Annotated in this window: 48 protein-coding genes and 1 pseudogene; 24 read left to right on the forward strand and 25 right to left on the reverse strand. The window is 64.8% G+C overall.

All coding sequences use genetic code 11. From position 1 onward, the window contains the following. A partial coding sequence (locus BM125_RS20965) for a transposase (protein ID WP_139224928.1) occupies positions 1–133 on the forward strand: 133 nt, incomplete at its 5' end. Between the two features lie 230 nt (positions 134–363). On the opposite strand, the gene BM125_RS19780 is transcribed toward BM125_RS20965, so the two are convergent. Both BM125_RS19780 and BM125_RS09530 read right to left on the reverse strand, forming a co-directional pair. Beyond that, positions 364–1005, reverse strand: coding sequence for a hypothetical protein (locus BM125_RS19780; RefSeq protein ID WP_139224929.1), 642 nt, complete (start codon positions 1003–1005; stop codon positions 364–366). Between the two features lie 101 nt (positions 1006–1106). Further along, a complete protein-coding gene (locus BM125_RS09530) occupies positions 1107–1508 on the reverse strand; it encodes a hypothetical protein (protein WP_139224930.1) in 402 nt (133 codons plus the stop codon). A 476-nt stretch (positions 1509–1984) separates the two neighbouring features. Between BM125_RS09530 and BM125_RS09535 the strand changes: the two genes are divergently transcribed. The 3 genes from BM125_RS09535 (at position 1985) to BM125_RS09545 (ending at position 5489) form a co-directional block, all read left to right on the forward strand. Continuing rightward, positions 1985–2458 carry a (2Fe-2S)-binding protein gene (locus BM125_RS09535; RefSeq protein WP_175497995.1) on the forward strand — a complete coding sequence of 158 codons (474 nt, stop codon included), beginning with the start codon at positions 1985–1987 and terminating at the stop codon, positions 2456–2458. Continuing rightward, positions 2455–4782, forward strand: coding sequence for a xanthine dehydrogenase family protein molybdopterin-binding subunit (locus tag BM125_RS09540; RefSeq protein ID WP_092407330.1), 2328 nt, complete (start codon positions 2455–2457; stop codon positions 4780–4782). Before BM125_RS09535 ends, BM125_RS09540 begins: the two co-directional genes overlap by 4 nt. A 293-nt stretch (positions 4783–5075) precedes the next feature. Continuing rightward, complete coding sequence (locus tag BM125_RS09545; protein WP_092407332.1) at positions 5076–5489, forward strand: EF-hand domain-containing protein; 414 nt, start codon at positions 5076–5078, stop codon at positions 5487–5489. 106 nt (positions 5490–5595) lie between these two features. On the opposite strand, the gene BM125_RS09550 is transcribed toward BM125_RS09545, so the two are convergent. Continuing rightward, the gene (locus BM125_RS09550; protein WP_092407334.1) at positions 5596–6645 is read right to left on the reverse strand and encodes a LysR family transcriptional regulator; all 1050 of its coding nucleotides are present in this window, start codon (positions 6643–6645) and stop codon (positions 5596–5598) included. Positions 6646–7032: 387 nt separating this feature from the next. On the opposite strand from BM125_RS09550, the gene BM125_RS09555 reads away from it, so the two are divergent. From BM125_RS09555 to BM125_RS09570, 4 genes are all read left to right on the forward strand, one after another. Then, positions 7033–7890, forward strand: a complete 858-nt coding sequence (locus tag BM125_RS09555; RefSeq protein WP_092407336.1) for an SDR family NAD(P)-dependent oxidoreductase — start codon at positions 7033–7035, stop codon at positions 7888–7890. Beyond that, positions 7887–9077: an efflux RND transporter periplasmic adaptor subunit gene (locus BM125_RS09560; RefSeq protein ID WP_092407338.1), complete on the forward strand. Its 1191-nt coding sequence runs from the start codon at positions 7887–7889 to the stop codon at positions 9075–9077. Before BM125_RS09555 ends, BM125_RS09560 begins: the two co-directional genes overlap by 4 nt. Positions 9078–9197: 120 nt before the next feature. After that, complete coding sequence (locus tag BM125_RS09565) at positions 9198–12374, forward strand: efflux RND transporter permease subunit (RefSeq protein WP_092407340.1); 3177 nt, start codon at positions 9198–9200, stop codon at positions 12372–12374. Beyond that, positions 12367–13827, forward strand: coding sequence for an efflux transporter outer membrane subunit (locus BM125_RS09570; protein ID WP_092407342.1), 1461 nt, complete (start codon positions 12367–12369; stop codon positions 13825–13827). Before BM125_RS09565 ends, BM125_RS09570 begins: the two co-directional genes overlap by 8 nt. Positions 13828–13935: 108 nt before the next feature. On the opposite strand, the gene BM125_RS09575 is transcribed toward BM125_RS09570, so the two are convergent. After that, complete coding sequence (locus BM125_RS09575; protein ID WP_092407344.1) at positions 13936–15339, reverse strand: pyridoxal phosphate-dependent decarboxylase family protein; 1404 nt, start codon at positions 15337–15339, stop codon at positions 13936–13938. A gap of 378 nt (positions 15340–15717) precedes the next feature. Between BM125_RS09575 and BM125_RS09580 the strand changes: the two genes are divergently transcribed. The 5 genes from BM125_RS09580 to BM125_RS09600 all read left to right on the forward strand — a co-directional run bounded on the left by BM125_RS09580 (position 15718) and on the right by BM125_RS09600 (position 20025). Beyond that, positions 15718–15963, forward strand: coding sequence for an NAD(P)-dependent oxidoreductase (locus BM125_RS09580; protein WP_245778869.1), 246 nt, complete (start codon positions 15718–15720; stop codon positions 15961–15963). Between the two features lie 16 nt (positions 15964–15979). Continuing rightward, the gene (locus BM125_RS09585) at positions 15980–17287 is read left to right on the forward strand and encodes an NTP/NDP exchange transporter (protein ID WP_092407348.1); all 1308 of its coding nucleotides are present in this window, start codon (positions 15980–15982) and stop codon (positions 17285–17287) included. 22 nt (positions 17288–17309) lie between these two features. After that, complete coding sequence (locus BM125_RS19785; protein WP_139224931.1) at positions 17310–17546, forward strand: hypothetical protein; 237 nt, start codon at positions 17310–17312, stop codon at positions 17544–17546. 99 nt (positions 17547–17645) lie between these two features. Beyond that, a complete protein-coding gene (locus BM125_RS09595) occupies positions 17646–18116 on the forward strand; it encodes a hypothetical protein (protein ID WP_217647846.1) in 471 nt (156 codons plus the stop codon). An 85-nt stretch (positions 18117–18201) separates the two neighbouring features. Beyond that, positions 18202–20025: a hypothetical protein gene (locus tag BM125_RS09600; RefSeq protein WP_092407354.1), complete on the forward strand. Its 1824-nt coding sequence runs from the start codon at positions 18202–18204 to the stop codon at positions 20023–20025. Positions 20026–20306: 281 nt separating this feature from the next. On the opposite strand, the gene BM125_RS09605 is transcribed toward BM125_RS09600, so the two are convergent. From BM125_RS09605 to BM125_RS09620, 4 genes are all read right to left on the reverse strand, one after another. Next, positions 20307–23030, reverse strand: a complete 2724-nt coding sequence (locus BM125_RS09605) for an Ig-like domain-containing protein (protein WP_092407356.1) — start codon at positions 23028–23030, stop codon at positions 20307–20309. 9 nt (positions 23031–23039) lie between these two features. Further along, positions 23040–24521, reverse strand: coding sequence for a tail fiber domain-containing protein (locus BM125_RS09610; protein WP_092407358.1), 1482 nt, complete (start codon positions 24519–24521; stop codon positions 23040–23042). Between the two features lie 202 nt (positions 24522–24723). After that, positions 24724–25194: a YehS family protein gene (locus BM125_RS09615; protein WP_092407360.1), complete on the reverse strand. Its 471-nt coding sequence runs from the start codon at positions 25192–25194 to the stop codon at positions 24724–24726. A gap of 55 nt (positions 25195–25249) precedes the next feature. Then, the gene (locus BM125_RS09620) at positions 25250–26770 is read right to left on the reverse strand and encodes a M20/M25/M40 family metallo-hydrolase (RefSeq protein ID WP_092407362.1); all 1521 of its coding nucleotides are present in this window, start codon (positions 26768–26770) and stop codon (positions 25250–25252) included. Between the two features lie 172 nt (positions 26771–26942). On the opposite strand from BM125_RS09620, the gene BM125_RS09625 reads away from it, so the two are divergent. Beyond that, positions 26943–28682, forward strand: a complete 1740-nt coding sequence (locus BM125_RS09625; RefSeq protein ID WP_092407364.1) for an N-acyl-D-amino-acid deacylase family protein — start codon at positions 26943–26945, stop codon at positions 28680–28682. Between the two features lie 48 nt (positions 28683–28730). On the opposite strand, the gene BM125_RS09630 is transcribed toward BM125_RS09625, so the two are convergent. Beyond that, entirely contained in the window at positions 28731–29939 is a 1209-nt protein-coding gene (locus tag BM125_RS09630; RefSeq protein ID WP_217647847.1) for a cytochrome-c peroxidase, read from the reverse strand. Between the two features lie 147 nt (positions 29940–30086). Next, on the reverse strand, positions 30087–30803 hold the full coding sequence (locus BM125_RS09635; protein ID WP_092407366.1) for a histidine phosphatase family protein: 717 nt from the start codon (positions 30801–30803) through the stop codon (positions 30087–30089). A gap of 298 nt (positions 30804–31101) precedes the next feature. Here BM125_RS09635 and BM125_RS09640 point away from each other — a divergent pair, with 298 nt between their 5' ends. Beyond that, on the forward strand, positions 31102–33078 hold the full coding sequence (locus tag BM125_RS09640; protein ID WP_092407368.1) for a TonB-dependent receptor: 1977 nt from the start codon (positions 31102–31104) through the stop codon (positions 33076–33078). 7 nt (positions 33079–33085) lie between these two features. Here the strand turns inward: BM125_RS09640 and BM125_RS09645 are convergent, their stop codons facing one another. Continuing rightward, positions 33086–33877: an SDR family NAD(P)-dependent oxidoreductase gene (locus BM125_RS09645; protein ID WP_092407370.1), complete on the reverse strand. Its 792-nt coding sequence runs from the start codon at positions 33875–33877 to the stop codon at positions 33086–33088. Positions 33878–33885: 8 nt separating this feature from the next. Beyond that, positions 33886–34404 (reverse strand): DUF427 domain-containing protein, encoded by a 519-nt coding sequence (locus BM125_RS09650; RefSeq protein WP_092407372.1) that lies wholly within the window; start codon positions 34402–34404, stop codon positions 33886–33888. Between the two features lie 334 nt (positions 34405–34738). Between BM125_RS09650 and BM125_RS09655 the strand changes: the two genes are divergently transcribed. Continuing rightward, positions 34739–35752: an NADP-dependent oxidoreductase gene (locus BM125_RS09655; protein WP_092407374.1), complete on the forward strand. Its 1014-nt coding sequence runs from the start codon at positions 34739–34741 to the stop codon at positions 35750–35752. 21 nt (positions 35753–35773) lie between these two features. On the opposite strand, the gene BM125_RS09660 is transcribed toward BM125_RS09655, so the two are convergent. From BM125_RS09660 to soxR, 3 genes are all read right to left on the reverse strand, one after another. Beyond that, on the reverse strand, positions 35774–36334 hold the full coding sequence (locus BM125_RS09660; RefSeq protein WP_217647848.1) for a ZIP family metal transporter: 561 nt from the start codon (positions 36332–36334) through the stop codon (positions 35774–35776). 208 nt (positions 36335–36542) lie between these two features. Beyond that, a complete protein-coding gene (locus BM125_RS09665; protein WP_092407378.1) occupies positions 36543–37427 on the reverse strand; it encodes a hypothetical protein in 885 nt (294 codons plus the stop codon). 283 nt (positions 37428–37710) lie between these two features. Beyond that, a complete protein-coding gene (gene soxR, locus BM125_RS09670; RefSeq protein ID WP_092407379.1) occupies positions 37711–38160 on the reverse strand; it encodes a redox-sensitive transcriptional activator SoxR in 450 nt (149 codons plus the stop codon). Between the two features lie 60 nt (positions 38161–38220). On the opposite strand from soxR, the gene BM125_RS09675 reads away from it, so the two are divergent. Continuing rightward, on the forward strand, positions 38221–39573 hold the full coding sequence (locus BM125_RS09675; RefSeq protein ID WP_092407381.1) for an MFS transporter: 1353 nt from the start codon (positions 38221–38223) through the stop codon (positions 39571–39573). Between the two features lie 40 nt (positions 39574–39613). Here BM125_RS09675 and BM125_RS09680 read toward each other — a convergent pair whose 3' ends face one another. The 7 genes and pseudogenes from BM125_RS09680 to BM125_RS09705 form a co-directional block, all read right to left on the reverse strand. Continuing rightward, positions 39614–39955, reverse strand: a complete 342-nt coding sequence (locus BM125_RS09680; protein WP_092407382.1) for a zinc ribbon domain-containing protein YjdM — start codon at positions 39953–39955, stop codon at positions 39614–39616. Between the two features lie 181 nt (positions 39956–40136). Continuing rightward, positions 40137–42137, reverse strand: coding sequence for a DUF4332 domain-containing protein (locus tag BM125_RS09685; RefSeq protein WP_092407384.1), 2001 nt, complete (start codon positions 42135–42137; stop codon positions 40137–40139). Positions 42138–42140: 3 nt separating this feature from the next. Then, positions 42141–43622, reverse strand: coding sequence for a hypothetical protein (locus tag BM125_RS09690; protein ID WP_092407386.1), 1482 nt, complete (start codon positions 43620–43622; stop codon positions 42141–42143). 321 nt (positions 43623–43943) lie between these two features. Beyond that, the gene (locus tag BM125_RS09695) at positions 43944–44360 is read right to left on the reverse strand and encodes a DUF2752 domain-containing protein (protein WP_092407388.1); all 417 of its coding nucleotides are present in this window, start codon (positions 44358–44360) and stop codon (positions 43944–43946) included. A gap of 24 nt (positions 44361–44384) precedes the next feature. Beyond that, the gene (locus BM125_RS09700) at positions 44385–44681 is read right to left on the reverse strand and encodes a CD225/dispanin family protein (protein WP_342741293.1); all 297 of its coding nucleotides are present in this window, start codon (positions 44679–44681) and stop codon (positions 44385–44387) included. Between the two features lie 9 nt (positions 44682–44690). Next, a pseudogene (locus BM125_RS20970) lies at positions 44691–44765 on the reverse strand (zinc-ribbon domain-containing protein); the annotation flags it as partial. A 170-nt stretch (positions 44766–44935) separates the two neighbouring features. Further along, positions 44936–46189 (reverse strand): patatin-like phospholipase family protein, encoded by a 1254-nt coding sequence (locus BM125_RS09705; protein ID WP_092407479.1) that lies wholly within the window; start codon positions 46187–46189, stop codon positions 44936–44938. Between the two features lie 151 nt (positions 46190–46340). Between BM125_RS09705 and BM125_RS09710 the strand changes: the two genes are divergently transcribed. Together BM125_RS09710 and BM125_RS09715 are read left to right on the forward strand one after the other, a co-directional pair. Then, entirely contained in the window at positions 46341–47465 is a 1125-nt protein-coding gene (locus BM125_RS09710; protein ID WP_139224932.1) for a hypothetical protein, read from the forward strand. Between the two features lie 102 nt (positions 47466–47567). Next, positions 47568–49781, forward strand: coding sequence for a tetratricopeptide repeat-containing sulfotransferase family protein (locus BM125_RS09715; RefSeq protein ID WP_175497997.1), 2214 nt, complete (start codon positions 47568–47570; stop codon positions 49779–49781). Positions 49782–50219: 438 nt separating this feature from the next. Here the strand turns inward: BM125_RS09715 and BM125_RS09720 are convergent, their stop codons facing one another. Next, entirely contained in the window at positions 50220–51287 is a 1068-nt protein-coding gene (locus BM125_RS09720; RefSeq protein WP_092407481.1) for a PQQ-dependent sugar dehydrogenase, read from the reverse strand. A gap of 709 nt (positions 51288–51996) precedes the next feature. On the opposite strand from BM125_RS09720, the gene BM125_RS09725 reads away from it, so the two are divergent. Genes BM125_RS09725 through BM125_RS09740 form a run of 4 tightly spaced genes read left to right on the forward strand, consistent with a single transcriptional unit; the run spans position 51997 to position 55263 of the window. After that, complete coding sequence (locus tag BM125_RS09725; RefSeq protein WP_092407396.1) at positions 51997–53148, forward strand: SPFH domain-containing protein; 1152 nt, start codon at positions 51997–51999, stop codon at positions 53146–53148. Positions 53149–53169: 21 nt separating this feature from the next. Next, positions 53170–54480, forward strand: coding sequence for a hypothetical protein (locus BM125_RS09730; protein ID WP_092407398.1), 1311 nt, complete (start codon positions 53170–53172; stop codon positions 54478–54480). Then, positions 54477–54737 carry a hypothetical protein gene (locus BM125_RS09735; RefSeq protein ID WP_092407400.1) on the forward strand — a complete coding sequence of 87 codons (261 nt, stop codon included), beginning with the start codon at positions 54477–54479 and terminating at the stop codon, positions 54735–54737. The genes BM125_RS09730 and BM125_RS09735 overlap by 4 nt, the downstream gene beginning before the upstream one ends. A gap of 49 nt (positions 54738–54786) precedes the next feature. After that, complete coding sequence (locus tag BM125_RS09740; RefSeq protein ID WP_092407402.1) at positions 54787–55263, forward strand: DUF3592 domain-containing protein; 477 nt, start codon at positions 54787–54789, stop codon at positions 55261–55263. Positions 55264–55492: 229 nt separating this feature from the next. Here the strand turns inward: BM125_RS09740 and BM125_RS09745 are convergent, their stop codons facing one another. Both BM125_RS09745 and BM125_RS09750 read right to left on the reverse strand, forming a co-directional pair. Then, positions 55493–56392 carry a dienelactone hydrolase family protein gene (locus tag BM125_RS09745; RefSeq protein ID WP_092407404.1) on the reverse strand — a complete coding sequence of 300 codons (900 nt, stop codon included), beginning with the start codon at positions 56390–56392 and terminating at the stop codon, positions 55493–55495. Between the two features lie 131 nt (positions 56393–56523). After that, on the reverse strand, positions 56524–57060 hold the full coding sequence (locus tag BM125_RS09750; RefSeq protein WP_092407406.1) for a TetR/AcrR family transcriptional regulator: 537 nt from the start codon (positions 57058–57060) through the stop codon (positions 56524–56526). 179 nt (positions 57061–57239) lie between these two features. Here BM125_RS09750 and BM125_RS09755 point away from each other — a divergent pair, with 179 nt between their 5' ends. Then, entirely contained in the window at positions 57240–57656 is a 417-nt protein-coding gene (locus BM125_RS09755) for an LIC_13387 family protein (protein ID WP_092407408.1), read from the forward strand. Positions 57657–57671: the final 15 nt, after the last annotated feature.

Consider the following 57671-nt stretch of genomic DNA (forward strand, 5'->3'; position numbering starts at 1 on the left):
CGGCCACACCCAGCAACGCGGCCTGCGTCGATTCACGCTGCGCGGAAAAACCAAGGTCGACACGCAATGGAAGCTCTTCTGCATCGTCCACAACGTGGCGAAACTGCAGGTCTACGGCAAGATCGCCGCGTAAGCGAACTTGCGCCCTCGAAAACGCTTCGCGAGCGGACGTATCAAAGCTGAAAATCGCGCCGTCATTGATCAACGCATGACCAGGTCGACGAATCGTGCCGAACCGATGGGAGATCCCAAAAAACAAAATCCGCCAACGCGGCGGATTGTGTTCATCGAAAAGGGGTTTTTCTACAGCTTCAACGCCTGAATTAAGCCGCGCCGCGAAGCGGCGTCGGCTTGAATGATTTGTTAGGTTGCACGCGGCAGGCCTCGATTGTTGAACCTGCGGGTAACCTCGCTCATAGCAATCTCGTAGAAGGGATCACGTAGTTTGGTGTTCTTGATGAACTTCACAAGGGCAGGGCTGCTTAGGCCGAGAATCATTCTGACCTTCTCGTCGTGAACGCGGCGCTTTTCAGCAGCAATTTCCGCCTGCCTTTCCTGCTCTTCAGCGATTTTCACCTCTCTTAGGCGGCGTTCCTCGGCAACTCTTGCTGCCTCCAAACGCTCTTGCTCTTGCAGAGCCGTCAGTTCAGCTTGAACCTGCTTGTACCGATCTGCGGCTGTTCTTTCCAAGTCTGCATGGCTTGGGGCTCGCCGCCATCTATCCAGCTCATTTCTATCTTTAGTGCCAATTTCCTTGTTTAGTTCATATTTTTCTTCGCAGCGCTCTACCAGAATCGCGATATTTGCAATGTAAGTAGCGGTCTCTAGATCATTGAAGTGGCCGTATGACTTCCATCCGTGCGGTGTGCGTATTGACACGCGGTACTTTGCCACAGTGCTATCGCAGTAGACACAATTCCGTCCGACGATCCAGCTTGATTCCTCGTTGCTGCCAACGAGATCAGGGTCGGTCACGTGCCTTGATGTTTCTGGCTTCTTCTTCATGTTGCGATGGTAGTGGGGTGCAACCTAACGCCCCAGTTCACCCGCGGCCGCGCCGTAGCGAAGCGTAGGCGTGGACGTCGGGTGGAACTGATAGTTGGACATCATGTGGGCACCGACCTTGACCTGTACGTTGTGTTTGGAGGCACCCAGAAAACTGCGCCGGACGGCGGAAACTCCAGATTGGTGGATAAACCACGCTGCTCCAGCTCACGGCGCACACCCTCAAGCCCCTCTTCGGTTTCGATGATGTAACCCTCGGTGAGCACATCACCATAGTGCTTTTCAGTGTTTTCTCGCGCCAACGCTACAAGATCAGCAACATCCGAGCCTAGCGACCAGATGTGAACATCTTGATCTTGAGCATATGTTTTTATGCGCCAGCTGGTGCCATTTCCCGAGTAGAACTGCACGGTATCAAACACTTCTTCTGTCGCGGCGATCTCCGTGTTACTGGAGTAGCTGCTTTGCACCGACAAGAAGAAGACTACAAGAACGGTTTTCATGAGGTCCAACGCCTATTCGATCCCACAATGGAATCTATTCCATAAGCCTATCATGGCGATGCCGGGAGATGCTTCAGGATTTCTTTTCCATGGATCAACAAGTTGCCGACATCGTGCTGTCTAATCCATCGGCCTAATCCATCCGTCTAATCTGTGGACCTAATTTGCCGGTCCAATCATGCGCCGTCTGGCATCTCCTCGGGACCGACATCGTGGTGCGTTCTGATCTTTAGGTCGTTCACATTGCTCGTCGTCTTCCGACATCGCGCCTGAGGGCGAATTGCGTACGCGCGCCCCGGGGTCTGCGGCTCGAGGCGCCCTACCCTGCGCCTTGAGTCTCGCACTGCAGTCGTTGGAGACCCCACGGAGGCGACCATCCCGGCGCGCGCTGACCGCCGCGCCCAACTATCGACACTGGTCGGGCTCGGCCTCGGCGCGTAGAACCGGATAGGTCGTCGCAGCGTGGAGGCATGGGTATGGCCATCGAGTTCGTCGTCAACGGCAAGGACATGACGTTCGAGGGGGATCCGGAAATGCCCCTGCTCTGGTACCTGCGCGACCATGCGCAAACGCTGGGCGTGAAATATGGCTGTGGCGTCGGTGCCTGCGGCGCCTGCACAGTGCACCTCGATGGTGGCGCCGTGCGTTCCTGTTCGGTGCCGGTTTCCGCAGCGGCGGGACGCAAGGTGACCACCATCGAAGGCCTCGCCCAGGGCGATACCCTGCACGCCCTGCAGCGCGCCTGGATCGAGGAAGACGTGCCGCAATGCGGCTATTGCCAGGCCGGCCAGATCATGGCGGCCGCCGATCTGCTCGCGCGCACGCCCGACCCCGGCGACGACGAGATTACCGCGCTGACCAACCTGTGCCGCTGCGGCACCTATCCGCGCATCCGCAAGGCGATCCGCCGTGCCGCAGGGTTGCGCAAGGCGGACGAGGTGAAGGCATGAACGCGCACATACGCGAGGACTGGGAGTCGGCGGATGCGTTCGAGGCGCTGATGAAAACGGGCGAATCGATACGCTTCGGTCGGCGCGGTTTCCTCAAGGCCTGTGCAGGCGCCGGCGGCGGCCTGCTGCTCGGCGCCTGGCTGCCCGCTGCCGCGTGGGCGGACGCATCCGTCGCGGGTGCACACCCGGGCGCCTTGGTCGGCCTGTTCGTGCGCATTGGGCGCGATGGAAAAATCGTGATCGGCGCGCGCAGTCCGGAGATCGGCCAGGGCGTCAAGACCTCGTTGCCGATGTTGATCGCCGAAGAGCTCGACGCCGACTGGGACATGGTGAGCGTCGAGCAACTGCCGCTTGGTCTCGTCTTCGGCGGGCCGCCGCCCGGCGTCGCGTGGAAATGGGGCCCGCAGGGCGCCGGAGGCAGCACCAACATTCCCGACGCCTGGCAGGAGCTGCGCCAGGCCGGCGCACGAGCCCGGCGCATGCTGCTCGAGGCGGCGGCAAAGCGCTGGGATGTTCCACTGGATCAGTTGCGCACGGACAAGGGCCGCGTTCTCGGCGCGGACGGTCGCTCGCTAGGTTACGGCGAACTCGCCGATGCGGCGGCGGCCATTCCGGTACCCACCGCCGATGTCGAGCTAAAGAAGCCCGAGGCGTTTCGCATCATCGGCACGCCGCGCCGTGTCGTCGATGCCGAAGATATCGTGACCGGCAAGGCACGCTACGGCATCGATACCATGGCGCCCGGAACGCTGGTCGCGGTGATCGCACGCTGCCCGCTGTTCGAAGGCGGCGTGAAGCGCTTCGACGCCACGGCTGCGCTCGCGATTCCCGGTGTGCGCCAGGTCCTGCCCTTGCCCGGACCGAAGGGCAGCGAACCGATCACGCAAAACCTCGTCGCCGGCGTAGCCGTGCTGGCAGACGACACCTGGGCAGCATTGAAGGGACGCAAGGCCCTGAAGATCGAATGGGAATCCGGTGGCCATGACGCCGAGTCCACGCAATCGCTCGATGCGCAATGTCAGCGCCTGCTCGCCGGCAAGGGTCAGGTCGTGCGCAATGACGGCGACATCGACGCCGTACTCAAGGCCTCCGATCGCCTCATCGAGGCGACCTATCGCGTGCCCTTCGTCGCGCATGCACCGCTGGAACCACCCGGCGCCTGTGTGGCGATCGACAAGGATTCGATGCGCATCGTCGCCTCCATGCAGATGCCCGGCGGCGCCTCGCGCATGGCCAACGCGATCACCGGCATCGACCGCAGCAAGATCGAAGTGATCATGCCGCGCGTCGGTGGGGGTTTCGGCAGGCGCCTGAGCAATGATTTCGTCGCCGAAGCCGTGCTGCTGGCCAAGGCTTCGGGCAAACCGGTGAAACTGATGTGGACACGCGAGGACGATCTCGCCCACGACTTCTTCCGACCCTTCGGCCAGCAGCACCTCAGTGCAACGCTCGATGGCGACGGCATGCCGACGAGTTGGCGCCAGCACCTGGCCAGCGCCAGCAAGTACCACCGCCGTCCCGACGTGAAGCCCGAAGAATTATGGACGGCGGAACTCTATCCGGACGATTTCCCGGCCGGCATCGTCAAGAACCTTCGCGTCGAATGGTCGGCCGTGCACTCGGGCATGACGCGCGGATCGTGGCGCGCGCCGGCGCATACGGCCAATGCCTTCGCCGTGGAGAGTTTCATCGACGAGATCGCCCACGCCGGAAAGCAGGACCCGCTGGCCTTGCGCCTCAAGCTGCTCGACCACGACACCATGGATTATGGGCAGCACGGCGGACCGAAGTTCTCGCCGAGACGCCTGCGCGAGGTCGTCCGAATCGTTGCCGAGAAGATCGGCTGGCAGCGCAAGCTGCCCAAGGGCCATGGCCTCGGCATCGCCAGTCATTTCACGTTCGGCGGCTACACTGCGCATGCGATGGAAGTCAGTGTCGGCAAAGACGGTATACCGGTCATCCATCGATGCGTCTGTGCGGTCGATGTCGGCCAGCCGGTCAACCCGCTCGGCATCGAGGCGCAGATGATGGGCGGCACGATCGATGGCCTGTCCACGGCCATGGATCTCGAGATCCGCATCGACAAGGGCCGGATAACGACAGGAAACTTTCCCGACTACCCGCTGCTTCGCTCGGCCCGGGCGCCGGATGTCGAGGTCCACATCGTAGCGAGCCGCGAATCGCCCAGCGGTGCCGGCGAGATGGGCATACCAACCGCGGCACCCGCTCTGGCCAATGCCATTTTCGCGGCATGCGGCATTCGAATCCGCCGGCTCCCGATCGGCAAGCAGCTGGTTGAGGCCGTGCATGCGAAACGAGCCTGAGCCGTTTCACTATTGGTTCGGTCCGTAGATTCCATGGACTCGCGCCTCGCCAGCGGCTGAAGTATTTGTTGCGCTCGGTACCTGCCGTTCATGGGCCGAATCAACACTGGAGGCTCTGAACAAGTGGGGAGCATGCGTCCCGAAGCTAACGCGAGGTCTTGCCCTTTCAGCAGCGGCGTCGCCGTTCAGGCAGTCAGGCGCATGATCGAAACTACCCGCAGCAAGCCGCATTTGGCGCGCCGATAGCGTATCGGCAACCATCAGCCTGCCCGGGTTCCCTCCAGGAGAACTTCATGAACGCGCTCAAAACCCTTTTCGCCATCGCCACACTCGCCGGTGCGACCAGCCTCGCCTTCGCGCACGATCCATCTACCTCGGAGGGCGATCATCATCGGGGCCACCATCAAGGCATGATGCATGCGCAAATGAAGGCGATGGATGCCAACGGGGACGGATTGATCACGAAGGCGGAGTTCATGGATGCGCACGAAGCCAAATGGAACGACCTGCCGAAGAACAGTGATGGCGCCATTTCAATCGCCGACATGGAAAAGGCACATCAGGAACGCATGCAGAATCGACGGACGCAGAAGCACGAAACGATGATGCAGGATCACGAGAAGATGATGCTTGAACATGAAAAGATGATGGATCAGGCGGACGCCGATGCGAAGGACGATGCGAAGGACGACAAGCCGTCCAATTGATCGTTGCCGGTCCGCTCAAGGGGCCGCTCCTGCACAGGCTTGAGCTGAGCGCAGGCAAACCCTGCGCTGCTTGCCAGTGGAATGCCTGGAAACAGGATCAGACCGGTTACGCGACTTCCTCTTCGGCGCGTTCCTGCGCCAGATGGAGTTCGACGACCTTCCTCTGCGCCTGTTCGCTGCTGCGCCTGTGTTCCCTTGCATCCCCGACCTTCGCCGACATGCACGCCTTCAGATCCGGACACAGCTCATGCATGTAGTCGGCATCGAAGCGCAGCCGGTCGACGAGAAAATCGACGAATGCACGCACCTTTGGCGACTGCGCCGCGCCGCGCTGGAAGACCGCGTTGAAATCCATTTCAGGTCCGGTCCAGCCGGCCAGGACGCGTTGTACGACCCCCTGTTCGGCCAGTCGCTTGATGGTGACGTCGCTGGCCAGCATCAGGCCTTCGCCGCACTTCAAGGCGCCAATCAGCGCAGCCGGGTCATTGGCCACCAGGACCGGATCGACACGGAATTCGCCTGATCGATCGCCGTCGTTGAGGGTCCAGATGTAGCTGCCATTGCGCAGCGACTTGTGCATGGCCAGCGCCCGGTGATGCTTGAGGTCATCCGGGTGCAGCGGCTCGCCATGTCGCTTGATATAGCCCGGACTCGCGTAGACCTGGGTGCGGAACACGGAAAGTCGCCGGGCGGTAAGGTTGGAATCCGGCAGGTTGCCCACGCGCAGGGCGACATCGATTTCCTTGGCGATCAGATCGAGCGGTTCCTGGGTCAGCAGCAACTCGACCCTGACCTCGGGATGCTGGGCGTGGAACTGGCCAAGCAACGGTGCGATCCAGGTGATGCCGACCGAGTACGGAGCGGTCACGCGCAGCCAGCCGCGTGGCCCGCTCTGCAACTGGCCGACCGCACTCTCCGCCTCATCGAGCTCGCGCGCGATACGCTGGCAATGCTCGAAGTAGATGTTCCCGGCCTCGGTCAGGCCGAGCTTGCGCGTGGTCCGGTTCAACAACAACGCGCCGAGGCGCGTTTCGAGATCCTGCACCTTGCGGCTGACCGTCGTCTTCGGCAGGCGCAAGGCACGCGCCGCGGCGATGAAGCTGCCGAGCTCCACCACTTTCACGAAAATCAGCGTGTCGTTCAGATCGCGTGACATAACGGTATCCCCGCATTCGGTCTATTGGCCCACGTTCGGGACAATTATTCCCTGAATTGGGGACTAATCAAGTCCTGATTGCAGCCCTATCCTTTGCCGCGTCGCACAAAGGGAGCTGCCCGTGTCCACCCAATACCAAGCTGGCGCCGCCGCATTCGTCTGGCAGTCGATACTGGCCGATCGACGCGCGGCAGCGCATGAAAACGATGAATCCAAGTCGCGCAGGCCGCGCAGCGCCTCGCTTTCCGTGGTCCCGGCCGGGTCGGCCGACGGCACGGGCGACGCCGCTCCGATGATCGAACGGTATGCCCGGACTGCGCCAGCGGCAACTTCGAACCGCCCCACCTCCGTCCCGCATTCGGGACTGAATATCCCAAGAGCAGGACAATGAAACGCCCATTGCTCGTACTCGGCGCAACCGGGCTGATCGGCCGTGGCGTCGTCGCGGCAGCCGTGGAAGCCGGACTTCCGGTCATTGCGGTGGCCCGCGATACCGCAAAGCTGGCCGCGCTGAAAGCGGCATTTCCGGGCACCGATATCACGGTGGTCGCCAATACGATCCGCGACGATCTGGCCGGCGATCGCCTGGCCCGCGAACTGCGCGATTCGGGCCGACCGCTCGCCGGTGTCGTGGCCTCGATCTGCGGCTCACCCGGTCGCGGCCGCCTGCTCGACCAACCGGTTTCTGGACTGAGCCGCGAACTCGACGAGGTCGTCATACCGCACCTCTCGGCGGCGCGGCACGTACTGCCCTTCATGGCCGAGAGCGCCATGGCCGGCAACTACATCCTGATCGGCGGGCCGGGCAGCGAAATGCCGTGGGCCGGCTATGGACCGCGCTCGGTGACCGGCGCGGCGCTGCGCATGCTCGCCCAGGTCCTCCACGACGAAGCACGCGCACTCGGCATTCGCGTCCAGCTGCTCGACATCAGTTCGCCGGCCTGCACCGACCAGAACCTCGCTCACGCCTGCCCACGCTGGCCGCGCGCCGACGATATCGGCCGGCGCGCACTGCAACTTGCGCTGCGCAATGAATCGCGGTTGGGCACGCATCCAGTCGTTCCGTTCGACCCGCCTCCCGAGTCGGGCGCTTCCCTTTCGACCGCCCATGCCGACCCGGCCATTGCCCAACCACGGCGTACTCAAGCTCCGATCATGACGGACCCACGCGCGCATCGCGTCAGCGACGTGCGTCGTCTGCTCGATTCCCTGATACCTACCCAATCCAATGAGGTTTCCCGATGAAATTCCCCGATTCGCTCGCATCGACCATCCACTGGCGCGCCGCACTGGCGCTGACGATATCGATCTCGATCGCCCTGCTCGCCAGCGGCTGCAGCAGCCACGCCGCCCCCCAGGGCGGAATGCCCGCCCCCGAAGTCAGCGTCGCCAAGGTGCTGGTGCAACCGGTTCGCCAGTGGGATGAATTCACCGGCCGCGTGGCCGCGGTCGAGACCGTCGAGCTACGTCCGCGCGTCAGCGGCTATGTCGACAAGCTGGTCTACACCGAGGGCCAGCAAGTGGCCAAGGGCGACCTGCTGTTCGTGATCGACCAGCGTCCGTATCGCGCCGCGCTCGCCCATGCGCGTGCCGACCTGGCCCGTGCCCGCAGCGAAGCGCAGCTGGCGAAGTCGCAGGCCAGGCGGGCCGAGGCGCTGATCGCAGTCAACGCGATCTCGCGCGAGGAAGCCGACACGCGCACCGCCGCCGTGGCTCAGGCCGATGCAGCCGTTCGCGCCGCCGAGGCCGCCGTGACCAGCGCCGAGCTCGACCTGCAGTTCACCGAGGTGCGCTCACCGATCGCCGGCCGCACCGGTCGCGCCATGATCACGGTCGGCAACCTGGCCCGCGCCGATACCACCCTGCTGACCACGGTCGTTTCGCTCGATCCGATGTACGTCGACTTCGAGAGCGATGAACGCTCCTTCCTCGGCTACCAGGCGCTCGCGCGCAGCGGCGAACGCGCCGAGCTGAGCAATGCGGTGCGCGTCGGCCTCGCCAACGAGGAGGGCTATCCGCATCTCGGCAAGGTCGATTTCATCGACAACGGCGTCGATGCCACGACCGGCACGATCCATGCGCGCGCGGTCCTGCCGAACAAGGACGGCAGCCTGACCCCGGGCCTGTTCGCCCGCGTCCAGCTGGAAGGGGCCGCCGAGGCCGAGGCCCTGCTGATCGACAACAAGGCCGTACTCACCGACCAGGATCGCAAGTACGTCTACGTGCTCGGCCCGAACAACACCGCCGTGCGCAAGGACATCGTCCCGGGCAGGTTGATGGATGACCTGCGCGTGGTCGCTTCAGGCCTGAGCCCCGATGACCAGGTGATCGTGCGCGGCATCCAGAAGGTGTTCTTCCCCGGCATGCCCGTGCAGCCGACCGTCATCGCCATGCAGGCGCCGACGCCGGCCGGACAGGTCGCGATGAAATGATCGACTGATCGAGGTGGAGGCGCCCGGGCGGGCGCCTCCACGTCACCCCCGAGTGGCAAACGACCCCTGCGCGGCGGGGGCGAGGCTTGACTGCGGCCCGAGGCCGCAAAGGAACCCGTTATGGATTTTTCCAGATTCTTCATCGACCGGCCGATTTTCGCGGCGGTCCTGTCGATCGTGATCTTCGCCGCCGGCCTGATCGCGATCCCCCTGTTGCCGATCAGCGATTACCCGAACGTGGTGCCGCCGACTGTGCAGGTCACCGCGGTGTATCCGGGCGCCAACCCGAAGGTCATCGCCGAAACCGTGGCGACGCCGCTCGAGGAAGCGATCAACGGCGTCGAGAACATGATGTACATGAAGTCGGTGGCCGGATCGGATGGCGTTCTCGCCCTGACCGTCACCTTCCGCCCCGGGACCGATCCCGACCAGGCCCAGGTCAACGTGCAGAACCGGGTCAGCCAGGCATTGTCGCGCTTGCCCGAAGACGTGCGCCGTCAGGGCGTGATCACGCAGAAGCGCGCATCCGACCTGACCCTGGTCGTGCACCTGACCTCGCCGACCGGCAAGTACGACACGCTCTACCTGCGCAACTATGCCCTGCTCCACGTGCGTGACGAGCTGTCGCGCATTCCGGGTGTCGGCGATGCGTTGCTGTTCGGCGCCGGCGACTACGCGATGCGAGTCTGGATCAATCCGGGCGAAGCGGCTGCACGCGGGCTCACCGCCGGCGACATCGTTTCGGCGATTCGCGAGCAGAACCTGCAGGTCTCCGCCGGCCAGCTCGGCGCACCGCCGACCAGGGGCGGCAGCGATTTCCTCGTTTCGATCAATGCCAAGGGCCGCCTCGAGAACGAAGCCGAGTTCGGTGAGATCGTCATCAAGACCGGTGCCGACGGCCAGGTCACGCGGCTGTCCGATGTCGCGCGAATCGAGCTTGGCGCGTCCGACTATTCCCTGCGCGCCCTGCTCGACAACGAACAGGCCGTGGCCATGCCGATCTTCCAGGCGCCCGGATCGAACGCCATCGAGGTTTCCGACGCGGTGCGCGCCAAGATGACGGAGCTGGCGACACGCTTCCCGGAAGGCATGGCCTGGGAGCAGGTCTACGACACGACCCTGTTCGTGCGCGACTCGATCAAGTCCGTGGTCACCACCCTGTTCGAGGCGATCCTGCTCGTCGTCCTCGTCGTGATCCTGTTCCTGCAGACCTGGCGCGCATCGATCATCCCGTTGTTGGCCGTTCCGGTCTCGATCGTCGGCAGCTTCGCCGTGCTGCACCTGCTCGGCTTCTCGATCAACACGCTGACCCTGTTCGGCCTCGTGCTCGCCATCGGCATCGTCGTCGACGACGCGATCGTCGTCGTCGAGAACGTCGAGCGCAACATCGAGGAAGGCCTGACACCGCTGGCCGCGGCGCATCAGGCCATGAAGGAAGTTTCCGGCCCGATCATCGCGATCGCGCTTGTACTGTGCGCGGTGTTCGTGCCCATGGCCTTCCTGTCCGGCGTGATCGGCCAGTTCTACAAGCAGTTCGCCGTGACCATCGCGATTTCCACGGTGATTTCAGCGATCAACTCGCTGACCCTGTCGCCGGCCCTCGCCGCCCTGTTGCTGAAGCCGCACGGTGCGGAAAAGGATGCGCCGACGCGCCTGATCGACCGCCTGTTCGGCTGGATCTTCCGTCCGTTCAACCGCTTCTTCGCGCGCAGCTCGCAAGGCTACCAGGGCGCGGTCTCGAAGAGCCTGCGCAAGCGTGGCGTGGCCTTCGCCGTCTATGCCGTGTTGCTGGCCGGTGCCGGCCTGATGTTCAACATCGTCCCGGGCGGCTTCATTCCGGTCCAGGACAAACTCTACCTGATCGGTGCGATCCGCATGCCGGAAGGCGCATCGATCGACCGCACCGAAGCGCTCGCGCGCAAGATGAGCGAAATCGCCATGCATACCGATGGCGTGGCGCATGCGGTGGGCTTTCCCGGCTTCAATCCGCTGCAACGCACGAACTCGCCGAACACAGCCGCCGTGTTCTTCCCGCTGACCCCGCCCGGCGAACGTTCGCGCACGGCAGGCCAAATCGCCGGCGAACTGAATGCCCAGTTCTCGAAACTGCAGGAAGGCTTTGCATTTGCCCTGATGCCGCCACCGATCTTCGGTCTCGGCAGCGGTTCCGGTTACTCGATGTACGTGCAGGACCGCAGCGGCCTCGGCTACGGCGAATTGCAGAATGCCGCCAACAATCTCGCTGGAGCGATCGGGCAGACGCCCGGCATGGGCCGTCCGATCAGCTCCTACCAGGCCAACGTGCCGCAACTCGATGCGAAGGTCGATCGGGTCAAGGCCAAGGCCCAGGGCGTCTCGCTGACGAATCTGTTCGAAACCTTGCAGGTCTACCTGGGCTCGGCCTACGTCAACGACTTCAACCGGTTCGGTCGCACCTACCGTGTCATCGCCCAGGCCGACGCACCGTATCGCAACCGGATCGAGGACATCGGCAACCTGCGCACGCGCAACGCCCGCGGCGAGATGGTGCCGATCGGCAGCATGGTGACCCTGAGCCAGACCTATGGCCCGGACCCGGTGATCCGCTACAACGGCTATCCGGCTGCCGACCTGACCGGCGAAACCGATGCGCGCCTGATCTCGTCGGCACAAGCCATCGACAAGGTTGCGGAGCTCGCCTCGGCCACCCTGCCGAACGGCATGAGTTTCGAGTGGACCGACCTGACCTACCAGCAGGTCACCCAGGGCAAGGCCGCCGTGGTCGTGTTTCCGCTGGCCGTGCTGCTCGCCTTCCTCGTGCTCGCGGCGCTCTATGAAAGCTGGACCCTGCCGCTGGCGGTGATCCTGATCGTACCGATGACCCTGTTGTCGGCCCTGCTCGGGGTCTGGCTGACGGGTGGCGACAACAACGTGTTCGTCCAGGTCGGCCTGGTCGTGCTGATGGGCCTGGCCTGCAAGAACGCGATCCTGATCGTCGAGTTCGCGCGCGAGCTCGAAATGCAGGGCAAGGGCATCGTCGAGGCTGCTCTCGAAGCCTGCCGCCTGCGCCTGCGCCCGATCGTCATGACCTCGATCGCCTTCATCGTCGGCACCGTCCCGCTGCTGATCGCCCACGGCGCCGGCGCCGAAGTGCGCTACGCCACCGGCATCACGGTTTTCGCCGGCATGCTCGGCGTCACCGTGTTCGGCCTGTTCCTGACCCCGGTGTTCTACGTGGCACTGCGCAAGCTCGTTGCGCGCAAACCGGCTGCGGCCGGCGGCGCGCGCGACGCCAACCTGGAGATCGTTCATGCGTAACTGGAAACTGCCTGCCATCGCCGCGCTTGCCGCGAGTATCGCCGCGTGCACGGTGGGTCCCGACTACGTGCGGCCCGAATCGCCGGCTCCTGCACACTTCGCCAGCGCGGCGCAGCCGGATCCGGGAAGCCGCGCGGAACTACCTGCCGATCCGGCAGCCGTGACGGAATTCTGGAACGGCTTCAACGATCCACTGCTGAGCCGGCTGGTCGAACAGGCGCTGGCCTCCAATCATGACCTGCGCATCGCCCTCGCCAACCTCGATCGGGCCAACGCCTTGCTCGGCGGCACCCGCTTCGACGCAGTGCCGGTGGTTACGGCCGAGGCCGAGGCCCGCGATGCGCGCGCCAGCGCCGACCAGCTGCCGGGTGTCGAACGCGATGGGCGCGACGCGAAAAGCTACAGTGCCGGCCTTCGCGCCAGTTGGGAACTCGATCTGTTCGGTCGCATCCGCCGCGGCATCGAGGCGCAATCGGCCGAGGCCGGGGCCAGCGCGGCGGACCTGGCCGCCGCCCAGATCGTGGTCGCCGCTGACGTGGCCAGCACCTACGCCGAGCTGCGTGGATTGCAGGAGCGTTTGCGCGTCGCCAATGACAACGCGCGAAACCAGCTCGATACCCTGCGCCTGCTCGAGGCGCGCTTCAGTGCCGGGCGCGGGACCGAGTTCGATACCTCGCGCGCCACGGCCCAACTGGAAACGACGCGCTCACGCATCCCCGCGCTCGAATCCGCCATCGCCATCGACATGCACCGCATTGCCGTGCTGACCGGCCAGAGCCCGGAGGCGCTGGTCGACGAATTGCAGCCCGAGCAGCCACTGCCGGCCCTGCCGGCGCGCATCGACGCCGGCACGCCCGGCGAATTGCTGCGGCGACGACCGGATGTCGCCGCCGCGGAGCAGCGCCTGCACGCGGCCACCGCGCGCATCGGCGTCGCCACCGCCGACCTGTTTCCGCGCTTCACGCTCGGCGGACTGCTCGGCAGCCAGGCAATCGGCGCCGGCGACCTGTTCGAGCGGGACAGCGAGACCCGTCTGCTCGCACTCGGCGTCGACTGGTCGTTCCTCGACGTCGGCCATGTACGAGCCAGGATCAGCGCCAGCAATGCCAATGCGAGCGCCGAGCTGGCGCGCTACGAGCAAAGCGTCCTGCGCGCCCTCGAGGACACCGAGAATGCATTGACGCGTTACGCCCACGCCCGCGTCGAAGACGCCCATCTGCAGCGCGCCGCCGCAAGCAGCAGTCGCGCGGCCGAACTGGCACGCACCCGTTTCGACGCCGGAGCCAGCGACCTGTTGGAGGTCCTCGACGCCGAACGCACCCGCCTGCAGGCCCAGGATGCCCTGGCCGTGGCCCGCACGCAGAGCGTGACGAGCGCCATAGGCTTGTACCGCGCCATGGCAGGTGGCTGGCCCGGACAAACTCCGCAGCGGAAATCGATCGCTGCCAACTGAAGCCTCGAGCATTCGCGGCGATCGTCGGTTCGCGAAACAGCTGAGGGCGTGCGGGGCCCGCCTTGTCCAGGCCGGCCCCGCCGAGCGGCCCGGTGTGAAGACCCGGGCTCAGGCTTCTCCAAGCCGCTTGACCTCCTCGAAGACGCGCAGGATGGCGGCGACACTGGCGGCGGCATCGGCTTCCGTGGTCTGCCAGTTCGAAACGGAAATGCGCATCGCGCCCATGCCATGCCAGGTGGTTCCGCTCAGCCAGCAGGTCCCGTCCTTTTGTACGCCTTCGATCACGGCGCGGGTCAGGGCGTCATCATCACCGAAACGGACGAGCACCTGGTTGAGCACGACCTCGTTGAGGATTTCGATTCCGGGATGCGCGCCGAGCGCCTGCGCCATTTGCCGTGCACGATCGCAGCAGCGTTCGACGAGGTCACGGACGCCGTCGCGACCCAGCGCACGCAGCGTGGCATAGACCGGCACGCCGCGGGCGCGCCTCGAAAACTCGGGAACCCAGTCGACCGGATCACGCTCTGCGCCTCGGGTCTGGATCAGATAGGCCGCGGTCGAAGTCATCGCCTTGCGGTGGTCTTCGGCATGACGAACGATCGCGACGCCACAATCGTATGGCACGTTGAGCCACTTGTGGGCATCGGTCGCCCACGAGTCGGCCAGCTCGATGCCATCGGCCAGGCCGGCCAGTCGTTCGCTGGCCCGAGCCCATAGTCCGAAGGCGCCGTCGACATGCAGCCAGGCGCCGTGTGCGCTGGCGAGCTGTGCGATTTCGCGCAACGGATCGAAGGCACCGGTATTCACGTTGCCGGCCTGGGCGCAGATGATGGTCGGCCCCTCGAGGGTCTGCATCAGTTCCTGCAGGCGATCCACGCGCATGCGCCCCTGATCGTCGCTCTCCACACGGAGCAGCGAACGCGTGCCGAAGCCGAGGTAGCGCAGGGCGACGTCGACGGTCACGTGCGATTCCGCCGAGGTCACGATGTTGACTTTCGGTGCGCCGCAAAGTCCGTCGGCCTCGACATCCCAGCCGACCCGCGCGAGGACCCCGTGGCGGGCCGCGGCCAGACAGGTGAAGTTGGCCATCTGGCAGCCGGTCACGAAACCGACTTCGGATTCGCGCGGCAGATCGAACAGATCGAGCAACCAGTCGCCGGCCACGTCCTCGGCGACCGAGCACAGCGGCGAGATGGCATAGAGTCCCGCATTCTGGTCCCAGCTCGAGACCAGCCAGTCGGCGGCCAGGGCGACCGGGTAAGTGCCGCCGATCACGAAACCGAAATAGCGCGGCGAACCGCAGGCGACCGCGGCATTGCCTGCCTGGCCCGCGAGCAGATCGATCACCGCCGCAGGATCCTCGCCCCTGCTCGTCAGCGGCGTGCGCAGCACGCCATCGAGTTCGGCATGGCTGCAGCGCGCGCCGACGTGACGCTCGGGTTGTGCAGTGAGGTAAGCGGTCGCGTGCGCGTGCGCCTTGGCGAGCACGGGTCCGAAATCATCCGCCGTCATGGTCTTGCTCCTGTCCTGATCTTCAAGTGTCGCGGCTTGTCCGCTCCAGCATCGCGAGAGTTTACAGCGGGACCGGCATCCGACCGGATTCCGACGCGCGTCCCGGAGCCGATCGACGCGACGAGGTTGCCTTGATCGCGATCGTCCCCGCTTGCATCCCCTGGCGTGATCCTGCATGTAGGATGGTGAACGGTCAGGCATGCATTCTGCCAGCCTCGTCAGGGGGAGCCATGAACCGCTCAGGTCTTCGATCGCCATCGGCACCGACGGCATCGGGAACGAACGGCACCGAGAGGAGCGCAAGGTTGCCGGAAGGCCCCACTTTTCGTGATTCCCGCAAAGGCAGGGAACCCGTGATCACCTGCCTTCGCGGGGATGATGGGCGCGCGTCAGTGCCATGCGGGTCGGAACCTCCGTTCCGGCACCGCACTCGATGTCACCGATCCCGATCCCCTGCCCGCCGCCCATCCGCTGTGGACGCTCCCAAATGCCATCATCACGCCGCGCGTCGCATCGCAGTCCGCCGCCCCGAGCGAGCGGGATACGCTTGTGGCCGTCCAAAGCCTGCGCCCCCACGTCGCCGGCGATCCAATGCCGAGCGTGGTCGGTGTGAAGCGTGGCTAACAGGGAGAATGTCTCGATGAGCGAAACCAGGCCGGCCGCGCAAGGTCGTCCCAGCGTCCTGCAGGTCATTGCCGGCATCCATCGCGATGAGCGTGCCGTGCTGGCCCAGTCGGCCCTGTATTTCTTCCTGATCATGGCCAGCTACTTCATCCTGCGACCGATCCGCGACCAGATGGGCGTGGCCGGCGGGGTCAGGAATCTGCCCTGGCTGTTCAGCGGCACCCTGCTCGTCATGCTCGCGGTGAGCCCGATGTTTTCGGCTCTGGTTTCGCGCTGGCCGCGCAAGCGCTTCGTCGCCTGGAGCTACCGCGCCCTGATGCTCTGCCTGCTCGCCTTCTACGTGGCCCTGGTCGGCTTGCCCGAGTCGAGCCAGGTCTGGATCGGTCGGGCCTTCTTCATCTGGGTCAGCGTCTTCAATCTGTTTGCGGTCTCGGTGTTCTGGGCGGTGATGGCGGATGTCTTCAAGTCCGAATCGTCGCGACGCCTGTACGGCGTGATTGCCGCCGGCGGCACCCTCGGTGCCCTCGCCGGTGGTGTCGTCACCACGGTGCTGGTCGAGGTACTCGGCGCACCGCCCCTGCTTCTGATCTCGCTGGTCATGCTGGAACTGGCGCTCTGGTGCATGTTCGCGCTGACCCGCCGCAGCGACAGCGAGGTCGAAGCGACCCGGCCCAACCGGGGCAACGAAATCATCGGCGGCAGCGCGATCGACGGCTTCAAGCTCGCGATCCGCTCGCCCTACCTGCTCGGCATGTGCGGCTACATGCTGCTGTACACGATCGGCTCGACGTTTCTGTACTTCCTGCAGGCGCAAATCGTCGACAGCAGCATCGACGGCCGCGCCGCACAGACCGCGTACTTCGCCAACGTCGACATCTGGGTCAACGGCCTGACCCTCGTCCTGCAGGTCTTCCTGACCGGACGCCTGATGGCCCGCATCGGTGTCGGCCTGACCCTGGCCGCCTTGCCGCTGGTCTCGATCATCGGGTTCGCCGGACTTGGACTCGCCCCGGTCCTGTTCGCCGTGGTCGTCTTCACGGTCGCGCGCCGGGTCACCAATTTCGCCTTCTCGCGGCCGGCCCGTGAAGCGCTGTTCGTGCCGCTCAGCCGCGGCGAAAAATACAAGGCCAAGAATCTGATCGACACCGTCGTCTATCGGGTCGGCGACCAGATCGGCGCCTGGACCAACGGCGTGCTGATCTGGCTCGGCCTCGGCATCGGCGGCATCGCCTTCAGCGCGGTGCCGCTGGCGGCGATCTGGCTGGTCCTGTCGCTGTGGCTCGGCCGCAAGTATTTGCTGAAGCAATCCGGTACCCCGCAATGAGGATGACCCGGGCGGGTCGCGCATGCCGGTGATCGAGCGCGTGCCGATTCCGCAAGGCTCGTTCCTTGAGCGCTATCAGGGCGAAGGCAGCTATGCGGACTGTTATCTCGTGCATCTGCAGGCTAAGGGAGCCTCTGAACAAGTGGCACAAACGTCACGACGCCTGCCTGCGCGCAGATCGCGGCGCGCCGGCGAAGACAGACTGGCCGTCTTTCGAGTCGGCGCAACAAAGAGCTGCGCGCAGGCAGGCGTCGCCTAACCGATTGATTAACATAGAAGAGGTGGCGCTCAGAAGGCTGGCCAAATGCACCGCGCGGCTCGTCAAGGCAACCAGCCTTCACTTCGCCACGCAGCACATTTGGCAAACCTTCTGAACGCCATGACGATTGCGCCACTTGTTCAGAGGCTCCCTAAGGTCAGCCAGGCGGAATTCGTCAGCGCCTTCTACACGACCGGACTGTTCCGGCTCGAGCGCTGGATCCTCTCGGTGTTCGCCAGGCGCCCGTCGAGCGACGAGGAGGCGTTTCAGCTCGCACGCGGCGAACGCGACCGGTTTGCCGCCTGGCAGGTCGAGCAGCGCAGTGAAAACGAACTCCTGCTCTGCGACTTCAGCGGGCGCACGCGCTCCTGGCTGATGACCGAGCCAACCGCTGTTGGTGCGGACTCGACCGGCACGCTGCTGCGCTTTGGTTCGGCCGTCGTCTCGCGCGTGGACCCGGCAACCGGCACGCGTTCCCTCGGCACGCTGTTCCACCTCTTGCTTGGATTCCACAGACTGTATTCGCGTCTGCTGCTGCGCGCGGCCTGTGCGAGGCTGCGCGCGCACTGAGGGCATGGGCAGCCGGTCCACCCGACGCAGCTCGCGGCAAGGCCGCGTATCATGCCCGGCAACGCAACAGGGGATGCACTTGCCGATGTCGTCGATGATTTCGCGGGCGCAGATGCGAATCGTGGCTTGCACCCTGCTCGCCTCGTTGTCGATGCATGCAGTCCGCGTGCCCGCAGCCGAGCCGGATTCCAGCGGCACCGAAACGGCTGCCTGGCGCGGTCCGTACCCATGGAACTACAGCGGCATCCTCGAGCGCCGGCCGCGTCCTGCACTGATGGCGGGCGCCTGCAGTACCGCGCCGGCCGCCCGCGTGCTGCTCGCTGGCGACAGCTGGGCCCAATACATGTGGGACGACGATGCGCACAACGCGAGCTTCGACAAGTTCGGGCAGGCCGACCACCTGGCCATCAGCCGCTCGCTCGGCAGCAATCCGGGGCCCGGCTACAGCGGTGCCGAGTACGCCGTCTCGGGCAGCGAGGCGCGCGAGTGGGTCGACACCGGCAATTACCCGTGGATCGCGAATGTCGTCGCCGAACTGGTGGCCGAGCCGAACATCGGCACGGTCATGTTCAGCCTTGGCGGCAACGACATCCTGGCCGGCAAATCGGGTGGCGGCTGGTACAAGGACATGGACCTCGACGTGCCCGGCGCCGAGGAAGCGCTGTTCACGCGCATCCTTGCCGACAGCGAAACCATCGTCGACGCGATCACCGCGGTGAGGCCCGGCGTCGACGTACTCGTGTCGAGCTACGAGTATCCGAACTTCAATGTCTCGGCGCTCTGGTGCTGGATCTATGCCTGTCCGAAGCGCCGCGATCTGAGCCGCGATCCGGACAACGCCCTGGTCACCGACGCCGAGATCAACGCCATGAACCTCGAAGTCGAGAGTCGCCGGATCGCCTGGACCAATGCCAACCCGCGCCTGCATTTCGACCACGGCGACGGCGAGATGCATCACTACTACGGGGATGGCGTCTCCGCTGCGGGCGTGCTGCCGCGGCCCGGCCAGCAGGCGCCGGACTACCTGCCGTTTCCGGGCGGAAACCCCTCGCGCCCGAGCCTGCGCGAGAATTTCCGCGTGGTGTCGGGAATTGCGGCCGACCCGATCCACCTGAACCCGGATGGCTATCTGTACAAGGTCGCCGTGCAGACCGAGTCCTACTTCTTTCCGAAGTTCCGCGGCCAGGTCTCGCAAACCCTCTCCTCGCTCGGCGGCGCCTTCGACGGCTGGACCGACGGCTCCGCGGCCGGTACCGAGGACATCGCGATCGGCGACGATGGCACGCGCCTGAGCTACGGCCTGGTCAGCTTCGACACCAGCGCGATCGCGCCCGATGCGGTCATCGAGTCGGCCAGCCTGTACCTCGTGCAGGAAGCGCGCAGCGGCAGCAATCCGTTCGTCACCGGCAATCTCGGCGCACCGCGTCTCGATGTCGCGGCCAGCTTCGGCGCACCCGAGGTCGAGGCCAGTGATGCCAGCGCGCCGGCCGATGCGAGCAATGCCGGCTGCTTTGTCGGCTCGGCCGATGCGAACTATTACGCCCTGCGCATCGATCTGAGCCCCGCAGCGCTCGCCACGATTCGCCGCGACGGCTTGACCCAGTTCCGGATTGCCTTCACGAATACCGATGCGGGCGTCAACCGGGTCCAGTTCCATGATGGCGATGCTCCGCCGCTGACCGGGCCGGAGGTTCGCGAGACGGTAGAACAGGTGGAAGAGATCCAGGCCGACGGCAGCGTAGTCGCGCGCACGATCCGCGGCACGGCCCTGGTCCATCGCGGCGTCGCGGAAATCCTCGGCAATGCAAGGCCGTTTCTCGACCTTCGCTACCTCGACCTGATCTTCCGCGATGGCTTCGAGCTTCCTGGCGGCACCGGTGCAAGCGTCGCCGTGCCAGGATCACGATGATCAGGGCAAGGAGCCGTTCGGATTCCCGCTGAACAACCGCACCGGTTCATCGATCATCAGCAGCGGCAGGCCCCGGGCTGACGGCTCGCGTCGGCCAAACGCATCCTCGGATATCGAGCGCCTTGGCGACGCCCGACGCCTCGATAGCGAAGTCGGCCTGGCTCGAGGAGTCCGCCTGAATGTGGCCCCGGGCGCAGCGGCGCCCGGAACTCCCTGCCCGACCCTGAGCGCTCGAGCCGAACTCACTCGGCTCGTTGCGTCGTCTTCGCGTGCGCTCGCGGTCAGGTACGGCGCAGTACCCGCAGTCCGAGCAGGACCATGCCGAGTCCGAGCAGCAGGGTGATCCAGCGCCCGCCGATCGGCAATTCGACCGTGCCCACATCGAGAATGGCCGTTGCGCTCGAACCGTCGTCATCGACATCACCGGAGTAGGTCGCGACCAGAGTGAACTGGCCTTCGAGCGCTGTGCGGAACTGGCAGCCCGTTGTGCCGGCGACGAGAACCAGGTTCTGGCATTCGGCAATGGCAACCCCGTTGCTGGTCACGCTGACCGTGCCGGAAAGCGGCGCCACGCCGCCACTGACGGCAATCGCCAACTGGACGTCCGTATTGCTCAGCGCCGGATTTGGCGACACGCCCAGGGTGGTGCTGGTCGGCACGCGATCGACTGCGAGATCGAGCGTGCCTGTCGAAGCCAGGTTGTTGGCGTCGCCGAGATAGTTGGCCTGCAGGTTGCGGATGCCGGTCGCTGCAAAGCTGGTCGAGCACTGCGCGATGCCCGCGACCACGTTGACCGCCGAACAGCCCGGTATCGGCGTCGCTCCATCGAGGAAGTCGACACTGCCGCCGAGGGCGACGCCCACGGCCAGGGGCTGGTTGATGCTGGCCGTGAGCTGCACCGGCATGCCGATGATCGCCGGGTCCGGAGCGGCCGACAGCGTCGTCGTGGTTGCCGCCTGCTGGGCCACGAGCGCAAACGTGCCGCTCGACGGCAGGTTGTTGGCATCGCCCGCGTAGCTCGCGGTCAAGCTCAGCGCACCGGCCACGGTCGAATTGAGGTTGCAGGCAGTCGCCGGCAGGTTGAGCACGCAGCTACCGCCGTTGCCGTCGTCGATCGTCACTGCGCCGAGAGGCGTGCCGAATCCTGAAACCGAAACCGAAACGCTGTAGGCCGAACCTGCGGTTGGCGGATTCGGCGCCACCGATGTGATGCTCGTGGTGCTGGGTGCGCGATCGATCGTGTAGGCCGCCGTGCCGCTGCTCGGCAGGTTGTCGGTATCGCCCGAATAGCTGGCCGTGAGGGTCCTTGCACCGGCAACCGTCGAAGTCAGCGCACAGCTGCTCGCCGGCAAGGCGATCGTGCAGTTCGCACCGGCGCCGTCGTCCACCATGACGGTTCCAACGGGCGTGCCGAAACCGCTCACCGAAACACTGACTGTGTAGGGCTGGCCGACCACGCTCGACCCGGCCGGCACGATGCCGGTGATCGTCGTGACCGAGGGCGCCTGGCCGATCGAATAGGCCGCGGTTGCGCTGCTGGGTGTGTTGTTGATATCGCCGGCGTAGCTCGCCGTGATCGTGCGCGGACCGATCGAGTTCGAGGTCAGCACGCAGTTCGTGGCGGGAAGCGTCATCGAGCAGTTTGCTCCGACGCCATCGTCGACGACTACCGTGCCGCTCGGGCTGAAACCATTGACCGCGACATTGACGGTATAGGGCTGGCCGATCGGACTCGAGCCGGCCGGAACGATACTCGTGATCGCGGTTGTCGAAGTGGCCTGGACCACGTTGTGCGTAGTCGTGTCGCTGCTGCCGATGAAGACGCCCTGGCCCTGGTAGCTTGCGGTAATCGTAATCGGACCGAGCACGCTTCCGTTGAGTGCGCATGCCGTTGCCGGCAGCGCGAACGTGCACGATCCGCCGATGCCATCATCGACGATCACGTTTCCGCTCACGGGCGCGCTGGTCGCCGTGACCGTCACGCTGACGGTATACGCCTGGCCCATCTGCGAGGGCTCGGGAACCACCGAGGTGATCGTGGTCGTCGTCGCTTCAAGGCCCTTGGCGCCGTCGAAGAGTCCGTTGACGATACGGCTGTCGGCGACCGGCGCAGCGCTGAAGCTGGCCACTCCGCTGCCGAGGTCAAAGCTCAGGAATGCATGGCCGCTCGCCGAAATCGGACGGGCGACGACGGTCAGGCTGCCGCTGCTGATCGCGCCGACGTCGGGCGCGAGCGCGCAACAGTCGACGAGCGCACTGCCGATTGGCGTGAGTGCGCCGGTTGCGCTGTCGACCTGGACGAGACTGAGGGTGGCTCCGGTTCCCGGTCCGCTCAGCGCCTGCAGCATTCCGTACATCACGCCACTGGACGGATCGGTGTTGAGCACGGTCAGCGGCGCAACCAGCGCAACGCTGGTCACGGCGCTGCCATCGACCGGAAATCCGAACAGTGTCGGGGTACTGCTGCCGCGCAGCTGCGCCGACAGGTAGACCACACCGGCCCGATAGGCCACCGCATTCGGCGTCGGCATGCAGCAACCGGGCAAACCGCTGTTGAGCACGACCAGCGCACCGGATGCCGGGTCGACCTCGACCAGGTCGACATCTCCGCCGGCCGCGGCGCGCAAGGCCAGCAGCCGCGGCGGCACCTGCTCGAATGCGGCACCGATGATCCTGCCGGCCTGGCCAAGGGTCACATCCGGCAAGGCCGTTCCGGTGGTCGCATTGAACACGTGCAGCTGCCATGGCGCCATGGCGCTGGCGGGGTCCGGTCCGAACGCATACAGACGTTGCGAGAACGGGTCGAATGCATTGGCGCCAGCGCCGAATGCGCAACAACCGCTGCTGCCGGCGCCGAGATTGCCCAGCGCGCCGGTCGCGGCATTGGCGCTGGCAACGAAGCTTGCGGAGCTGGCGCGATCATAGGAAAGCGCATTGAGCTGGGCGTGCGCGCTGGAACAACCGAACACGCACAGCAGGAGCAGCGCACGACACAGGATGGTCATGGCGTCCCCCTAGTTCTTCGCGCCGTCGATTCGCTCCAGTGCCGACTCCAGTCGTGCGATGCGGGCCTCGAGTTCGGCGATATGCCGGTCGCGCGCCTCGATCTCGGCAGACAGCGCCTGGCTCGCCGCCAGGGCGACACCGGCCATGTCCGCGGGAGCTACGCTGCGCTCGTCCTTGCCGAGGCCGAACATGCGATAGAAATCCTCCGCGACCGGACCCATGTGGCGGTCGGCCATGCTCGAGCTGCGGTAGTTCCAGGTCCACAAGTTCAACTGGCGCAGTTGCGAAAGCAGGGTCGATCCTGCCACTGCGACGAGGTTTTCCTTGCTGTGACGGCTGGAAAGCTGGGTGATCGTGCCGCCGACGAAGAGGTTTCCGTCGCTGTCGAGGGCCAGGCGGCGATCCTCGGTCAGCGGGTCACTGTCATCGGGCACGTCGGCGAGAAGCAGCGACCCGGAGAACGCCGCGGCGCGACGGATATGCACGGCCGATGCCGGGCTGGCGATACCAAACCCGACTTCCCCGCTGGCCGCGATGTCGATCGACGACGTGGGCGCGCCCGGACGAATGCGAAACGGCAGCCGCGAACCGCCGGTGACATCGCGCACGAAGAAGTTGGCCTCGTTTCCGGCGACGTCCCAGATCTGCGGCGAAAAACCAATCGAGCCATCCTGATCGAGCCTCAGGCCCGGGGTATCGCCGTCGACCGCATGCAGGTCAAGAACCGGCGCGGCCGTTCCGAAACCGACGTCGCCATTGTCGGCGACGCGCAGGGCGTCTGCCGGCGCCCCGGCCTCGACCAGGAAGGGTATGCGTCCGGCGGTCGAGTCCTCGAAGGCAAGGTAGCTGGATCCACCATTGGCCTGGTCGTTGGCGACGATGCGCCAGTCGTTGGACGGAAACGTGCCTGTGCTGCTGGTGTCATCGAAGTTGATACGAAGGTTGTTCTCCTTCAGTCGCAGCGTGTCGGCGCCGAAACTCTCGTTGTTGATGCAGTCGAATCCGGAACAGGTACTGCCCTGGACAATCAGGTCGTCGGCAATGACCTGGTCGTTCGGTACTTCGCCGGAATCACCGGAAGGCGGATCGTTGACCTCCTCACTTTGCACCGGGGCGAACTGGCCCGCCTGCACGGCCAGCAATCCGGCGCTGGCCGGAATCGGTGCCGGCCAGCCGGGCACGGCGCTGCTGTCCCCTGCGGCGCGGCGCTTCGCGGCCAGCGCCTGCAGGGAATCGGAAACCGTGGGCGCGAAGTTCAGTTGCCAGTGATAGAGGCCATCTCCCCCCAGCATCGATGGCCGGACCACGACCGCCTGGTTCGCGGCGAACGTGAACAGACGGGTGCCATTGGGACCACTCACGCTCAGGGTTGCGCCGGCGGCGCCATCGGGGCGCTGCCATTGGTGGCTCGATGTTTCGTCGGCGTTTGCCGGCACGGCGGCAAAGAGGCAGGCAACGACAAGGCTGAAAGACAACAGGCATGCGCGCATTTCGAACTCCCCTGACAGGTAAGGCTTCAATCAAAGGAGGAATGCCGGACATCGATGCAGTCGAATTCGCCGGCGGCCCTGTCCTCCCCTGTGCGGCTCAGGGTAGCCCGTCGAGCCGATATGTCAAAGGCACGATCGCGGGCACTGAAATCCGCACCTGCGGCAAGCGCCGGCGAGCAGCGGTATGAGCGCCTCCTGGCAATCACGTTCCGCGCAGGCGAACGGTCAGGCCCTTGAGGAAATTGCGCAGGATCTGGTCGCCGCAAGCGCGGAAATGCTTGTGCCCGGGCTGCCGGAACAATGCGGACAGCTCCGGCTTCGAGAGCGGGAACCCGGCCTGTTCGAAAATCTCGTGCATGTCGACATCCTTGAGTGCGAAGGCCACGCGCAATTTCTTCAGCACGACATTGTTGGTCACGCGCCGGGCCAGGGGTCGTGGCGGCAGGCTTTCATCGCGGCCGCGAAAATGCACGACGAGGCCATCGAGGAATTGGGCCATGGTCCGGTCGTTGCAACCAAAGTAGCCTTCCTCGTCTTCCTTCTTGAGCATGGCCTGGACATCGGCCTTGCCGATGTCCGTGTCCGGGTCCGACAGGGCGATGATCTCGGCGACCCTGGCGTCGCCGAGATCGAGCATGTAGCGGATGCTGCGCAGCACGTCGTTGTGGGTCAACGTGGAATCCTGGTGGGTGAATCGAAGCCTCGGAGGAATACGTCGGCGCGCAAGTCTATTTGGCCAGCTCGTAGAGATAGTCGACGAAGGACATGACCGCGCCATCGTATCCGCGCACGGAGGGGTTCGAGGATTCGATCACGTAGTACTCATCCGGCGCGTGCGCACCGCTGCCGTGGCCGAGTCCGAAGTGACCCGAGGCCAGACTCAACGGCGGATCGGTGAAGACGAAGCCCGGGTAGGAACCTGCGTTCCGCGGCCACAGCGTCGGCTTCAGGCCGACCTGCCGCAGAAGGTCCATCTGCGCTTCGATGAGGCGCGCGTCCGAACGCGTGCTGGTCGGGTCGTAGCCGCCACTGACATTGACTTCGATATCGGCATAGCCGCGCTTGGCAAGATGCGCCTTCAGCGCGGCGACCGCGTCATCCATCTTCATGCCCGGCACCAGGCGCATGTCGAGTTTGGCCACGGCGCGGTGTGGCAGGACGGTCTTGCCGCCCGGGCCGGTGTAGCCACCGACCAGGCCCTCGATGTTGACGGTGGGCTGCGAGACGAGGCGCTCGTAGGCAGCCTGCAGAGGCAGGTCGTCGATCCAGTGCGACACACCGAGCTGCTGCTTCAGCTTCTCCTCGTTGCGCGTCGCTATCGACGCCGCGATCATCGCCTTGTGTTCGGCACTGATCGGCGGCGCGACCGGATAGTTGTCGATGGTGATCGTGTTGCCGTCATCGGAGACCAGCGTGTCGAGGGCCTTGACCAGGCGCCAGGCCGGGCTGTCGACCATGGCCTTGAGCGAGGAGTGGATGTCCTTGGCCGGGCCGCGTCCCCACTTCTCGCCGCTGGCGACGAGTTCGAGTTCGACGACGCCCTTGGCGCCGAGACTGACCGTGACATTGCCATCGAGATCCTGCGAGGCCGAGGGCATGAACACACCGATGGTCTTGCCCAGCGCCGCCTCGACCTCGGGCCGGTGCACGAGCTGGCCGATGTGCGGCGATCCGATCTCTTCCTCGCCTTCGGCAACGAGGACCAGGTTCACCGGCATCTTCTTTCCGGCGCCACAAATCGCGTGCAAGGCGGCCAGGAATGCCGACTCGGGGCCCTTCTGGTTGACCGCGCCGCGGCCCATGATGACCTTGCCGACACCGGGCTTGTCGACGATGCGAGCCTCGAGTGGCGGCGAACTCCATTCGGACGGATCGAACTGCTTGACGTCGTACATGAAGTAAAGCCCGACGGTCTTCTTCGCACCCGCATCGAGGGTGGCGAACACGCCGGGCTTGCCGTCGGTTTCGAGGATTTCGACCTTCTGGAAGCCGGCATCACGCGCCAGCTTCGCCATGTATTCGACACCTTCGCGTGAGTTGCGGTCTTCGGCGGCAATCGACGGCAGTGCAATCCAGTCCTGCAGGCGCTTGACCGACGCATCATGCTGCTTCGTGACTTCGCGCTTGATCGCGGCCTGGTCGGCGCTGCGCGCGTGCGAGAGTCCCGTCCCTGCGGCGAGAACAGCGGTGGCGACGACGAAAGCCAGCCGACGAACGTCAGATCGGCGATGGAACCGGAACGACTTCATGGGGCACCTCTCTTGCTGTTCAGGGCGAGGCACAGACGATACCATCACAACGCGTGGCCGGTGGTTGCTCCGACCGCGCCGCCTCCTCCACCCATCCTCGGGCGAACCGGGGTGGCGCCGTCGATCAACCTTCGGTGCCACACGCACTACGCCATGCCACCGGGAGCCCGCCATGCCTCGTCATGATCCGCTGCCGTTACTGTTCGCAACCCTTCTCTCGCTGACCGCCTGCTCGGTGAGCCGACCCGATGCGCAGCCTTCGCATCATGACCTGCTGATACGCAACGGCGTCGTCTACGATGGCAGTGGCGGCGCTCCACGCCGACTCGACGTTGCCGTGGACGAGGGCCGCATCACCGCCCTGCTGCCGCCGGATTCGTCGGGCGCAGCCGACAAGGTCATCGATGCCAGGGGGCATGCGGTGGCCCCGGGCTTCATCAATGTCCTCAGCTGGGCACCCGAATCGCTGATCGCCGACGGCCGCGGAATGAGCGATCTGCGCCAGGGCGTTACCCTCGAGATTTTCGGCGAGGGCTGGTCGATGGGGCCGCTGAATGCCGCGATGAAGGCCGACGCGCTCAAGCAGCAGGGCGATATCCGCTACGAGATCGAGTGGTCCACGCTCGGCGAATATCTCGACTACCTGGTCGCTCGCGGCATCACCCCGAACGTGGCCTCGTTCATCGGCGCGACCACGGTGCGCATCCACGAACTCGGCGAAGGCAACGTCAAGCCTGATGCGGGCCAACTCTCGCGAATGCAGGACCTCGTCCGGGAAGGCATGGCCGAAGGCGCGCTCGGCGTCGGTGCCTCGCTGATCTATCCGCCGGCCTTTTTTGCCGACAGCGACGAACTGATTGCACTGGCCAGGGCAGCCGCCGAGTCCGGTGGCGGCTATGTGGCGCACATGCGCAGCGAGGCCGACCGCCTGCCGCAGGCGCTCGAGGAAACCATTGCGATCGGCCGCGCGACCGGCGCGCATGTCGAGGCCTATCATCTGAAGGCTGCCGGTGAGCGCAACTGGCCGAAGATGGCGCAGGCGATCGACCGCATCAACGCGGCGCGCGCCGAGGGTATCGACATCGCCGCCAATATGTACGCCTACACCGCAGGCGCGACCGGATTGACCGTGGCCCTGCCGCCCTGGGTCCAGGCCGGTGGCCACGACGCCATGATTGCGCGCCTGAAGGATCCGACGATCCGCGCCCGCGTGATCACCGAAATGAAAACCGACAGCGATGCCTGGGAAAACCTGCGCCTGCTCGCCGGTGACGATTCGCGCGTCCTCTTCATCGGATTCAGGAACGAAGCCCTGAAGCCGCTGACCGGCAAGACCCTGGCCGAGGTAGTGCACATGCGTGGCACCTCGCCCGAGGACACGATCCTCGACCTGATCATCGAGGACGACTCCCGGGTCGACACCGCGTTTTTCCTGATGAGCGAAGACAATGTCGAACGTGGACTCGCCCAACTCTGGGTCAGCCTGGGCTCCGACGCCGAATCGTCGGCACCGGAGGGCGTTTTCCTGAAATCGAGCACGCATCCGCGCGCCTACGGGAATGTCGCACGCTTTCTCGGCCACTACGTACGCGCTCGCAAGCTCATGAGCCTGCAGGAAGCTGTTCACCGCCTGACCGCGCTACCGGCGAAAAACTGGAAGCTGCGTGATCGCGGTTGCCTGGCGCCGGGCTGCCATGCCGACGTCGTGATCTTCGATCCGGCTACAGTTGCAGCCCAATCCAGCTATGCCACGCCGATGCACTACGCCACCGGCGTCAGCGACGTGTTCGTCAATGGCGTCCAGGTGCTGCGCGATGGTGAACACACCGGTGCGATGCCGGGTCAGGTCGTGCGCGGTCCCGGCTGGCGCGGCTGGAAAGGCGCGGTGTCGATGCAACCAGGGTCGCCCTGACCGATCCCAATTCGCGAAACGTGCAGTCAGGCCACTCGGCTCGACGCATCATTCGAAGCCATCGACGAAGATGCATTCGGTAGCACCGCCGCAGCCGGCATGCGGAAACGGATCCGAGTAGCGCGGGTCGGTCAGGAATGCACTGTCGGTCAGGGTATTCATGAAGGCCACCAGCGCCTGCTTCTGGGCCGCGCTCAGGTTGAGGCGGATCGGATTGCCGTTGGGCAGGCGCAGTCGGTTGTCCAGGTTGGGATGCGGCTGCACGCCCGAGTTGTAGTGTTCGACGACCTCGGCCAGCGTAGCGAAACGACCGTCATGCATGTACGGCGCGCGCACGCCGACGTTGCGCAGCGAGGGCACCTTGAACGCGCCGAGGAAGTTTGGTGTGCCGAAGGTCTCGAAGGCCCCCTGGTCGACAGTCGTATCGGTATCGAGTCCATTGTTGATCGGGCCGTTCTGGTCATTGACGAAGGCTTCGGTGGCATGACAGCCGCCACAACCCGCACCGCCGTTCTGCGGCGGCATCAGGAACAGGGTCTTGCCCTGGTTCTCCTGCGCGGTGAAATTGGGAAACGGCTGGTTGAAGTTGGCGACCATCGCCCTGCCCTGGTCGTAACGGCTGCTGACCGATACCAGGCTCCGCACGAACTGGGCCAGCGCCATGCCGATGCGGTCGGCGGTGATCGCCGGGTCGCCGAAGGCGGCGGCAAAGAGTTCGGGGTAGTAGCTCTTCTGTGCCAGTCGTGTCTCGAGTTCGGGCAGGGTCATGCCCATCTCGACCGGGTCCTGGATCGGCGTCAGCGCCTGGACCTCGAAGGTCTGTGCGCGCTCGTCCCAGAACGCGCGGCCGCGCTGGTAGAAGCGCGCTTCGCTCAGGCCCATCGAATGGCGGCGCGTGTTTCCGCCGGCAAAGCCGACGCTGAGCGTCCGCGCATCGGAGAATCCGCGCGCCTGCTCGTGGCAGGAGCCGCAGGCCACCGTGCTGTTGGCACTCAGGTCCTTGTCGTAGAACAGTACGCGCCCGAGCGTCGCACCGTCGCTGGTGGTGGGATTGGTCGCGGGCGTGTTGTCGTGGTCGATGACCGCGATCTGGGTCGGCGATCCCGGCACCGCCGGAATGAAGAAATAGGCCGGCAGGTCGACGAAGTAGTCGTACGGCGGCGATGGCAGGATCGGATCGCCCTGGTCGGCGGTGGCCGCGCTTGCGACCAGACAACCGAACAGCACTGTTGCAACAAGACCGGTCAGCGACGACATGGCTTCTCCCCGTTTGCGAACCTGCCGTGCATGCTAGGCGCGGCCCGTGCAGGCATTGCACAGGAACTGTGGAGAATTCATGGAAGGCGCTGCCGGGCCTGCCAAGCGCGGGTCCCGGCAGCCGGCAGGACGACGCTGCGCCGGCGCCTATTTCTGCACGGCAAGCGGCAGCGGCGCTATGGCCAGACTGCGCTCGGCATCCCCGGTTGCGCCGGTCAGCATGTTCGGCGGCAGGTGCCCCACGTCGCCGACCGCAACGACCTTGTAGCGCCCGTCGGCCTCGACCCGTATCCGGGTCATGCTGGCATGCCCGATCGACATCTCTAGCCAGGCTGCCGTATCGACGCCGAGGGCGCGGGTGACCAGATAGCGGATCACGTTGCCATGGCAGACCAGCATCTCGGTACGCTCGCTGCCGGCCGCCGGCTTGAACATCATCTCGAACAGGCGGTCCAGTTGCGCCTTGCAGGCAGCCAGGTCCTCGGGCTTCTCGTCTTTCACGATTTCACTGCGACGGGTCGGCGGCGTGCACTCGGCGAGATCGTCGACGACCGTGAATTCGCGCCCCGGAAAATCCGCCGCGATCGTCGCTGCGGTATCGCGGGCACGCTGCAGGGGACTCACGTACAGGGCGTCGAACGGCACCGGCCAGCCAGCCAGGCGAGCCCCGACCAGATGGGCCTGGGCGACGCCGAGCGGCGACAGTCCGGGTCCAAGGGCGGGATCCGCGGCAGGATCCGGCGCGTAGTGACCATGCCGGACCAGAACCAGGTTGCGTGCCGCCGTTGCCGGCTTCGCGGACTCTGCCGCCGCGACCGCAGGGACAAGCAACGCAATCAGGAAGACCCAAAGCAATCGTTTCATGGCCGGAGTATCGCCCAGTTAGCACGGCCCACGCCATTGCCTCCGCAAAATGGCAGCGCAAGCCATTCGACTGATTCCTCCAGTTGCGCAGGCCGGGTCATGATCGAGCGCCCCATTCGAGCGATTTCCGTCGGCCGCCGTCGATTTGCCTCACTCCTGGCCGAGTGGTTCCGAGCGCTTCCGGCAGCGCCCTTACCATCCTGCAGGCGGAGTGCATATCCACCCCTCGACCGGTTTGCCGGCCTACCCGTGTGACTAGACTGCGGGTCGGACCGTCCGATCTACCCCGGGAGAACCCATGTCGCGAGTCATTCAGCGCAGCGCCTTTGCCGTTGCCATCAACGTTGCGGCCTTTGCCACACCGTTCGCTTTGGCCGAAGAGGTGGTCGGAGAAGCGGAGAGCGAGCCTGTCCGCCGCAGCGACAAGGCAACCGCCAACGCCACCGCGGTCGGCAAGGATGCCCTCGTTGCCGACGCACCCTGGACCACCGAAGCGATTCGGGTCAGCGCCCGCGGAACCGCCAATGATTGGCCATCCGCGCTGGCCACGGAGCTCATCGACGCCGACGAGGCCATCGCAGCGCCGAACGACTTTCAGGATCTGGTCACCCGCGTTCCGGGTGTCGGTGCGACCGGACAGAATGGAATCTTCGAGACCTTTTCGATCCGCGGCAGCGGTGCCAACGGCATCCTGATCCAGGTCGGCGGCATGCCGATCACGGCTCAGCGCCGCGCCGGTATTCCCGTCTCATTCGTGGAGCCCACCCTGCTTGGCGACATCAACGTCACGCGTGGTCCGGCCGTCGTGCATTTCGGCCCGGGTGCCCTCGGCGGCGCGATATCGATCGAACCGCGCTGGTTCGACACGAGCTTCGTGCAGGGCGGCTATGCGACCTCCGGTGACGAGACCGCATTGACCGCGGCTACTGGATCGGCCAACTACTCGGTCGCCGTGGCCCGCCACCAGGCCGGCGACAGCGAGGCGGCCGACGGCACCCCGCTCAACACCAGCTATCAGCGCGAAAGTGCCTCGCTGCAGTACCGCACCGGCTTCGGCGACTTCGACATCGATGCCCTCCTGATGCCGTCGCGCACCGAGAACATCGGCAAGTCCAATTCACGTTTCCCGTCACGCGACACGACCTATCCAGAAGACAGTCATACCCTGGGCCGGCTGCGCCTGCGTCATGCAAGCGGCTTCGAGGCGACCGTGCATGCGCATGATCAATACCTCGGCACCTGGAACCGGAGATCCGGTTCGCCGGACACCTTTGCCGGCGTCAGCAGCACCGATGCCGGCGCGACCGCCCAGCAGACCTTCGTTCTGGGCGACTTCACCAACAACGTCGGTGTCGAATATCTCGGTCGTCGCGATGTCGATGGCTACAGTGCATCAGGCAACGTACTCGATCGCACGTACAGCCTGAAGAACGGCAAGGAAGACGCGTGGTCGCTGTTTGCCTTGTCGGACTGGCAGGTCGCCCCGGCGCTCGCAATCGAATTCGGCGCACGCACGACCTCGATCGACCAGGAGCAGGCCGGTGCCGACTCGAGCGATTCCGCCACGGCGCTGACCGCCGGCGCGATCTGGTCGCCGAACGCGTGGAGCCGCTGGACCCTCAACCTGTCATCGGGCTACCGCTTCGCCACGCTCGAAGAGCGCTATTTCACCGGCGTCACCGCGCAGGGCGAGATCGTCGGTAATCCGGACCTCGGCGCCGAACATTCGCGGGGCATCGACATCGGCTATTCCGCCCACGCGGGTAACTGGGGTGGTGAGATCCATGTCTGGCGCAACCACGTCAAGGACCTGATCCAGCTCGTCGACATCAGCGGCGACATCAATGGCTTCACCAATGTCGGCAAGGCAAAGCTGCACGGTGGCGAAGCCATCCTCGGCTGGACACCGACCAATGCGCTGAGCCTGCGCGGCAGCGTCGCCGTGGTCCGCGGCACGGACGACACAGGTCGGCCGCTCTACGGCATTCCGCCGGTCACGGCCGAGTTCGAGGCCCGCTACCAGGGCCTGAACTTCGACTTAGGCGCTCGCTACAGCCACCGCTGGAGCGTGACCCGGCCAGGCTTCGAGGAACTCGAGCGCGATGCCGTCGACGTGGTCGATGCCGACTTCCGCTATCGATTCAATCCCTCGTTCAACCTGCAGTTCTACGTGCGCAACGCCCTCGACAAGCGCTACTACGCAACCGCCGACGAGCTGTCGACATTCGCACCGGAGCGCTCGATCGGCATCAACGCACGCTGGACCCTGCACTAGGCAGCATCTACCAGGGCACCTCGGAGCCGTCCCAGGCCAAGAAGCGCCCGCTCTGCACCGGCGTGCAACGGGCGATGATGTCGAGCAGCTGGCGCGCCGCGCGCTCCGCGGCGAACAGCTTTTCCCGCGGAACCCGCGCCTGGTACGGCGCGGATAGTGGGGTGTCCACGGTACCGGGATGCAGCAGCACGCAGCAGCTGCGTCGATTGCGCCGCGCCATCTCGATCGAAAGGGTCTTCAGCAACTGGTTTTGCGCCGCCTTCGAGGCGCGATAGGCGTACCACCCGCCACTTCGGTTGTCGCCGATCGAGCCGACCCGAGCCGACAGCGAGGCGAACACCGCCGGTGCGCCGTGCCCGAGCAGCGGCAGCAGCGCCTGCGCCAGCAGGATCGGCGCGAAGGCATTGATTGCGAACACGCGCTGCAGTGACGCCAGGCTGACCTGTTCAAGCACCTTTTCGGGGCTCAAGCCGTGCGCGTGCAGGACTCCGGCGGTATTGACGACCAGATGCAGGCGATCGATCCGCCTGGCCAGGGCATCGCTCAATAGGGCCAGGTCGCCCTCCACCGTCAGATCGGCGTCGACCACCATCAGGCGTCCGGGATCGGCCGCTTGCAGGGCCTGCAAGGTGCCATTGCGGGTCGCCGACCTCGACACCGCGGCCACGAATCCAACCTGCGCGTTGTCCAGCAGCTGGCGCATCATGGCAAGACCGATGCCGCTGCTGGCGCCGGTCACGAGGACATGGGCCGGTCCCTCGAGCCCGGCAACCGGCCCGGGCTGATCGGCAGCAACCATGCCCGCGCTCACCACGAAGTCGTTCCCGGCTCGCCCTTGACCGGGCCGGCAATGTCAGCGGTCATCCAGCCACCGTAGAAGCCGCCCGGTTGGGGCCGCACGCGCTCTCCTGCGACCTCGCAATGCAGGAGCGCGGGGTAAAAGGAAAACCAGCCGGCGATGGCGGCGAACGCAGGGCCCGGATCCGGATAGCTCCAGGCGACGCCGCGCAGCAGCGACGCCCCCGGGACGGCAACAGACCAATAGCATGCTCGCCCCTTCCACTCGCAGTACGAACTCCCCGCTTCAGCAATCAGCGCTGCCGAATCCACCTCATCGGGTGGCAGGTAGAAGGTCGGGGGACTCGCTGTCTCGACAACGCGAAGCGTGCGCGTCGAATCGGCGATGACACGCCGTCCCGCTCTCACCACGACCCGACGCGAATCCGCGAGCAGTGCCGGCGGCCGTGGAAAGTCCCAGACCGAAGTCTGGCCCGGCCCTGGAACATGGGCAAACGGAGGTCTCGTCTGGCCGGTGTATTTCCACATGTTTGTTGCCTGCTCCCGCCGCACTGGCACTGGCAGGGTAACGCGCATTCGTTCGCGGCGTCACCGGTATCCCGCCGCTGGCCGCGAGCACGGCAGCATCGAACGCCGGATGCACGCGGCGGCACCGGGTCGAGCTACCCGATCGACCCCACTTGATCCTTCGCTGCGCTGCGTCCGGTGCCGCACGAACGACCCGGGCCCGTGATCATGCCAGGCGCTGCGGGATCAATCCGCTTCTCGCGACACGGCGAGGTGTTTCCCGCTATTGTGAGGTTCTGATCCCCGGTCAACGGAACCGGGCTCCTGCCCTCGACCCAAATTCAAGGAGATTCCCATGAGTCCCACCGTCAATCGCCAGTTCAAGCTTGCCCGGCGGCCCGTCGGCATGGTCAAGCGCAGCGATTTCGATTTCGTCGAGGCACCCGTGCGCGACCCCGAGGACGGAGAATTCCTCGTCAAGACCCTCTACCTGTCGCTCGACCCGGCCATGCGCGGCTGGATGAACGAGGGCAAGTCCTACATTCCTCCGGTCGGACTCGGCGAGGTCATGCGTGCTGGTGCGGCGGGCGTCATCGTCGCCTCGAAGCATCCCTCATTCGCGGTTGGCGATCATGTCGTCGGCGCGCTCGGCGTGCAGGAATATGCGATTTCGAACGGCAAGGGCCTGAGCAAGGTCGATCCGACAGTGGCGCCGTTGCCGGTCTACCTCGGCACGCTCGGCATGCCCGGCATGACCGCTTATTTCGGCATCCTTGAAGTCGGCGAACTGAAGGACGGCGAGACCGTGGTCGTTTCCGGGGCCGCCGGGGCAGTAGGCCAGGTGGTCGGCCAGATTGCGAAGATCAAGGGTTGCCATGTGGTCGGCATTGCCGGCGGTGCCGACAAATGTCGCTACATCACCGAAGAACTTGGATTCGATGCGGCCATCGACTACAAGTCCGAGGACGTCAAGGAAGCCCTCAAGCAGCATTGTCCGAAGGGCATCGACGTCTATTTCGACAACGTCGGCGGCGACATCCTCGATGCGGCGCTATCGCGCCTCGCCATGCACGCGCGCATCGTCATCTGTGGCGCGATTTCGCAGTACAACAACACCGAGCCGGTCAAGGGCCCGAGCAATTATCTGTCCCTGCTCGTCAACCGCGCCTCGATGAAGGGCATGGTCGTATTCGACTTCGCGGCACGCTACGGAGAAGCGGTCCGGGAAATGGCCGGCTGGATGAAGCAGGGCAAGCTCAAGAGCCGCGAAGACATAGCCGAAGGCATCGAGAACTTTCCGGAGACCCTGCTCAAGCTGTTCAAGGGCGAGAACACCGGCAAGCTCGTGCTCAAGGTCGCCGACGCCTGAGCGGCACATCGACCCCCATCGTCAACTGCCCAGGCTGTTCAACAGGAAGGCCAGAACAACACCGATGGCCGCGGCAACACCGGCAAAATAGTCGTCTTCCTTGAAGGCAAGCGGAAACACTTCGGTCGCCAGTGATCCAACCACCGCGCCTCCGGCGAAACAGCGGATATAGGCGAGAACGTCGTCGGAAACCCCGCGCAGAGCGAGGTTGCCGACGATCGCCGCGATCGACAGCAATAGGGCGGTCGCAGTCCAGAGCAGGAATACCTGACCCTTTGAACGCTTGTTGCTGATCATCTGGCGCGCGCCACCTGCGGCCTCGGGAAGGTTGCTGAGCAGGATCGAACCCGACAACGCCGCGACCGACATTGGATCGGCGCCGATCAGGGCGACACCAAGCGCAAGATTTTCCGGGATGCCGTCTATGGTTATCGCGGCGAGCAGTCCGCCGCCGCTGTCGCCCGTGAAGCGCTCCTTGACCAACCAGTCGAGCAGCGAGAACACAGCGGCGCCCGCCAGCACGACGCCCAGCGCCAGCACCAGCGAGGCCTTGCGCGTCGCCGGTTCGATCAGCTCGAGCACGGTCGAGACGAGCAACGATCCTCCCGCCATTGCCACCAGGAATCCTTCGGTGCGAGGTCCGAGCTTCCCGTAGACACCCCAGGCCGCGCCGAGAATCAACGCCATCGACACGACCACGATCACCACGAAGGTCATCATGTTTCGTCATCCGCAGTTACGTCGCCACAAAGCATGCCTGTGACGATCTGAACGGCTCGACAAACGCGGGCTACCGCTCTCTGCCGTCGCTGGCCGTGGCCGAGCCCCATGCGGCCATGTCGACCGTGGCAACGCCGCCGCCTCCGGGCCTGAATGCGCCGCTCGTCAGGACCCAGTCGCTGGTGGGTCGCTTCTCGGAGTCCCGGCAATTGCGCTGGTACTCGCCGTCGGCGGAAACATGGACGCCGGCAATTCCCACGACGCGGAATTCCTGGTAGATGCCGGTGGGAAACTTGACCTGGAATTCGATTCCCTCGGCCAGGCGCTCGCCGGCCGGTACGTCGAAGTGGACGCGGAACCGGCACCGAGGGCCTGTGCCGCCATCCGAGTCCATGACATCTTCGATCGAGATGGGCTGGACCTCCAGCGCAGTCGATCGCACGTAGTCCAGGACCTCCCGTGGCAACCCGGGCAGGCCCGGTGCCGGCCTTTCCTCGTCACCTTCGGCCATCAGGAAAAGACCCTGGCGCTCCGCGGCCGGCTCCCAGCCATGATGCATCGCGTTGACGAACGCGATCATTTCCTTGTCGGCCAGAAGATAGCGACGCTCTCCCCAGCGCACGAGCCTTACTCGCGAAGGAAAGTTCTCCGTGGGGTTCCAGCTTCCCCGTGTGTTGGGTCGATTGAAATGAAAGGCCAGCGTCCCGTCCGCCCCCTCTTCGACATCACCCTCGTTGGAGGCATACAGTCCCAGGCAGCCAAACCAGGTCGCGGCTATACCGGCCCCCGGCGCGAGACTGAGGGTGACGTTGACGCCAAGGCCGTCGCCACCGTAGTACTCTCCGGCCCACTCCGCCGCCGGTGTCGACTGCAGGACCTCGCGAATCCGCGCACGGCGGCGAACAACCGGCGCTGGCACGCCATCGTTCAACGATTCCAGCACGCGATCGCTCATCGGCCCCTCGCTTGAGACAGGGGGGCTCGTGGACGCCCGAACCGATGCCCAGGTCCCTGCCACTGCCATGGCCAGCAACGAGACGCTTGTCGCGGCGATGCGCCGGATACTCATCGAAGGCTTGACCGCATGCATCTTCGCACCATCCCGGTTTCGACACGTGTGATCGTCGGCAAGAATACTGTGCTTCTCCGATCCGGCGCGCGCCTGAATTTTTTCGGCCGACAGGGATCCGGCCGAGGTTACTGACCAGGGCCAATTCGGCTTGCCCGGCGGTTCTCCATCAGGGACCGCGTCCAAGCAGTCGGCGCGGCCCGGGCCCCCCGCTACCAAGATCGTCACCCGGGTTGTACAGCTTGCAGGCGCGAAGCGAGAGACAGCCGCAGCCGATGCACCCATCGAGTTTGTCGCGCAGCGCCTGCAGGTTGGCGATGCGTAGGTCGAGCGAGGTGCGCCAGCGCGAAGACAGTCGTGTCCAGTCGGCCTTGGTCGGCGTGCGCTGCTCGGGGAGTTCGGCGAGCGCCTCGGCGATCTCGGCCAGGCTGATTCCAAGCGCCTGCGCAGTTCGGATGAAGGCAACGCGGCGAAGCGCATCACGTCGATAGCGGCGCTGGTTGCCGGCGCTGCGCTCGGACGAAAGAAGGCTGCGCGCTTCGTAGAAGTGCAATGTCGATACGGCCACGCCGCTGCGACGTGCGACTTCACCGACGCTGAGCCAGGCCACCTTCGACATCGCTTGACCTCAAGTAGACTTGGGGTTGCATGCTAGGCGCCAACCCGATAGGAGACAAGCATGCAGGCTGCGATGGAGCTGAACGCGAAGATGTCCCTGTTCTCGCCCGAGTGGCGCAATGTGACGATCGGCTCGATAGGCCTGTGCTCGATGATTGCGTTCGAGGCCATCGGCGTCGCCGCAGGCATGCCGGCGGTCGCTGCGGCGCTCGACGGCATTGCACTCTATGCACTCGCCTTCGCCGGCACGCTCGCCGGTTCGATCGTCGCAATGGTCTGGGCCGGCGCGGATTGCGACCGCCATGGTCCATTTCGTTCGATGGCTTGGGGCATGGGCCTGTTCGCGCTCGGACTGCTCACCGCTGGCCTGGCGAACTCGATGTCGATCCTGGTTGTTGGCCGCGTCATCCAGGGCCTGGGTTCTGGTTTGCTCGTGGTCGCGCTTTATGTGGCCACCGCGCGCACGTTGCCACCAGCCCTGCATCCACGCCTGTTCGCCCTGTTCTCATCCGCGTGGGTCGTGCCGGCCATCATCGGTCCCGCCATTTCAGGCTGGATCGTGGCGCAGCTCGGATGGCGTTGGCTCTTTCTCGGGATCGGGCTGATGCTGCTGCCTGCTGCGGCCCTCATACTGCCGCCTTTGCGCAGCCATGACGGCGCGGCACGATCGGATCAACGCCGGCCGGCCATGCATTGGCCGCTGCTGGCGGCCATCGCGAGCCTCGCGCTTGCAACCAGCGCCGGAGCGGCCGGCTGGATGCCGCTCGTTATCGCTGTCTCGCTGGTCGCGATCCTCTTCGCCGCAGTTCGCCTCCTGCCGACCGGAACGCTGCGCTTCGAACGCGGCCTGCCTACCGTGATCGCGCTGCGCGGCCTCAATTCGGGAGCGTTCTTCCTCTGCGAAGCCTTCGTGCCGTTGTGGCTGCACCAGCAGCGCGGTTGGTCGCTCACCGCCGCCGGCATAGCGCTGACCGGCGGCGCCATCAGTTGGAGCCTCGGCAGCCATCTGCAATCTCGGCTGGTCGATCAGGCGCGCCGACACTCCTGGCTATCGCGTGGTTGCCTGCTGCTCGTCGTCGGAATCGCCGTCTGCATCCTGGCGGTGACCGGTGTCCTGCCGGACTGGAGCATGCTGCTCGGCTGGTCGCTGTCGGGACTCGGCGTCGGTCTCTCATTGCCGATGCTCGGAGTATTGATGCTGAAGCTTGCGCCGCGTGAGCAGCAGGGCAGCTATTCCTCGGCACTGCAACTGTGCGCGGCATTGTGCACGAGTGCCGCGCTTGCAGCTGGCGGACTGGTGTTTTCGCTGCTGCAAGCCAGGCTGCCGACCACAGCCTTCGCGAGCGTATTCGTACTGGCTGTCATCGTCGCTGCGACGTCATGGCGTGGCGCGCATCGAGTCCTGCCCAAATAGTTTCGCCCCCTGGTAGTCGCCGGTACGGACCCGATCCGGCTCAGACCTTCTTGAGGAACTCCGATTTCAGCATCATCGCGCTGCCGGCGACCTTGCCTTCGACATCGTGGTCGCCACCGACCACGCGAATGCCGCGAACCTTGGTGCCCTGCTTGATCACCTGCGACGAGCCTCGCACCTTGAGGTCCTTGATCAGGACGATGTCGTCACCGTCGGCCAGGCGATTCCCATTGCTGTCCCTGACCGCCGGAGCGTCATCATCGACCGCCGTTGCGGACGCGGCCTTCGGCCATTCGTGTCCGCAGTCCGCACAAACAAAGTTGTCGCCATCGGGATAGGTGTTCTCCATCGAACAGACGGGACACGCGGGAATATCGGACATCGGGGTCTTCCGCAAGCGGGAGGCGCAATTCTAGCGCCCGATGAGCGGGCGCGCCTGCACACGCGACGATTTGCCTGCAGACCGACGTTGCCGCGATGGCCGGGCCATCGAGGTCGGCGCCCAGCGATCTGCAGGCATGCAGTCGTCGTGGAGGTTGCCTTGCTCGATCGACCCACAGCAGCTAGGGCGAGACCCATTTCCTCGTGACGGCCAGGTCCTGGGCAAAATCGAGGAGCCCAAGACTTGCTGCAGCCGCGACCAGTCCTGCTTGCAGTTCCGACGCATCGCGACGGCTCAGGTCATCGATCCCGGTCACTCCCGCCGTCATGAGCAGAAATGCATCGTCGCCGACGATGCCCGGCCGCTGCAGGAGCTCGGCCTGTAGCGCCCATCGTCGCACGTGGGCGGGATCCTGCTTCACGATCGCGGCCAGTCGCCCCGGACCCTCGGGCTCGCGCCAGGCTTCGAGCAAGGTGGCGGTGTCGCGGATATCGATCGCGTCCAGTGCCACGGCGTCATCGGCATCGAGATCGACGATCTCGCGCAACGGATAGCTGCCGGCACGCTCGCGTCCGTACCAGGCCAGCGCGTAGGTGGCGAAGATCGCATTGTTCAGGTGGTCACCGGGGAAATCGTCTCGCTCGCGCTGGGCAAACCAGCCACGGATTCGCGCCGCCGTGCCGGGGTCGCGAGGCTTCGACAGTTTTTCCGCCATCGAGCGTTCGGCCGCCGCGATCACCGAGCGCTCCGGCAAATGCGCCTCGGTCGCGCTCGCCCTGACCAGGCCGGCGAGGGTCGGCACCGACGCCGCGCGCGCTGTCGGTGGCGCGCCGAGACCGAACCGCTGGCACAGAGTCTTGATGATCGAGGTATGGTCGAGCCGGGTGACGAAGGCGCCGCAGGGGTCCTTCATCGAAACGCCATCGGTCGGCCGGAAGACCTTCGTCGTCAGGCGCGGATTGATCAGGATCGCCGGTACGCGCACGCCGCAGCGATCGTAGTTGAAATTGCTGGTCGGACGTGCGAACGGACTGACGGCGGAGCCAGGCTTGACGTGGTCGTAGGTGCCGCCGTGCTCGTCGTAGGTAACGATCAGCAAGGTTCGTTCGAACACCGAGGGGTATCTGGCCAGCGACGCATAGACCTCGGCCAGCAATTTTTCACCATCGTGCACATTGATGGGTGGCGGGAAGTTCTGCGCGTTGAGGTCGAGCGGATCAGGGATTGCGCCGCCTGGATGGTTGCTGTTGGCGGTGTACTCGACACCGGTGTAGGCCGGCTCGATGAAGCTGTAGGTCGGCAGGGTGCCATTGCGGATGTCGTATTCGAAGTTGGTCTCCGCGCGGAAATGCTCGTGGTAGCGGTACACATTGCCGCCGTAGAGGGCATCCAGGCACCAGTGCTCGTAGACGTACTGGCACAGCGCCGACAGCGGCGCGTCGTGATAGTAGACCTTCCAGTTGAGCCTGCGCGGCTTCTCCTGGAAATTGCTGCACGCCCCGGCCCGGCCGCTCGGATAGGTCTCATCGAGCATTTCGAAAACCGTGGTATCGACGACCGGCGGATCGAACTTGCCTTCAACGATCTTCGAGAACGAGAGCCCCGAGGTGTAGTCGCCGTTGTTCACACGGGCGCGGTCTGTCCCCGGGATCATCGAAGGCGTCCCGGTGTGGGTGAAGGTACGGTTCGCGATCGTCTGTACCGGCGCCGCCGCGTGCCAGACATCGCTGACTGCATAGTGTCGGGCCAGTGCGTAGCTCCATGGCACGTTGCCTTCGTCGAAGTACTGCATGATGTTGTGCGGAATCGGCGGGACGCTGGGCTGGTCGATGCCCTCGCGCGAGGCGGGTTGTCGCGCGTAGTTGGCGGCAAAGCCGCCCATGCCCGGACTCGGACAGTTGCCCGGGCTTGGCGCACCAAAAAGCTGGATGTTCATGTCGGTGAATTCCTCACCGGGGTCCGGAAACGGAATCGTGCCCGAGGCGATGCCGGGAGAGGCCTGCCAGACTGTCCAGGTACCGACCCCCGGCGCGGTCGGGTTGTAGTTCCACTCCTTGCCGGTCAAGCCTTCGAACGATGCGCTCGCCGGATACAGTCCGCCGAGGACGTTGTCGAACGAACGGTTCTCGAGCATCAGCACGACCACATGGTCGATATTGGGCAGCAGCAGATTCTCTTCCACAGTTCAGATCCTCTCGATTTCCGCGCTCGTGAGCGCGCGCACAACCGCAACGACCGCAGCGCTCCAGTCGTGCGGACGCTCCTGGCGGAACAGACGCATGCCGGGATACCACGGCGTGTCGGAGCGATCGGCCATCCAGCGCCAATCGCTCCAGTAAGGAAGCAGCAGCAATACCCGCGCACCGAGCGCACCGGCGAGGTGGGCGACCGACGTGTCGATGCTGATGACGAGGTCGAGCAATCGAATCACGGCGGCGCTATCGAGGAAGGCGCCATCGCCATCCAGGCCCGCGACATCGATTGCGCCGAGCGCCTCGATCTCCTCGTGACTCGCGTCGCGCTGAAGGCTGACCAGGCTGCCCTGCAGTTTCGAGAGAGGCCTCAGGTCATCGACCGTGCACGTGCGGATCAGGCCGTCCTTCTGGCGCAGGTTGCCGCGCCAGGCCACGCCGATCCATGGTCGCGGCAATCCCGCGAGTTCCCTGGCCATGCGCTCGACCCGGGCGGGCTCGGCGCTCAGATAGGGGATATGTTGAGGCAGGCTCGCCGGTGCATGCCGAAAGATCGCGACGAGATCGAGCAGGCGCGCCTGGAAGTCGAACTCGGGCAGTGGCTCGTCCATGGCACTGATGCCCGTCAGCCCCCTCAGCGTGCACAGCAGCGGAAGCATTGCGCGACGCACTATCAGATGGACCTGCGCCCCGAGTTCGGCGCAGACCTCCACGTAGCGGACCATCTGCAGGGTGTCGCCGAGCCCATGCTGGTCATAGAGCAGGAGACGCTTGCCGGCGATCGGTTGCCCCTGCCAGCGACGTCCGGTCAAGGCGGGTGGGTAGATCGCATCGAAGGCAGCGGTGTCGGCGTAACCGGCCGAGAAATTTCCGAGCTCGAGCAACAGGTGCTGCAACACGAACCGCGCATGCATGTTCTGCGGGTCCAGACTGCGCGCGATTTCCAGTTCTCGCTGCGCTGCCATGCGCTTATGGCAGCGCCAGAAGCCGATACCGAGAGCGGTGCGAACCTCGCAGGAATGCGCATCGAGTTCAACGGCCCGACGCAGCCAGCGCATGCCTTCATTCATGTGCCCCTGCAGGATCATGCAGGTACCGCGTGCGGCGCAGGTTCGCGCATCCTCCCCGGGCAGGGCATCGAGCACGTTCGATGCCTCGTCGAGCTGCCGCGCATCCTGCAGATGCGACGCCAGCTGCAGATGGCTCTCAAGATCGTCCTGGTGGAGGTGGGCGGCGCGGCGCGACCATTCGATCGCCCCTTCGTGGTCCAGCATGCGCGCCGAGATACGTGCCAGTCCCGACAGCGCCTCCATGCCGGTCGGGTTCAGGCGCAAGGCGGCCTGGTAGGCCGCCGTGGCCTCGGCGATGCGATTGAAGCTCTCCTCGCGCTGTGCCGCCGCGAGCCACGTCGCGTAGCTCCAGGTCGAGGCGTCCTCGACCCGCTCGTCGTTCGGCGGGCGGGTGGCCGGCCTCATCGTGTACCTGCGAAATGACGCTGCATCCGATGCATGATTGCGCTACTCCACCCGTTCAGACTTTCCGCAGTCCGGTCAGGGCTGCAGTTGCGGCGAGCCAGGCGGCAGGAAGAATGCCTGTCCGCTGGCGTGAGGTGCATGGCAGGGCCGACGAAAGCGAGGATGGAGCACAACGCCGGGCCAGTCGGGAAAAATCTAATCGACTAGCGACGGCAGGGCTAGCTGTCAGTTCTTACAGGTTGTCATCGAGCCGCGATCGGCGTAAACCTGTGCTGATCGACCCGGCACGCGCGGCGCGGAATTCGAACCGAAGCGGTGTTTTCACCCCGGTGCCAGCCACGCGAATGGAATCCACGGCAGGTTGCGAAACACGGTGAATGCAAGCACCGCCGGCAGCCAGAGTCGCGCGTCGGCCAGCCTCGCCAGCCACTTCTGCCCGGGAAAATGCGGGCGAAGCAGGATCGCCGGAATCAGCGGGACGGCCATCACCGCCAACGGATTCATTCCAAGGGCAAGCCCGAGGTGACCGTGCATCAGGGCATGCAGGGCGCGCGTCGTTCCGCAACCCGGGCAATAGAGGTGGGTCAATGCGTGGAACGGACACGGTGGCAAAATACTGCCATCCACGAATGGATCGGCGACAAGAAGAACGCCGCATACGAGGAGCGCGCCGACCGGCAATGCGATGATCGAGAGCGGATACCGGGCAAAGACGGCAAGCCGGGCCTCCCATGACATCCGCAAGATGCGCAATGTCACGGCCTACCTGCCGAATGTCGCGCCCATGATGACCAGGCCGACGTAGAGCAGAACGAACAGCAAGCCCAGTCCGAACGAGACCCAGCACCACGTGGCTGCGTTGCGTGCGGCGTCGCGCGCGCCGGCCACATCACCGACGGCGGCCTTGCTGTCGACCTGGGCCGCGTAAACGATGGCCACGATCCCGGTCGGCAGGCAGCAGAACAAGGTGGCCAGAATGGCCCAGACAAGATTGTTGCCGACGGCAACACGCTGCGTGGACGGCATTCCTGTGGCCTGCCCAAAGCCCTGATCGATCATGGGCATCGGTGCGCCGCAGCGGCTGCAATGAACCGCCGAATCGGGATTTTCCTGACCGCACTTTGGACAGAACATGACGCACATCTCCCCTGCAACTGATCGAATCGCCCGTGGTGTTCTATCACGACTCACGCGTCGATCAAATCACGACGCTGTCGACGACGCCGCACAGGACACCTGGCCATGGCGCGCGGGGGACTGCGAGTTCGCGCGATCGGCGCAAGCAGGCCACCCAGCACATGATGCGACAACCGCTACTCGGCACCGCCCGAACCTACGGCGTCATCTGAAAGCTTTCCGGCACTGCGCGCAGGAGCGCCGCGCCAGCCAAAGAAGGCCTGCACTTCGTCGCGGCGGGCCATGGTATCCCTGATTCCCAGTTCGATCAGCTCACGCGTGTAGGAGGCTTCGAACAGCAGGTAGCTGGCCAGCGCTGAACCGCGTGCCGACTCGCCGCGACCGGACACGCCGACCGCACGCAGCAGGGCACGAATCGCAAACGGCAGGCTGCCAATATGGCGGGCGGCGATGTCGTCCAGGCGTTCGCTCGGTGAAATCAGCAACACGTCGATCGGACGCAGACTCGTTTCGCCCAGAGCCTCGGGGGTCAGCAGCTGCAGGGTGCGATTGATGCGCTGCATGCGCTCGACGTCCGCCCGTAGCGAGTCGAGAAAGATGTTCGACAAGGCATGGCCGGCGATCTGGGCCAGGTTCGGATATTCGCTGCTGCCGGCCCGCGGACCCGGCGGCTCGCGCAGACGTCCAGCGCCAACGATGAGAACCCGTTCCGAGCCGAGATGGATCGCCGGCGAAATCGGCGCCGTCTGGCGCATCGAGCCATCGCCGAAGTATTCGGTATGGCCGTCCACGGTCAAGGCGACGGGCGGAAACACGAACGGAATGGACGACGAGGCGAGCAGATGGTCGATGCCTATCGAATCACGCACTGCAATGCGCTGCGAACGCTTCCACGGATGAACGTCCACACCGGCCTCGAAGAAGGTGACATGCAGACCCGAGCCGTAGCTCGACGCGGTGACGGCCAGGCCCTTGAGCTGCCCTTCGGCCATCAGGGTCCGAACTTGCTCTGGCTTGAACCAGGCCTTCAGCGAAGATCGAAGCGGCGCATTGTCGAGGAGCGATCGGGGTCGCGCCCGGCGCAACCCCGGAATCAGCCAGCCCAGGGTCAGCATCGTCAGCCAGCGCGCTCCGGTGGCGATGATTCCCGGCAGGTCGGCGCGGTAGATCTGGCTGACGCGGAAGTTCGCCCAGACCTCGTGCAACGCGGCCACGGCCAGATCGAAGTCATCTGCCCGGCTGGCCAGCGCGGCCGCATTGATGGCGCCGGCCGATGTTCCGGTGATGACCGGGAAAGGATTGCCGCCGGCGATGCCACACTCGCGCCGGATCTGCGCGAGCGCCTTCAGTACGCCCACCTGGTAGCCGGCCCGGGCGCCACCGCCGGTCAACACCAGGCCTGTAATCGGAACGCTCATTGGCTCACGCATGACATATTCAAAGGGCGACGATAGCAGCCCATTCGCCGGGAGTCCCCGGCCATGCAATTTTTCAATGATTTCCATGATAGAGTCCGGAGAAATGTCGGCGCGCGCGCCGGCCTGCACGCGGATCGGTGACATGACTCCAGGGAGAAGTTGCATGAACAAGCTTGGGGGTTTCTCCAGACTCAAGGGTATGGCGGCAGCCAGCGCCATCGGCATCGCGGGCTTGGCAGGGGGCAACGTCGCGCGAGCGGCCAGCACCGGCATTCCCGTGAACATCACGCGCGGAGCGGCCTTCTGGTCCAGTGTGGACAACAACACCAGCTTCCCGTCCAGTAGCACTGTCACCACCACGAACGGCGACGTCTACACCACCGACGTAACCGCATTTGGAATCCAGGATGCCACTCTGGCCGGTCCGGCCAGCAGTTTCTTCTCGGACGGCGTCGACAATGCCCTGATTCTCGCCGTCAACGGCAATCTCTTCGTCAATCCCGATTCCACGGTCGATTTGACCGGCGATACCCTCACCACCGATACCGCGACGATCGTTCCGGGCGTCGATGCCCAGATCCGCTACAACTTCTTCCCCGGTCGACCGGTTGTGCGCGGGCTGTTCAGTCTGACCAATACCACCGGTGCTCCAATCAGCGTCAATGCAGCCATTCTTGGCGACTATGGGTCGGACAGCAATACCACCGTCCGGGCCACCAGCAACGGCGATACGGCGATCGATACAAACGATTTCTGGTACATGACCGATGATCTCAGCGCGCCGACATCTCCGAATGGCGTGGTCGTCAATCCCCGCAAGGTCGAAGCGCCGAACGGACTGCCGGACCCGCGCATCACGCTGTCTCGCTACGGCGCGGGCGCTTCGGTCATCCCGTTCAATGCGCTGACTCCGGGCACCCCGGGCCCGGCGATAGCGACTTTCGGATTGCGGTATCCAGTGACGATCGCGGCCGGACAGACGGTTCGCATCATGGTGTTCATGGAACTCTCCGATTCGACGATTCCGGAAACGACAGCCGTCGCCGATGCCGCGGATTTCGAATCGCTGGCTGCGCTGCAGACAGCCGGCTTGCTGAGCGGACTGTCGCCGACCGAGCAAAGCGAGATCGTCAATTACGGGCAGGGCGGACCGCCACCGCCACCGGCGGTTCCACCGGCGAGCCTGCCTGCTGCCTCCCCGACCGGACTGGCCGCGTTGTTGGCGGCACTGGGCGGCCTTGGCTTCTTCGAGCTGCGTCGTCGCAGGAAGCTCGGTCTGACCCGATAGAAGCGGCCAGACACAACTTGCATTGCGTCTGCCCTGCGTGGACCCCGATGAGTCGGGGTCCAGCGCACCTCGTTTGCCTGGTTTGACTTGAAGATGCCCTCGATGAAACCTGGCGATCTGCTGCGCGCTGGCGATCTCGAAGGCTCCGCGCGTCTTGCCCGAACGCTACTGGCCACCCGATCCGCGAATGCCGATGCCCAGCATGCCCTCGGGGTCGAGGCGCTTTCCCGCGGCGCGTTCCGTGAAGCCCTCGACTGGCTTGAACAATCCGTCGTCGGCGACCCCGCCAACGCCTGGTACTGGTGCAACCTCGCCCATGCCCGGATGCAGGCATCGCCGGCTCACGCAGCCGATGCCGCTGGTGCCATAAAGGCATCCCAGCGCGCCCTCTCGCTGAAACCGGACTACGCACAGGCTCGCTACAACCTCGGCTGTGGATTGCTCGCCTCGAACCGATACGAAGATGCCAGTGCCGAGTTTCGCAGCCTCGTCCAGCGCTTTCCCGAAAACGCGGACTATGTCTGTGCCCTGGCCGATTCACGGCGTGGCCTCGGGCTGTGGCGCGAAGCGGCCCGGTACTACCGCCAGGCACTCGAACTCGATGCCGACCATGTCCGCGCCGAAAGCAATCTCGGTGCCCTCCTCGCAGGTTTCGGCGAATCCGAGCAGGCGCGTTCCTGCTGTCTGCGTGCGGTGGCGAAGGCACCTCATTCCTGGCAGGCCCATCATCTGCTTGGGCGCTGCCATTACCAGCTCGAAGCATTCGATGAAGCCATGGACGCCTTTGCCAATGCCTTCGAGCTCAATCCCGACTTTGCCGACCTCAACATCGACATCGCCAGGCTCTGGCAGGAAAACGGGGATCTGGCCGAGGCCGCCACGTGGTATCAACGCGCACTGACCTTCGCCCAGGACGACCCCACAGCGCGCGCGGGACTAGCCTCGATCCTGCTTGATCAGGGCCATTCGACGGCGGCACTCAGCGTGCTTGCCGATATCGTGGAGACGCATGCCGGCAATGCCGATGTGCTCAGGGTCCATGCACAATGTCTGTGGAGCGAAGGCGATGCCGATGCTGCCATCGCCCAGCTCCGCGTGGCCCAGGCCGCGCAGCCCAACAACGCCAGCCTGTTTGCCTTGAGCGGGCAGATACTCGCATCCGCCGGCAAGGTCGAAGCCGCGCACGCCGAATACACCGCCGCTCTGGAACTCAATCCCAGATGCGCATCCGCCTTGAGCGGATTGGCAAGCAGCAAGCGGGGCTCGCTGGATGCAGAGCGGGCCACGGCGATGCTCGAATTGCTCGAACGACCACGTCTTCGTGACGGCGCCCGGGCAATGCTGCACAGCGGCCTTGCCTATTATCACGATGGTCGCAAGGAGTGGCGGATTGCCGCCGAGCACATGGCAAGTGCGAATGCCTGCCAGTGGAGGCACCGCGAAAAGCGGGGCCAGGTTTACGAACCCGAGGCCTTCGCGAGACGGTGCGCAAGGCTCCGCGAAGTCTTCGACGCCAACCATTTTTCCAGGGTGGACGGTCTAGGCGACGACAGCGCGCTGCCGGCGTTCATCGTCGGCATGCCGCGCTCCGGGACGACGCTGACCGAACAGATCCTCGCCCGCCACCCGCAGGTGCATGGCATCGGCGAACGCAACTTCGCCGCGCTTTCAATGAACTCGCTGCGCACGCAGGCGAAAACCGCGGAATCCGGCGACGATGAGGAACTGGCAGCCCTGGATAGGATCCCCCTGGTCGACGAACGTACGATCCGCAGCATCGCCCCCCGCTATCGATCGCAACTTCATGCCCTGGCCAGCGTCCAGGGAAAACCGCAGGCCTGCCGCGTCGTTGACAAGATGCCCGACAACTACAATCTCGTCGGCTGGATCGCGACCCTGTTTCCGAATGCCCGGATCATCCATTGCCGACGCGACCTGCGCGACGTGGCCCTGTCCTGCTGGATGACCCAATTCGGCAAGATCTCCTGGGCCTCGCGCTGGTCCGACCTGCTGCATCGTATCGGCGAGTACCAGGTACTGATGCAGCATTGGCGAGGGGTGCTTCCAGGCCGCTTCATCGAGGTCGACTACGAAGCGATGGTCAGCGATCAGGAGTCGGAATCCCGGCGTCTGATCGACTGGCTCGGTTTGCCATGGGATCCCATCTGTCTCGAACACTATGCGGGCGAGGGTCTGGTCCGAACCGCCAGCATTACCCAGGTCCGCCAGCCGATCTACACGCGCTCGGTCGCGCGCTGGGAACACTACCTGCCCTACATTCCCGAACTCGGCGCGATCAACCCCGGCCGGTCTTGACCGGGAAATCGGCACGCGTCAGTGCGGGTCGCCGACTCGATTCGGGACGCGTCCCGAATCGCGCTTCCTGACAATCGTTCGGCAGTCGTGCCGAGAGGGAGGCCGCGGTCGTTGGCGATGTATGGGAGGCCCGGGCGAGGTGCCGCCTGGGTGTTTTCGTCCCGGTCGGGCCGAACGATTCGCCGTATGGGCCGTGCAAGGGTGCTCATCGAAACTGTGGGAGTGCCGCATCGGCCTCAGGCACCAGGATGACCCTGCCCTCCCCGCCGAACCAGATCTCGCACTCGGAATTCTGGATCATGTGTCGGTAGGCCTGGTCCTTCGAGCCATGTCTCGCACCAAACCGGAGCGTGCGTGGAATGGTGGCCCATCGCCCACGCGCGACCAGCGGCCGCGAATTCGGTCCCGTCTGCGAAACGACCTCAACGCCGGACTGCGCTATTGGCGCTTTGCGGCGTATGTCACCCGATAGATCGCACCAGCCTGGTCGTCGGAGACGAGCAGCGCGCCGTCCGGCATGACGAGCACATCAGCGGGTCGTCCCCAGCTTTCCTCGTTTTCGAGGAATCCCTCGATCAACGGTTCGTAACCGAGCACCTTGTTGCCATCGAGCCGCACGGTCATCACCCGATAGCCGGATTTCTGCGTCCGGTTCCACGAACCATGCTGGGCAATGATGGCGGCCCCCCGATAGGCGGCCGGAAACATCTTTCCGTCGTAAAAGCGCATGCCGAGCGCGGCCACGTGCGGACCAAGCTTGAGAGCCGGGGCCGTGTAGTCGGCGCAGCGCTTGCCTTCGCCGAACTCCGGGTCGAGCGTGTCGCCCTGGTGGCAGTATGGAAAGCCGAAGTGCTCACCGGTCCGGCCCACGCGGTTGAGTTCATCCGATGGCAGATCGTCGCCGAGCAAGTCCCGGCCGTTCTCGGTGAACCACAGCGCATTCGTGCCGGGCTGCCAGTCGAAGCCGACCGAGTTGCGCACGCCGTATGCGACATCCTCGCGGCCGCTGCCATCGGGATTCATGCGCAGCAGCTTCGCATAGCCCTCGCGGTCACAGACGTTGCACGGCGCACCGATCGGCACATACAGCTTGCCGTCCGGTCCGAAGGCGATGAATTTCCAGCCGTGATGCGTCTCGCCCGGCAGGTCCGATACGACGACTTCGGCCTTCGGCGGCGTATCGAGATGGTCTTCGATATTCCGGTAGACGAGAATCTGGCTGACCGCCGACACGTACAAGTCGCCCTCGTGGAAGGCGACGCCGACCGGCAGCTGCAGGCCGTCCACGATGACACGCACGGTCTCTGCACGACCGTCCTGATCCGCATCCGTCAGCGCGTAGACCTTGCCGACGCGGCGGGACCCCGCAAACACGGTGCCGCGGGTGCCGATCGCCAGCTCACGCGCATTCGGCACGTCCGCCGAATAGACCGCGATCTCGAAACCCTTGGGCAGCTTCAGTTTCTCGAGAGGCAGCGGATCCTTTGCCGATGCATGCGCCGCCATCGCGACAAACAGCAGGCCGCAAACCGGGGCAAGGAAGGATGGGGCGCGGAAAATTCGAATCATGGCTGCCTCGACTGCTCACCAGGTTGCAGCATTGTCACCGATGGTGGCTGAACATGGCACTCAGGTCCCCATCCAGTGGCAGCCTCCGCACAGGGCGACAAACCCGGGCGCCCCGCCGCCCGGCAACAACGCCTGCAGCGGCAAGGCCCGGCAGCACGCTGGACGTCGCTGATCCGGAATGGAACCTGCCCGACCGCGGCGCGCGAGGGAAGGTCAGATCAAGTAGCAAAGTCGTCATGGCGTTCAGAAGGTATTCCACATGTGCTGCGTGGCAAAGTGAAGTCTGGTTGCCTTGACGAGGCGCGCGGTGCATGTGGAGAGCCTTCTGGACGCCACCTTTTCAACATCCAATCAATCCGTTAGGCGACGCCTGCCTGCGCGCAGATCTTTGTTGCGTCGACTTGAAAGACCGCCAGTCTGTCTGCGTCGACGCGCCGCGATCTGCACACAGGCAGGCGTCGTGGCGACTTTGCTACTTGATCAGACCCTCCCTAGCATCGGGGCGCAGATCCCTGCCGAGGACTCAGGCCAGGATCCCGGGCCACTGTCGGGCAGGACTTCGACCACCCCCCTATTCCTGCCTGGGAATGTATAGTTCGCCGATCGGGTGGGTACGCTACCCGGCCACGAATAACGGAGAGATGTCATGGGTCTTGTTCAGGCAGTGGTGGGTTCCATCGGCGGCACGCTGGCCGACCAGTGGAAGGATTTCTACACCGTTCCAGGCGGTTTGCCGGCCACGGCGGCGCTGTTCGCTGCGGTACCTCAGGGCAGCAACGCGGGGCGCGGCTCGAACACCAAGGGCTCCTCGAACATCATCACCAATGGTTCGAAGATCGTCGTGCCGGAAGGCTACGGCCTGCTCCTGTTCCAGGACGGTGCGGTCACCGGTTTTGCCGCCGAACCGGGCGCCTATGAATGGCGCTCCGACGCTCTGAATTCGAAGTCGATCTTCGCCGGGGACGGCTTCGTCGATTCGCTGATCATGCAAAGCTGGGAGCGTTTCAAGTTCGGCGGCCAGCCCGGTTCCCAGCAGGCGGCGTTCTTCGTTTCGCTCAAGGAACTTCCGGAAAACCGCTTCGGCACGCAATCCGAAATCTACTGGGATGACGGCTTCCTCGGCACCCAGGTCGGTGCGGTCACGCGCGGCTCCTATACGCTGAAGATCGTCGACCCGATCCTGTTCGTGAAGAACTTCGTGCCGGCGCGCTACCTCCAGCCCGGCGAGGTCTTCGATTTCACCGATATCGAAAACGCTGCCGCCGCCCAGCTCTTCAACGAAGTAGTCGGCTCGCTGGCGCCGGCCTTCAGCCTCTACTCCAACGATCCGGCCAAGGGCAATCGCATCACCAAGCTGCAGCAGGACTCCCTCGGTTTTGCCAGGAGCCTGTCCGACGCGGTGGAGCAGGCCTATCAATGGAAATCCGATCGTGGCCTGGCCATCGTCAAGACCGCCATCGTTTCGATCGAATACGACGCAAACACGCGCGAACTGCTCAAGACCGTCCAGCGCGCCGATGCCCTTTCGGGTGCGCGCGGCAACTCGAACCTGCAGGCCAGTGTCGCCCAGGGGATGCAGTCGGCCGGCGAGAATGGCGGTGCGGCGGGCATGATGGGCATTGGCATGGCTTCCGGCATGATGGGCGGGATCGGCAATCTGCAACAGCCGGTTGCAGCGGCCGCGGCGGCCGCCGACGACCCGATCGCCAAGCTGAAGAAGGCCAAGGAGATGCTCGATCTCGGCCTGATCACGCAAGCCGACTACGACGCGGCAAAAACCAAGGCGCTCGGCCTGTAAGCCACCCTTCGAAGAGCAACCATGTCCAATACCCCCACTCCGCCGCCGGTGCCGCGGTACACCGGCCCCGGGTCGCCGCAGGACGTGCCGCCGCAACCGGGCAGTTCGCCGATCGATCCGGCCAGCTTGCCCGAACCGATCCGCGAGGAATTGCTCGCGCCCGACCCGGTCGCCATCGATACGTCCGCCGACGAGTTGAAGGATGGGCTCAACCGCTGTCCGAAATGCGGCGCGACCGACATCCGCCAGAAGCCTGGCAGCGATCTGCTGATCTGCCTGTATTGCCGCAACGAATGGCATGGCCAGCGGGTCGAGGAGGAGTTCGGCCTCGGCGAAGGAATCGACCAGCTCAAAGGCACCGTGATCGCCTCCGGTGCGCGGGATATCGAGGTCGACGCCGCGAGCCTGATGAGTTTCAAGTGCACCGGCTGCGGTGCCGAGGTCACGGTCAACACCGCCAACGCGATGACAGCGCGCTGCCACTGGTGCCGGCACGTGTTCGGCGTCAACGAACAGGTCGCCAACGGCGCGGTGCCCGACGCGGTGCTGCCGTTCTTCATCAAGAAGGACGACGCAGTCGCGCGCATCTGCCAATTCGTCGACAAGCGGCGCCTGTTCGCCCTGAAGGAATTCAAGGAACAATTCACGCCCGAGAATGTGATTGGCGTCTACCTGCCCTACATGATCGTCGACGGCAATGCGAGCGCCGACGTCGCCGGCCATGGCGAGATCAAGACACGCGAGTACACCAAGGGTAGCGGAGACAACAAGAAAACCTACTACGATGCCGACGTCTACCGGGTGGAGCGGCATGTCGATTTCACCGTCGACGACCTGCCGCTGGAATCCTCCAACGAGCGTGGCAACCTCGATACGCGCAGCAACACCAACAACATCATCAATACGATCCTGCCCTTCGACACCAAGAACGCGGTGAAATGGAATGCGTCCTATCTTTCGGGCTACAGCTCGGAGAAGCGCGATCGCGACGTCGAGCACCTGCACCCGCGCTTGGAGGACCAGTTGCTCTCGATCGCCCGTGCCCAGGTCGAACAATCAGTGCGCCGCTACGATCGCGGCGTGCGCTGGGAACAGGAGGATCTCGACCTGCACGGATCACGCTGGGTGTCGATGTACCTGCCGGTCTGGCTGTATTCCTATCACCAGCCCGGCAGTAACGGCGGCATGCTGCATTACATTGCGGTGAACGGCCGCACTGGTGAAACCATGGGCAGTGTGCCAGTCCAGCAGTGGAAGCTGCTGATGACCGCGATCACGGTCGGTACCTTTCTCGAAGGCATTGCATTGTGGATACTGGGGAGTTCGTCATGAGCGACGACGGTGGACTCTGGCTGCTCGCGCTCGGACCGGCCGGCGCGACCTCGCTTTACTGGTTTCTCTATCGCTACTATCGCAATACCGACAAATCGCATGCCTTCGAGCGCGAGACGGCGGTCGACGCCAAGCCGGTGACGGGGTCCGATCAGAAGGTCGACGAGGTGAAGGGTACCCGCGAAACCCGCATACGAGGGGACAACGTGAGTGCATACCGCGAACGTGTGCGACGGATTCGAAGCGACAGTAGCTGAGCCGGAACCTACCGGAAAGCGCAAGCCGGCGAACGACGACACGCAATTCATGGCCACGACAGGCATCATCGGAACCCTCTTTCTGGTTTTCGGGACGGCTCTGTTCCTTGGGGTCGGCTGGCTGTTGGTCCTGGCTCGGCGCAGCCAGCACTGGGCTTCGACCCGGGGTCGGGTCGTCTCGTCGAAGATCGATTCGACATTCGACACCACCGGCAGCAACCGCATGAGTCATCGCCTGATCCTCGCCTATCGATACACGGTCGATGGAGACACCCTGACCGGAGATCGCCTGCAGTTCGGGGACACGTTCTGGAGTTCGACGCGCTCACGCGATCTGGCCGAAAAGCTCGGTCGCAAGTACCCGGAGGGCCAGGAAGTCACGGTCTATTACGATCCTGCTCACCCCGATCGCTGCACGCTAACCCGCAACGTCGAATCGAAGCCCTACTTCCTGCTCTTCGCGGTCGCGCTCGGTCTCGTTGCCGCCGGCTGGGCGGTGTTGGCGGGCCTGGTTCGCGTGTTGTAGTTCACGGCACACCGCTCAGCAGCGGGCTGCCCGCAAGCCCTGTATTCGACCATCAATGGATCCTTCCCGCAGCGACCTTGACGTATCCGGCGACGGCTGCCGGCGAACGGTCAAGCCGCCAACGCCGGTGCGCAGGATCGCACGGCTATCACCGACGAGAACGCGCCCGGCAAGCTCGAGGGCGTCGTTCGTACGTCGGCACCTGCAAGCGGATTGCGCACTTCCCGGTTCAGGTTTTCAGCGTCCGTCCGAACAGCGCAAGCATGCGCGACCACGCCTCGGTGGCCGCGGCTTCGTCGTGGCGCGGCGTGGTGTCGTTGTTGAAACCATGCACGGTACCGGGGGCCTGGAACGCGGTGTACTTCACCCCGGCCGCCTTGAGTGCCTTCTCGTAGTCCGGCCATTGGGCATTCACGCGATCGTCCTTGGCGGCGAGCACGATCAGCATTTCGGCCTTGATCTTCGAAACCTCGTCAAGGTCGGGCGCACTCCCGTAAAACGGCGCTGCTGCTGCGAGTGAAGGCAGCTGCGTGGCGAGGAAGTTGGTCATGCTGCCGCCCCAGCAGAAGCCGACCACACCCATCCGTCCGTTGCCGTCCTCGATGCCCGTGAGCCAATGCGCGGCGGCAACGAAATCCTGTCTTGATCGGGCCTGGTCGAGATCCTTGAACAGGGTTCGTGCATCGTCCTCGTTGCCAGGATAACCGCCGAGCGGAAACAGCGCGTCGGGCGCGAACGCGATGTAGCCTTCCAGCGCAATGCGCCGTGCCACGTCCTCGATATGCGGATTGAGTCCGCGGTTTTCGTGGGCCACGAGCACCAGCGGCCGCGCAGCTTTCGCATCCGCCGGCCGCACCAGGTAGCCGCCCGCCTTGCCGTAGCCATTTGGTGAGTCGAATTCGCGTCGCGAAACGACCAGCCTCGGATCGTCCGGCTTGATCTTCTGTGCCAGGGCGAACCGGGGACTCAGCGCGGCGAGCAGGCCGGCGGCCGCCGTCGCCCCGATGGCCAGGCGCGCAGCCCCGGCAATGAATCCACGACGGTCGATTGCCCCGTGCACGTACTGATCGAACAGACCGAGTACATCCGGATCGAAATCATGCACGGTCTTGCGGGTCGAGTGCGCCATGGCGGCCTCCGGTCGATCGTTGGTGACGGGCCGATCCTAGCAACCGCCTGGCGGTTTCGTCTGCGTCTGCGGGCCATCGAGCGCTGCTTCAGCGCAACTCAGCTGAAACCACCGGACCGGCCCGCCGTCGCTTATGCGCCGGATTGCAGAAGTTCGACGATGGTCTCGAGTTCCTTCGCTGGAAGTCCGGCAGATCGCGAGTCACCCAGGACGATGCGTCCGAGGTAGGCGCTGGCAATGAACAGGGCGCGGGCACGGGCCTGTTTCGGCGTGAGCCCTGCGGATTCCAGCAGATCCGCGATGTAGCCGATGCGCTGGGTGTCGACAGCCTCGATCCGGCTGGCGATTTCCGGATTGTGCGTGGCCCAAGCCCGCACTGCCCGCTCGGTGCGGCTGCTCACGGTCCAGGCCCGTTGCACGAGTGCATTCAAGCGTCGGCTTTCCTCGGCGCCCTGTTCCAGCCAGTCGATGACCTGCTGGGTCGCGCGCTGATGCCATTCTTCAATCAGTGCAGCATGGAATGCTCGTATATCCTTGAAATGCCAGTAAAAGCTACCGCGAGATACGCCCAGGGACTTGGCCAGCAAATCGGCCTTGAGGGCATCGAATCCTTCTTTTGCCAGCACGTCCATGCCATGCGCCAGCCAATCCCCCCTGCTCAACTTCATGCGGCGCCTCCAAAAACCATACAGTACTGTATTGACAATAGCCGGAATCCGTTGCTATCGTAACCATACAGTACTGTACTTTCGTTCTTTCGTCGCGCCAGTGTCCACGGCCATTGCCGGACCGCTGCAGAGCGGTTGGGCCTGCCGATCCAATCCTCAAGACCCCCAGGGGGCACACCATGATCGCGCGACTTCTCATGACGCTCAGCGCAGCCATCATCTTCACGCTCGGCACGTTGCACCTGGTCTTCACGTTCCGCGGCAACAAACTTCTGCCCCGCGACCACGAACTGATCGATCGAATGGCACAGGTTTCGCCGGTTATCAGCGATCAAACGACCATGTGGCGCGCATGGATCGGCTTCAACGCCAGCCACAGCATGGGCGCACTCCTCTTCGGCATGGTCTTCGGCTACCTGGCCATTCGCCATGAAGCCATTCTTTTCCAATCGCCATTTCTGCTGGTGGTCGGTCTGGCCATGCTCGGTGGCTTCCTCGTGCTCGGCAAACGCTACTGGTTCAGTGTGCCGTTCACCGGCATCTGCATTGCCCTCGCCTGTTACCTGCTCAGCATGCTGCTTGGTGCGCTTCGATAGGCAACGCGTCGCGGG

It is taken from the genome of Dokdonella immobilis, assembly GCF_900115085.1.
GTDB lineage: Bacteria > Pseudomonadota > Gammaproteobacteria > Xanthomonadales > Rhodanobacteraceae > Dokdonella > Dokdonella immobilis.

Excerpts from the sequence above, each read along its gene's own strand:
- BM125_RS19780 (WP_139224929.1), bottom strand. The coding sequence starts at position 1,005 with ATGAAGAAGAAGCCAGAAACATCAAGGCACGTGACCGACCCTGATCTC.
- BM125_RS09530 (WP_139224930.1), bottom strand. The coding sequence starts at position 1,508 with ATGAAAACCGTTCTTGTAGTCTTCTTCTTGTCGGTGCAAAGCAGCTAC.
- BM125_RS09535 (WP_175497995.1), top strand. The coding sequence starts at position 1,985 with ATGGCCATCGAGTTCGTCGTCAACGGCAAGGACATGACGTTCGAGGGG.
- BM125_RS09540 (WP_092407330.1), top strand. The coding sequence starts at position 2,455 with ATGAACGCGCACATACGCGAGGACTGGGAGTCGGCGGATGCGTTCGAG.
- BM125_RS09545 (WP_092407332.1), top strand. The coding sequence starts at position 5,076 with ATGAACGCGCTCAAAACCCTTTTCGCCATCGCCACACTCGCCGGTGCG.
- BM125_RS09550 (WP_092407334.1), bottom strand. The coding sequence starts at position 6,645 with ATGTCACGCGATCTGAACGACACGCTGATTTTCGTGAAAGTGGTGGAG.
- BM125_RS09555 (WP_092407336.1), top strand. The coding sequence starts at position 7,033 with ATGAAACGCCCATTGCTCGTACTCGGCGCAACCGGGCTGATCGGCCGT.
- BM125_RS09560 (WP_092407338.1), top strand. The coding sequence starts at position 7,887 with ATGAAATTCCCCGATTCGCTCGCATCGACCATCCACTGGCGCGCCGCA.
- BM125_RS09565 (WP_092407340.1), top strand. The coding sequence starts at position 9,198 with ATGGATTTTTCCAGATTCTTCATCGACCGGCCGATTTTCGCGGCGGTC.
- BM125_RS09570 (WP_092407342.1), top strand. The coding sequence starts at position 12,367 with ATGCGTAACTGGAAACTGCCTGCCATCGCCGCGCTTGCCGCGAGTATC.
- BM125_RS09575 (WP_092407344.1), bottom strand. The coding sequence starts at position 15,339 with ATGACGGCGGATGATTTCGGACCCGTGCTCGCCAAGGCGCACGCGCAC.
- BM125_RS09580 (WP_245778869.1), top strand. The coding sequence starts at position 15,718 with ATGGGCGCGCGTCAGTGCCATGCGGGTCGGAACCTCCGTTCCGGCACC.
- BM125_RS09585 (WP_092407348.1), top strand. The coding sequence starts at position 15,980 with ATGAGCGAAACCAGGCCGGCCGCGCAAGGTCGTCCCAGCGTCCTGCAG.
- BM125_RS19785 (WP_139224931.1), top strand. The coding sequence starts at position 17,310 with ATGCCGGTGATCGAGCGCGTGCCGATTCCGCAAGGCTCGTTCCTTGAG.
- BM125_RS09600 (WP_092407354.1), top strand. The coding sequence starts at position 18,202 with ATGTCGTCGATGATTTCGCGGGCGCAGATGCGAATCGTGGCTTGCACC.
- BM125_RS09605 (WP_092407356.1), bottom strand. The coding sequence starts at position 23,030 with ATGACCATCCTGTGTCGTGCGCTGCTCCTGCTGTGCGTGTTCGGTTGT.
- BM125_RS09610 (WP_092407358.1), bottom strand. The coding sequence starts at position 24,521 with ATGCGCGCATGCCTGTTGTCTTTCAGCCTTGTCGTTGCCTGCCTCTTT.
- BM125_RS09620 (WP_092407362.1), bottom strand. The coding sequence starts at position 26,770 with ATGAAGTCGTTCCGGTTCCATCGCCGATCTGACGTTCGTCGGCTGGCT.
- BM125_RS09625 (WP_092407364.1), top strand. The coding sequence starts at position 26,943 with ATGCCTCGTCATGATCCGCTGCCGTTACTGTTCGCAACCCTTCTCTCG.
- BM125_RS09630 (WP_217647847.1), bottom strand. The coding sequence starts at position 29,939 with ATGTCGTCGCTGACCGGTCTTGTTGCAACAGTGCTGTTCGGTTGTCTG.
- BM125_RS09635 (WP_092407366.1), bottom strand. The coding sequence starts at position 30,803 with ATGAAACGATTGCTTTGGGTCTTCCTGATTGCGTTGCTTGTCCCTGCG.
- BM125_RS09640 (WP_092407368.1), top strand. The coding sequence starts at position 31,102 with ATGTCGCGAGTCATTCAGCGCAGCGCCTTTGCCGTTGCCATCAACGTT.
- BM125_RS09645 (WP_092407370.1), bottom strand. The coding sequence starts at position 33,877 with ATGGTTGCTGCCGATCAGCCCGGGCCGGTTGCCGGGCTCGAGGGACCG.
- BM125_RS09650 (WP_092407372.1), bottom strand. The coding sequence starts at position 34,404 with ATGTGGAAATACACCGGCCAGACGAGACCTCCGTTTGCCCATGTTCCA.
- BM125_RS09655 (WP_092407374.1), top strand. The coding sequence starts at position 34,739 with ATGAGTCCCACCGTCAATCGCCAGTTCAAGCTTGCCCGGCGGCCCGTC.
- BM125_RS09665 (WP_092407378.1), bottom strand. The coding sequence starts at position 37,427 with ATGAGCGATCGCGTGCTGGAATCGTTGAACGATGGCGTGCCAGCGCCG.
- soxR (WP_092407379.1), bottom strand. The coding sequence starts at position 38,160 with ATGTCGAAGGTGGCCTGGCTCAGCGTCGGTGAAGTCGCACGTCGCAGC.
- BM125_RS09675 (WP_092407381.1), top strand. The coding sequence starts at position 38,221 with ATGCAGGCTGCGATGGAGCTGAACGCGAAGATGTCCCTGTTCTCGCCC.
- BM125_RS09680 (WP_092407382.1), bottom strand. The coding sequence starts at position 39,955 with ATGTCCGATATTCCCGCGTGTCCCGTCTGTTCGATGGAGAACACCTAT.
- BM125_RS09690 (WP_092407386.1), bottom strand. The coding sequence starts at position 43,622 with ATGAGGCCGGCCACCCGCCCGCCGAACGACGAGCGGGTCGAGGACGCC.
- BM125_RS09695 (WP_092407388.1), bottom strand. The coding sequence starts at position 44,360 with ATGTCATGGGAGGCCCGGCTTGCCGTCTTTGCCCGGTATCCGCTCTCG.
- BM125_RS09700 (WP_342741293.1), bottom strand. The coding sequence starts at position 44,681 with ATGATCGATCAGGGCTTTGGGCAGGCCACAGGAATGCCGTCCACGCAG.
- BM125_RS09705 (WP_092407479.1), bottom strand. The coding sequence starts at position 46,189 with ATGCGTGAGCCAATGAGCGTTCCGATTACAGGCCTGGTGTTGACCGGC.
- BM125_RS09710 (WP_139224932.1), top strand. The coding sequence starts at position 46,341 with ATGAACAAGCTTGGGGGTTTCTCCAGACTCAAGGGTATGGCGGCAGCC.
- BM125_RS09715 (WP_175497997.1), top strand. The coding sequence starts at position 47,568 with ATGAAACCTGGCGATCTGCTGCGCGCTGGCGATCTCGAAGGCTCCGCG.
- BM125_RS09720 (WP_092407481.1), bottom strand. The coding sequence starts at position 51,287 with ATGGCGGCGCATGCATCGGCAAAGGATCCGCTGCCTCTCGAGAAACTG.
- BM125_RS09725 (WP_092407396.1), top strand. The coding sequence starts at position 51,997 with ATGGGTCTTGTTCAGGCAGTGGTGGGTTCCATCGGCGGCACGCTGGCC.
- BM125_RS09730 (WP_092407398.1), top strand. The coding sequence starts at position 53,170 with ATGTCCAATACCCCCACTCCGCCGCCGGTGCCGCGGTACACCGGCCCC.
- BM125_RS09735 (WP_092407400.1), top strand. The coding sequence starts at position 54,477 with ATGAGCGACGACGGTGGACTCTGGCTGCTCGCGCTCGGACCGGCCGGC.
- BM125_RS09740 (WP_092407402.1), top strand. The coding sequence starts at position 54,787 with ATGGCCACGACAGGCATCATCGGAACCCTCTTTCTGGTTTTCGGGACG.
- BM125_RS09745 (WP_092407404.1), bottom strand. The coding sequence starts at position 56,392 with ATGGCGCACTCGACCCGCAAGACCGTGCATGATTTCGATCCGGATGTA.
- BM125_RS09750 (WP_092407406.1), bottom strand. The coding sequence starts at position 57,060 with ATGAAGTTGAGCAGGGGGGATTGGCTGGCGCATGGCATGGACGTGCTG.
- BM125_RS09755 (WP_092407408.1), top strand. The coding sequence starts at position 57,240 with ATGATCGCGCGACTTCTCATGACGCTCAGCGCAGCCATCATCTTCACG.